The sequence below is a fragment of the Heliomarina sp. genome, assembly GCF_052826185.1.
In genome coordinates, this window is the sequence record NZ_JBRBUI010000055.1 from 57,672 (window position 1) to 115,342 (window position 57,671).

Genomic DNA, 57,671 nt, shown 5'->3' on the forward strand with positions numbered 1-57,671 from the left:
CCACCATTGAGCGCTTCATCCTATCCGGAACTGACACAAGGTATTTCAAAGCAAATTGCCAACCTGCGCAAAGATATCCCCGAAACCATGAAAGGGTTTTCGGAGATGGCAAAGGGCGCATGCACCGCCAACGCACTTGATGAGAAAACCAAGGAACTCATTGCGATGGGCATTGCTATTGCTTTGCGGTGCGATGGCTGCATCGGCTTTCATACCAAGGCCCTGATAAAGCTTGGAACGTCTCGCCAAGAATTCGAGGAAATGCTTGCCGTCACAATCTACATGGGCGGTGGGCCCTCACTGATGTACGCCGCGCAAGCGCTTGACGCGTGGGAGCAATTCGACGGGCCAGCGTCGTAGCGCAAACGTTCAAACCCTGAATATCGGGTACGGCGCGGATGCTTGATACCCGGGCCGACGCCACGTGGAGTTTGCCACAACGCTGCGGCCAGCGATCAGAGGCATATCCTTCCAGAATCCATGCCTCCGACAAGAATCAGCGCCGAAAATCGCACTCCCCAAGCCGTCGAGGTGTCAGTTAATCCATCGCAGAACTGTGAGAGACGGCGAGGTAGGTTAATGATACAGTAACGATCATAAGGCGACCGCTGTGAGTGCAGCAAGGGAGCTGCCTCGATTGTTTCGCCAACCGGTTGGAAACTTGATCGGAGGCTGTTCTATGGAAAATTCACCAACCAGAGACTCGACTATAGGAAACCCGTTATCCTGGACATTGCGTCAGCTGGGATTGACGGGAAGCCACGTTGCTTCCTCGGCAGAGCAGATCGGCGGAGAGCACGACGTTTCCCATCCAAAGGTCCAGACCTTAGAGATGTCCGATCTGAGTGCGGCTTTGCGCGCCGGCTATCAGGATTTTCTGGCGAGCCGCTCCGACGCTGTATTTGCCATATTGATCTACCCGCTAATAGGGCTTGTTCTTGTCGGCTTGGGTTTCCACATGAATTTCCTGCCACTGCTGTTCCCCTTGATCGCGGGGTTTGTCCTGCTCGGTCCAATCGCAGCGGTTGGCCTCTATGAGATCAGTCGCCGCCGCGAAAAGGGTGAGGATGCGGGATGGCGTCACGTGTTTAGTGTCGTCAGCTCGCCTTCCTTCGGCGCTATCCTTGTCCTTGGACTGTATCTTTTCGTGCTTTTCGTGTTCTGGATGTTTTCCGCTCAGGAGATTTACAGGCTTACACTGGGGCCCGAAGCACCTGTTTCGCTCTTTGGGTTCCTTTCTGACGTTCTGACGACGCGGGCAGGTTGGGTCATGATAATCACGGGGTTTGCGGTCGGGTTTGTTTTTGCACTCGCAGCTCTCGCGATCAGCCTTGTGTCATTTCCCTTGCTTCTGGATCGACACGTTGGCGTGCCAGTGGCCGTGGTGACATCGGTAAATGTGTTTCTCAAGAACCCCCGCGTCGTGCTTGCCTGGGGCGCTATCGTCGCGGCAGGGCTTATACTCGGCTCGGTCCCGTTCTTCCTCGGTTTGATGGTGACCATGCCGCTGCTGGGACACGCGACCTGGCACCTCTACCGGCGAGCAGTCCACTAAGGTTTTCGGCGTCCAGTGCCCCTTGCCATGCATCGCCGAAAATCAAAGCAGATGCGTGTTGGCGGTTTAAACTGGCGCGGCGCCAACCAGCTTCTGATTGTCGAAATCCAATCGGCTCCCAACCGGGAGCCTGCTTTTCCTCGCATAAGGGTATCTTTTTCACCAAGGTTTTGAGCACCCTGAAAAACTCTATCGCGTGTCTGCCAATCCGCTGTGTCGAAGAATTATTCCCCTCTACATTTGACCAATGGAATACGCCAATTGATACAACTGACTCTTGGCGTATTCTGTCGTTCGTTCAAAGCAAACTATTCGCGCCGAAAAGACGCGTACATTGCATCCAGAAATTCATGCGCGTGTTCAGGATTCGACAGGAAAGGACGATCCCGAAGTTCCGTCTTTTTCTCACCTTCCTGAGCCTCATAGATGACTTCGCCGTCCTTTATCGTGACCTGTATTTTTAGTTCGGCAAGCGTCTCTGGATCAACTGCAGTCGGATCATCGGAAAGTATCACGAAATCCGCGATCTTGCCGGGTTCTATGGACCCTTTACGATCCTCTTCAAAATGCTGCCACGCGGGCCAGATCGTCAGGGCTTTCAACGCTTCCATCACGCTCACCCGCTGCGCAGGCCCAAGAATATCGCCGGAACGTGTGCGCCGGGTCACGGTCGCCGATAGAATCCTCATACTATCGGGAAAGGCCACCGGAGCGTCGTGGTGGCTGCCAAACATCATACCGCGCTGACGCACCCAGCCGGTGGGTGAGATATTCTCGGCATTCACCGGCCCGACAGTGTGGTCCCGGTGCCAGTCTCCCCAGTAGTACGTGTGCATGGGGAACAACGATGGGAATATCCCCAGTTTCTGGATACTGTCGACCTGGTCTTCGCGCAGGAACTGGCCATGTATCAGCACCGGTCGATTTGTCGGCGGGCCATACTTCTCTTCTGCAGCCCCGATAGCTGCAATCAGCATGTCCGATGCACCTTCGCCATTCGAATGGGTAAGGATCTGAAAGTCATTCTCGAAGCACCAGTCGACCGCGTCGTTGATCTGTTGCTCCGTCACAGCCGCGTAACCCTTGTAACCCGGTGGGTAGTCGCCAACCGGATCATAATAGGGGCGGTCGCGGAGTGCGGTGAACCCCTGCGGAGAGCCGTCGATCGTGAGCTTGCAGCCACCGACCCGTACATGCCCGTCATACTCGAACGAATGGCTTTCCTTGATGAAATCCCTCGCCTCGATCACATCGGGAAAGGCAACAACGTCGATTGGCAGTTCGCCAGCCGCATCTACCGCTTTAAGGGCCGCCACATTGCCAGCGCTCGAACGGCCCTCCTGCGCGGTGGTATATCCAAAACGGGCCCACAGGTCGGCGCCGGCTTTGGCAAATTCCTCGAACCCTTCGGGACCAAGCTGGCTCAGCAGAGGAACAAGGGCGCCGAAAAACGCATATTCCTCAAGCACGCCATTGGGATTGCCGTCGTCATCGCGGCGTATCACGCCGCCCGGCGGGTTTTCACTTTCGGCTGTAAGACCGGTAACTTCCAAAGCCTTGCTGTTGGCCACGCCGAGATGCCCGGACTGGTGAATAATTAGGATCGGAACATCCGTGGACACCGCGTCCAGATCTTCGCGCGTCGGATGACGAAGTTCCGCCAGTTGCGCATTGTCGTAGCCAAAGCCGATAATTAGGTTAACCGCGTCTACGGTGTCTTGATTGTCCGCCATCCAGTCGCGCAACCCTTGCTGCAGGCTGGCAATATCGGTGATCTGGCCGTCGGGAGGGGCCAGCATATTAGCCGAAAGCGCCTGAATGCCGCCCATCACCACATGCCCGTGACTATCCACGAAGCCGGGCAGCATCGTTCGCCCGCCTAGCTCGAATATCTCGGTACCATCGCCCCTATGCGCCGAGACATCGTCCATCGATCCAACGGCAAGGATCGTGCCGTCCTTTACGGCAACGGCTTCTGCCCGAGGTTGCATGTCATTGATTGTCAGGATTGGCCCACCAAGATAGATCGTATCCGCAATTTCTTGCGCCTGAGCGGCTCCGAATGTCACCGAAATTCCCAGAACCAAAGCGGCGCTATTCAATATATTTCGCATCAATGCGTACTCCCCACTCAAACTCTTCAGGTACAACTATAAGGAGAATTTGTGCCGCGTCACCAATTTATGGGTTTACCGCATGGCTGGTGTTAGCGAGTCCAAGACGCGCATAGGTCAGGCACCGCAGAACTTCGTCACCCTCCGAAAGAGCATGTAAGTATCAATTCCGCAGTCTGGGTTTTCCGGTCTATTCTACGTCATGCGATGGAGAATCCTTATTGTTCTGGCAATCGCCCGCGCGTCGATGGCGCTTCAGTTCGCTTCCATCGGCGCCTTGGGCCCGTTGTACGAGGACGCCTTCCAGATCGATACCACCGATCTCGGCTTGTTGGTCGGCATCTATTTTCTGCCCAGCGTCTTCGGCGCGCTGCCAGCCGCAATGTGGTCGAACAAATTCGGGGAAAGACGTGTCCTGTTATGTGGTCTCGCCTTGATGGTCATCGGTGCGATCGTGGTGGCGACGAGCGATACCTGGCTTGCGCAGGCGGTCGGGCGGATCGTGTCGGGGAAGGGCGCTGTCTTGCTGAACGTGGTTTCGGCCAAACTGGTGGCCGACTGGTTTTCAGGTCGTGAACACGCCACGGCAATGGCTGTCTTCGTCCATTCGTGGTTCGCCGGTATCGCCGCAGCCTTGCTGATCATGCCGCCAATCGCGGAAAGCATCGGGCTCGCTGGTGCGGGCTGGGCTGTGGTGGCAATCGCTGTGTTCGCGTTGGTGGGCGTCGCTATTTGCGATCTGAAATCGGATCACAGGCTGCTCTCCAGACTGGAGGAGCAGGTCTTTCCGCGCAAGCCCATGATCTTGCTCATTCTGCTCGCCGGAATGGCATGGGGAATGTACAATGGCGCTCTCGCCATCATCCTAAGCTTCGGCCCGGCAGACCTGGTCGGACGTGGCCGATCCCTGATAGAGGCAAGCGCCGTTACCAGCATTCTGATCTGGTGCGCCATGGGGGCTGGTATTATGGGCGGTCTGATCGCCGATCTTTCCCATCGGCCGCTAGCGGTTCTCTTCGTTTCAACGACGATCATGCTGGTCGCCATGGTATCCTTCCCATTGACGGATCAGGTCGTTCTGCCTCTGCTGTTCCTCGGGCTCGCCGCAGGCCTCCCATCAAGCCTTTTCCTCGCCCTGGCCGTAAGCGCGCTGCAACCGCAGGAAAGGTCTTTCGGACTCGGCCTCTTCTTTACGGCACATTTCCTCGTTTTCTCATCGGCCCCGGCGCTGGCAGGAAAAGTGGTCAGCCTCTCCACCAATTCCGAGGCGTCGTTCCTTTTCGGCGCTGCGTTGCTTTTCGTTGCAATGCTGGTGGCGTTTCTATGTCTCAAAATTCATCGAATAACCGCTGCGCGCAACGTACCGATTTGACCGAAAACGGGCGCGTTAAAAGCCGCCATTTCTACCTTGATTGCTGGCATGGACGAGAAAATTGAGCACATTCAACGCTTTGTTGCACGTATAGTTCGCTCCTGTAAGGCGACCGGGAAACGATACGGATTCCAGAAAGCGGCGTCATATCTGCCTGCAGCAAAGTCGTTTATTAGATGGCAAGTGATCAATCTAGGCCGACACTTGTTAGCACATTCGGCAATTTCTAATGTGGCATGGGTAAGCACCACTCACTGCTACCATACCATTTTCCAGTCCTTTCCGAAGATTGCTTGTTCAGAGTCAAAAGCCGCGCATTGAAAGTGGCGCATCAAAATGGAGAGCAGGTTCTATAATGAATTTCCTGACCAGTCGGGCAGGGGTAATAAATCCCGCCTTCGCGTTTTCTTGGGTGCCAAGTCGGTTGTCACGTGCGCACCAGCAATAACGAAGGCCTGCACGCCGGGCAGCTGTAAACCGTCTCATCAAAGTCAGGTTAGCAGCGGCGAAAGCGCCTACGCAACGTTTGCTCTCACCGTTTCCAGCGATGTCTGCATATTGGTCGACTTTCAGCCGCGCCTACGACCCGGGACTAATGCCGGAACAACGACGGTGTCATGATCCGTCTCCTTGTCTGAACTGGCCTACACTTTTCTCGAAGTAACGAAGAACTTGAACAGCGGTTTGTTGGGGGCTCCCTCAGGGGAGACACTCAATATGACGATCGATTTGGAAGACACGCCGGCCTCACTTGGACTTAGTTTTCAGTCATTTCTCTGGAAAGAAACCGAAGCCAAACTTTGCTATACCGGGAGTTTCGGCAAGTTCATCTTATCCAAACGCAGCCAACGAATAGCGGCAGAGCCGCAGTCTTTGCCACGGCCATCTGGGTGCTAAAGGTGGTTGCTTATTCACGCGACCGTCGCGATAATTTTCTGGAAATCAGCGGAGGCAAACAGGCCTGTTCGCTCGCCAGAAACACCTGCGAAAACTGACGATTTCGGTACTTGCGCGCCACATGTGAACGCGCTAATTGAACGTCGCAAACCTGCCTGCAGACAGGCGCTTACGGTCGAACTGGCCGATATCGGTAAAGTCTGCAACCCGGTCCGGTTTCGATCAAACGCGCACAAAGGCGATGGGGTCGAGCAGGGCAGGGCACGGCAGGAAAGAAAGTCGCCGCTGTAGCTCAGCTGGTAGAGCACGTCATTCGTAATGATGGGGTCGGGGGTTCGAGTCCCTTCAGCGGCACCACTTTCTTTGAAACATTCCCGATCCCGTCCTAAGACTTCTGTCTCGAGGGTTCATGGTCGAAGAGATCTTCCTGCACAAATCGGAACGAAATCTTATCCCACTCGGCTTATGATGCAGAAAAACATCGCCGGAACATTGCGACATAGCGGCCCGATTGCGCTCGGAACGAAGCGGGGGCAACCTGTCCGGTGACGCGCCAAACGGAAATCGGACACATGAGTTTCAAGCAGATCTGCACCGCCCTTTCATTCGGACTTGTATCGGGCCTCGCTGCCTGTAGTCCGACGATGCAGTCTTCCACAGGCGGCACCTATGGGCCCGTTCCCGAAGAGGTCCGCGCGCTCGCCGCAAGCTATCAGGATGTGAATACAGCGCGCATTTTGCCGGAAGATGGCTGTTACTGGTACGAACATTCTGGCCCTGTCGAGACAACGCTCTTGCCGCTGCTCACAGCCGAGGGTCGCCCGATCTGCACATCGGCATCGGCGACCGCGACGACCGGCTGACGGGGCCCAGCCCCGCTTCAGCCGACAAATACTTCAAGATAGTTCAGGATTGTGCCGCCAACACGGTTTCTGCGGGGTGCAGAATGGCGCGGCTCCCGATCGTAACCTGATCATATAACCCGATGATATGCGCCATTACCATCCGGACGCATCCCGAGCTTGCCCGACCGCCAATCGAACGCGGGTGGGGGGTGCCGTGGATCCGCAGATAGGTGTCGCGATTTCCCGTATAAAGATACAGCGCGCGCGCACCCAGCGGATTGCTCGGCCCGCCATCCATACCATCCGCATGTTGCGCATATAGCTGGGGGTCGCGGGCGATCATGTCCCCCGTTGGCGTCCAGCGCGGCCATTTCGCCTTGCGCCTAATCGAGTAGTTGCCCGGTTCGTAAAGGCGACCGCGCGCGATGGCGACGCCATAGCGCATCGCCGTTCCATCGTTCTGGATGTGGTAGAGATAGCGAGCAACCGCGTCGACGTGGATATCACCGGGCGTCAGGTTCGATCTGGCCTCGACGCGCGTCGGCAGAAAACGCGGATGGAACCCCCAAGGGTTCGAGACAGAGGGTTCATATCCCGCCGGCGTGACCTGTGCGTCCCACCTTGCCCATTGCCCCGTTGTCGCGGCGTGGGCGGTTGAAGCAAGTGGAGCCGAGAACAGCGCAGCACTGGTTATCAGGAATTGTCTTTTTGTGAACATTTGCGACCTATCGTTGGCTTGGCGTAAACGGGCTAGCCGATAACAACTATCGATACCTCATGTTTTATCTGGTTGCAGGATGAAACAAGTCAAATGCGAATGGTTCATGAACATACGCGGCATCCCGGACACTATTTCTGCGTGCGGATTTATCCTTCGTCTCGCCCGCTGGGGTAAAATCGCGTAAAACTCCATGTCTGTAGCGGTTCCGACATGACGTCAGAATAATCAATCAAATTCTCACAGTAACCATATTTGCTGCATCACAGAGAAAGCTTGTTTCAGCCCCAGCTTTGACACGGTTTGCGCCAATCTATGCCGCTGAGAAGTCCCGTCCAAAGGCAATACGCAGTATGATTACAGTTCTTTCGTGCGTCACGGTACAGCACGATATCAGTCTGGTTGTCCTGGCTGCAATTCTATGCACCTTCGGAAGCTGGGTCACCTCGCGCCTCTATCGCCATTCTCTTAACCGGTCATTCCGTCAGGCGATATCCTGGTATCTGTTGACGGCGCTGACCGCTGGGGTTTCGATCTGGTGCACGCATTTCGTGGCGATGCTCGGATTTCGCCCGGACGTGCCGGTCAATTTCGATCTCGGGCTCACTTTTGTCTCGCTTCTGATCGCGGTTCTGGGCAGCGCGCTGGGTATTTTCATTTCCTCCGCGCTCAAGATGCGGTTCGCCCCGGTGATCGGCGGCGCGGTTTTCGGTCTTGCGATCGCGGCCATGCACTATGCCGGTATGATCGCTTATCGTGTGCAGGGTATCGTCTATTGGCGCGAAGACTTCCTGATCGCCTCGATCATCCTGTCCGTCCTCTTTTCCTCGGTCGCGCTTTATCTGGGAAGCAAGCCGAGAACGCAGGGCGGATATCACATGGCGATCCTGCTGACGGTCGCCATCGTCAGCCTGCATTTCACCGGTATGACGGCGTTTCGCGTCGAGCCGCTCAGCATCTCGGGCGATTTCGTCAATCCCGAAGCTTTCAAAGTGCTCGCAATTGCCATCACGGGAACCGCGCTCATCATCGTCATGGGGGCGCTCTTCAGCTACGCGGTGGAAAACCGCACGCGCATGGAAAGCATTACCGAACTGACGGCGGCGAGAAATGCCGCTGAAAGTGCAAGCCGCGCAAAATCCGAATTCATGAGCGTGCTGAGCCATGAACTGCGGACACCGCTGACGATCATACTGGGATACTCCGGTATTCTGTCGCAGCTCAAGGTAATCAATGAACAGAAAAAGCCGCCCGCCGAGGGAACAGTCGACCTTGCCGCCGTGCAACTCGGCGAGCAAGTGGATCTTTACGGAAAGAAAATCTCGGTCGCGGCCAATCATCTTTTGACACTCATCAACGAGATCCTCGATTATACCAGCATGGAACTTGGCGATGCGAAACTCATCCGGACGTCTTTCCTGGTGCAAGAGTTGCTGGCCGAGGCCGAAGACCAGTTTCAGGAACTCGCACATCAGAAATCGATCACGCTCCACGTGGAAAGCGACGACATCGTTGCCCATGCAGATCGCGGCCGTTGCCTGCAAATCCTTATCAACCTCATCGGCAACGCGTTGAAATTCTCCAAGTCATCCGACGTGTTCATTCGTGGGAAGATCGAGGAAAACGGGTTCTGCATCGAAGTCGAGGACAACGGTTGCGGCATCAAGGAAGAAAACCTTGGCGTCATCTTCCATGCGTTTCAGCAGATCGAGGACGCGGACAACCGGTCCGAGGGCGGTACCGGTCTTGGCCTCGCCATTTGTCGAAAGCTTGCAATGGCGCATGGGGGTGACATTTCGGTAGAAAGCGTTGTCGGCTCGGGCACGACCTTCAAGGTTGCGATGCCCGCCTCCGCAGTTGAGGGCGTCGGGCCGGAGGCTGTGAAACGGTTGGAAATGCGCAACCTCCGCATGGCTGGCTGACCGCCGTCCCCGACGCATTAATCAATCTGTTGCCGGGCCGCACGCTCGGCCGACCTGTGAGACACAAGGACCGCAAGAAGCGCAGATCCCTCCCATGCACCCTGGCAATTCAACGCAACGAAAGCGTCAGTTTTAGCTTTGCCATACACCCGCCGTTCCGGAAAATGACGTTCAAAGGCTAATACTTTTGGAGTCTTGCCAAGTGAATGCATTTCGTTACGGTCATACACTAGATCGACATCCCGGCGCGCAAGCGCCTCTCGATAATGGATGTGCGGTCGCTTTGGGAGGAGAAAATATGTCAAATAAACCAAGCCTTAACAGGCGTTCATTTCTGACGAAGTCAGCTCTGGCCGGGGGGGCAGCAGCGGGGAGCATGCTGGCAGCACCGGCGGTTCTGGCGCAGGCGCCCATCGTCATCAAGATGCAGACCTCGTGGAATGACGCCAATATCTGGCAGGAATTCGCACGTGATTACGCGACCCGCGTGGAGGAGATGTCGGGTGGTCGTCTGAAGGTGGATGTGCTGCCCGCTGGCGCTGTGGTTGCGGCGTTCCAGGTGCTGGATGCGGTCAACGATGGCCTGATCGACGCGGCACACTCGGTGCCCGTCTATTGGTACGGCAAGAACAAGGCCGCGTCGCTCTTCGGCACCGGGCCGGTCTTCGGCGGTTCCGCAACGACCATGCTGTCGTGGTTCTATGAGGGCGGCGGCAAAGAGCTATACGACGAACTTACGCAGGACATCATGGGCCTCGACATCGTCGGCTACATGGGCTTCCCGATGTTCGCGCAGCCCTTTGGCTGGTTCAAGGGAGAGGTCAATTCCGTCAGCGACCTGCAAGGGTTCAAATACCGGACCGTCGGCCTGGCCGCAGACCTGATGGCCAAGCTCGGGATGTCCGTCGCGCAGTTGCCCGGCGGCGAAATCGTCCCGGCGATGGAACGCGGCGTCATCGATGCGTTTGAATTCAACAACCCGTCCTCGGACAAGGACTTCGGCGCTCAGGACGTGGCCAAGAACTATTACCTGTCGTCCTACCACCAGGCGTCCGAAAGCTTTGAGTTCCTGTTCTCGCGGACCTTCCTCGAAGATCTCGACCCGGATCTTCAGGCGATCCTGAAGTACGCGGTCGAAGCGGCCTCAACCGCCAACACCGCCAAGGCGATGGACCGCTACTCGGCGGATCTTCAGTTCCTTCAGAACGATGCGGGGGTTACCGTGCACCGGACCTCCAAAGAGATCCTCGATGCGCAGCTCAAGGCATGGGACGAACTGATCCCCGAACTCGAAACCGATCCGTTCATGAAAAAGACGCTCGACAGCCAGCGCGACTGGGTCAGCCGCGTGTCCTATTATGAACTGATGAACTCCCCGGATTACGGTCTGGCCTACGACCACTATTTCCCGGGCAAGATCAAACTCTGACACGGCCTGTTGATTGGTGAAACACACGGCCTCGGCACCTCGTGTGCCGGGGTCTCTGCGCGAGGCAAAGGGTCTTCATGGTTTCTTTCATTCGGTTCGCCGACAATCTTTCCGCATGGTTCGGCAAGGCCTTTGCCTGGCTGATCCTGCTCATGTCGCTGGGTACGGGCTACGAGGTTTTCGTGCGATACGTGCTCAACAGCCCCACCGCCTGGGCGCTCGACGTATCCTTCATCATGTATGGCACGCTGTTCATGATGGGCGGCGCATACACCCTATCCCGGGGCGGCCACGTGAGGGGGGATTTCCTCTATCGCCTGCTGCAGCCCAGAACGCAGGCCAAGATCGATATCGTCCTTTATCTGCTGTTCTTCTTTCCGGGCGTCACGGCGCTGATCCTCGCTGGGTGGAAATATGCGGCCCGATCCTGGCAATACGGTGAAGTCTCGGTCAACAGCCCCGCAGGCGTGCCGATCTACCAGTTCAAGACGGTGATCGTCGCTGCGGGAATCCTGCTGTTCATTCAAGGTATCGCGCAGGTCTGCCGATGCATACTCGCCATGCGCGAAAACTACTGGCTCGAAGCGGAAGAGGATGTGTTCGAAACCGAAGACCTCATGATGCGCGAAGCCAACAAGGCCGAGAAGGGCCATCTGACATGACCGACCCTCAAATCGCCCTGATGATGCTTGGGCTTTTTATCGTTTTCGTTTTTCTCGGCTTTCCCATCGCTTTCACCCTGATGGCCATGGGCATCGGCTTTGGCTACTACGCTTATTTCGACGCGCGCCGGATGTGGCGCAGCTTTGACCGGCTGGATGAAACCGCTGGCCAGTGGGAGCAATGGTCGACCTGGGTCGAAGGCTTCTTCAACAATCGAATATTCGACCTCTTCGTGAACCAGACCTTTACGGTGATGTCGAACGAAGTGCTGACAGCCGTACCGCTGTTCCTCTTCATGGGATACATCGTGGAACGGTCGAACATCGTTGATAGGCTGTTCACCACATTGAACATCGCTTCCAAGAATATTCCCGGCTCGATGGGGGTTGCGGCGCTTATCACCTGCGCGCTCTTCGCGACGGCAACCGGCATCGTCGGTGCGGTTGTGACCCTTATGGGCCTGCTGGCGCTGCCCGCCATGCTCAAGGCGCGCTACAACCCCTCCTTCGCGTCAGGCATCATCTGCGCAGGCGGTACGCTTGGCATCCTCATCCCGCCCTCGATCATGCTGATCGTCTACGCGGCGGCGACCAATGTCTCCATCGTCCGCCTCTACGCGGCGGCGCTCTTTCCCGGTCTCACGCTCGTCGGTCTCTACCTGATCTACATCGTAGGTCGGTCGATCTTGCAACCGTCCTCAGCACCGCGTCCCACCGATGACGAAGTGCCCGATATGCCGATGGGCAAGCTGCTCTTGATGATCGTCACGTCTTTCGTGCCGCTCGCCTTCCTGATCTTTGCGGTGCTCGGCTCGATCCTCTTCGGTCTGGCCACCCCGACCGAGGCTGCCTCCATCGGGGCACTTGGCGGCATCTTCCTCGCCTTCATCTACCGGGCGATGACATGGCAGCGGATGCGCGAAAGCGTCTACCTCACCGTACGCACGACTGCGATGGTGTGCTGGCTTTTCGTCGGCTCCTACACCTTCTCGGCAGTGTTCTCCTACCTCGGGGGTGAACATGTTATCTCGGAATTCGTCCAATCGATGAACCTCTCCCCGATCATGTTCCTGATCCTTGCCCAGCTCATCATCTTCCTGCTCGGCTGGCCGCTCGAATGGTCCGAGATCATCATCATTTTCGTGCCGATCTTCCTGCCCTTGCTTGCGGTATTCGAGATCGATCCGCTGTTCTTCGGCATTCTCGTGGCGCTGAACCTGCAGACCAGTTTCCTGACACCACCCATGGCCATGTCGGCTTATTACCTCAAGGGGATCGCACCGCCCGAGGTGCGCTTGACCCAGATCTTTGCCGGGGTCATGCCGTTCCTCTTCTGCGTTATCCTGTCGATGGTGCTGATGTATGTCTTCCCGTCGATCGTCTTCTACCTGCCGGATCTGTTCTATGGGCGCTGAAGCAAGACAAAAGGAAACCCGGATCGAGGCCCATGGTGTGACACTCCTGCGCGACCGTCTCGCCACGGGCGCGCTAGACGCGCTTGCGCTGGTCGAATCCTATATCGCGAGGATCGAGGCGCGCGAGCCCGAGGTCGGGGCGTGGGCGTGGTTCGATCCCGACTTCGTGCGGAGCCAGGCCCGCGCGCTTGATGCACACCGACGGGCAGGGCGTCGGCTTGGCCGTCTCCACGGATTGCCGGTGGGCCTCAAGGACATCATCGACACGGCCCGCATCCCCACGGAGAACGGCTGTTCGATGGACGCGGGCCGGGTGCCGCTCAAGGACGCCTACGTGGTCGAACGGCTCAAGAAAGAGGGCGCGATCATCATGGGCAAGACGGTAACGACCGAGCTTGCCTTCATGCATCCGGGAAAGACCGCCAACCCGCACAACACGGGCCACACGCCCGGCGGTTCCTCGCAGGGATCGGCGGCGGCCGTCGCGGATGGCATGGTGCCGCTGGCCGTCGGCACGCAGACCGGCGGTTCCATCATCAGACCGGCGTCTTTCTGTGGCGTCACGGGCTACAAACCCAGCTTCGGCGCCATCCCGCGTCGCGGTATCTTGACCCAGTCCCCGTCACTGGACACGGTAGGTGTTTTCGCCAGCGATCCCGCCGGGGCGGCCCTGCTGGCAGATGTTCTCTTCGGTTACGACCCGGAAGACCCCGCAACCCATTTCGAACCGGCCCCGGCGCTTGCCACCGCCGCCGCGACCAAACCAAGGCTGAAACCTGTCTTTGGCTTCGTCCGCCCGCCGGGCTGGGAAAACGCCGACGATCAGCTAAAGGAAGCCTTTGGCGAACTGGTCGAGGCACTTGGCGAACAGGTTTTCGAGTTGCCCTTGCCAGGCGTCTTCGACACCGCAAGTGAAAAGCGGTCCGTCATCAACATGGCCGAAATGTCCTATCACTACTATCGGTACGGTCGCGACGGGGCAGACCAGATTGCGGACGTGACACGCGAGGCGATAGAGCAGGGCAACGCGACCCTTGCCCGCGACTACCTTTCGGCCCTCGATTACCCAAAAGTCCTCAATGCCGCTCTGGATGAGATTTTCACGCGGTGCGACGCGATGCTCTGTCCATCCGCACTGGGACCTGCGCCCAAAGGGCTGAACACAACAGGCAATCCAATCTTCAACGGGCTTTGGACACTTTGCGGCGTGCCCTGCATCAACCTGCCGCTGCTGACCTCGCAAGAAGGCCTGCCCATGGGCGTACAGCTTGTCGGCGCGCGTGGGGACGACGCCCGCCTGATGCGCCATGCACAATGGCTATTCGATTGGTGCGGCCAAGACGCACCGGAAGGAGTTTGAAATGAACCGTTTGCAGGCGCTTATCGCCTTTCTCACCCTGACGGCCTTTCTGGCCATCCTCGCCTTCGAGGTGCCAAGCCCAGACCTCATCATCGTGGTCCTCGTGACGCTGGCTTTCGTGGCCTATGATTTCTTCACCTCGAGCAAGAACAAAAAGTCCTGACCATGGCGAAACCTGTCATCTGGATCACCAGAACCTTATCCGACGCGACGCTTGAACGGGCGCGTCGTGACTATGACGTCATCTGGGACGAAGCTGACCGTCCCGGCACGGCAGAAGACATCATCAGGATGAGCGCCAAGGTCGACGGCATAATCCCCTGTCACTCCGAGCATTTCTCGGCGGACGTCGTCGCCGAGCTGGACCCGCGGCTCAAGATCGTCGCCAACCATTCGGTCGGCGTAGACCACTGCGATCTTCCGGCGCTCAGGGACAAGGGTATCGTCGTCACAAATACGCCCGGCGTTCTTTCGGATGCCACCGCCGAGCTTGCCATGATGCTGATGCTGGCCGCAGCGCGCAACGCGGTGGCCGGGGACAGGGTCGTGCGCTCCGGCAACTGGGACTTCTGGTCGCCCGCCTTCATGGTCGGCAAACAGGTGACCGGCGCGCCGCTTGGCATCATTGGCATGGGCGGGGTGGGCCGTGCCTTTGCGCGCAAGGCCCGTGGTTTCGACATGGAAATCCACTACCACAACCGCTCACGGCTATCGCCTGAGGACGAGGCAGGTGCGACTTACCACGAAGATCTCGAAAGCCTGCTCGCGGTTTCGGACTTTCTCTCCCTGCATTGTCCTGCGACCACACAGACGACCGGCATCATCAATGCCGGTACGCTGGCACAGATGCCAAAGGGGAGCGTCCTTGTGAATACCGCGCGCGGCTCGCTCGTCGATGAGGCGGCATTGCTGGACGCAATCGACAGCGGCCAGCTTGCTGCCGCCGGTCTCGACTGTTTTGTCACCGAACCCGGCGGGAACCCTGATTTCTCGTCACGGGACAATATCGTGATGATGCCCCATGTCGGCAGTGCGACGGTCAGCACTCGAGATGCCATGGGGTTCAAGGCACTGGACAATCTCGATGCGTTTTTCCGGGGCGACACCCCGCCGGATCAGCTCTAGAAACCCGGGCTTACAATTGGCATCAACTCCGAGCATGACGTCGCGCCGTCGCTAGTGTTTTTCCAGAACGATCGCCGCGTGATAGGCCGGGTCGCCATAGGCCGCCATCTGCATGAGCGTTCCACGCGCAATGGGGATCGCGTCGACGTCGGCAACCGTTTCGCCATCCTCAGGCTCGGCCCAGGGATCGTTGACCAGAAAGATGCCATCCTGCTCCGCATGGACGAGAATCCAGTGCGGGGCGTGGTGATCATGGGTATGGCACTGGTCGATCAGCAAAAGCACCTGCGCCCCTTTGCCCACCACTTCGGTCAGCGTCTGCTCTGTCATGGCCGTGTCCAGAACCAGCAGGGTCTCCTGCGCTTTTTCGCGAAACTCTGCCTGCACAAAGCGCATCAATTCCTTTTTCTCATCAGTATTGGCCCGGTCGAGCAACACCGCCTCGCTCGCATCGAACCAGAGCGTAACGTCGAACCCACGGCGCGCGGCGGCAAGCGCCAGACCATAGGGATCGCAGCCGCCCGGTCCGGTCAGCCCGATCATTGTCGTGGCCTCGCGCCAGATCTCTACTTCAAGACTGCGGTTCACGTCGGTGGTCATGGCCATCGCAAGCGAGATTGGCCCGCAGGTAAATCCTGTCGTCTGGGTGAACTGACCGGTGTCATGCGCGCTATCAATGGCCGTGCCAAGCCAACGCTGCGCATAGCTGCGCCCTGTGTCCGCCAACGCCAGCGCGTCAATCGCACCAGTCAGCTCCGGGGTCGCGCGGATCAGGATCGCGCCCCGATCCTTTGCCAAGGATTCAACGGCCTGTGCCAGTTCCTCTGCATCCGCCGGGTCGCAATCCCAGCCGATGATCATCACCATCGCGGTGGTGCGCCGTTGACGCATGACCGCGTAGCCGCGCGGGCTCGCGGAATCACCGATGCCCACGGCAAAGATATGCGCCGCATCCGGTCGCGGGTCAGGGAATGCCCCGGCGGGCAAGGTATCAAGAGACAACTCGAAAGCGGAATTGGTAAAATCTTCGGGCATCAGGCAACCTCGGTCGCTAAGTGGGCAAGGCAATCCCCGGGTTGAACCAGCCCGGGATGGCGCAGGCAAAACACGGTGCCTTCGCGGTGAAAACGCTGTTCCTGTGGCGCGTCGGCCAGATCGTCGGTACTCCAAACGGTGCCGCAGAGCGCGCCGCCATCGATCTTGTCGCCAAGGTCAACCGCAGGTTCAAAGACGCCAGCGCGGGTCGCGTAGACATAGTAATCGCGCCCGGCGATGCGGTATTCGACCGCTGCGGGCAGGTCGGATACCGGTTCCTCGATAATGCCCCAATGAGCCAGCAGCCGCCGCAACCCGCGCTCGACAAGTTGTACGCCCTTGCGCGACACGGACCCGCCGCCGCCGAACTCTCCGCCAAGCGACACGACCTTCTGCCGGTTGGCCTCCGACGTGGACAGTCTCGGGTCGGGCGAATAATCCCAGATCACGATCCGTTCCGCCCCAAAGGCCCGCGCCGCACCAAGCGCGGTGTCGTCCAGCTCGCGGATACCGCTGCGCCGGGTGGAAACGAACGGCAGGTATTGCAGCGATGAACCGCCCGCATGGGTGTCGTGGTAATAATCGGCCAACGGAAGCAGTACGCTCGAGACATAATGCGCGATGATCGCGGTCGGCCCGCCCGCCGGATCGCCGGGGTAGGAGCGGTTGAGATTGCCGCCATCTTCGGGCGAGGTCCGCAGGCCGGCGCGAAAGGCGGGGGCGTTCAGCATCGGAATGGCGATGATCCGGCCCTTGATCTGCTCCGGCGACAGCGAACTCAGCAGACGCCGGATCGCAACCGGGCCTTCGTATTCATCCCCATGGGTGCCACCGGTGAGCAGAACCGTCGGTCCCTGACCGTTGGACATGACCGCGACGGGAATGGTCAGAACGCCATAGGCCGAACGATGGACCGAATGTGGCAGGCAGAGATCACCGGTCTGATATCCTTCGGCCTCGAAATCTACGGTTGCCCAGATCGGGTTGGTCAATTGATGGTCTCCTCAAGGGGGTGCGTGCGGCGCGCAGCCGCCGAACGGTAAAGATCGAGCGCGGCCCGCATGCGTGCCGGCGGCGTGGTCTGGCGCGGCACATAGTCGGGCAGGCTGTCTATGTGCCAACAGGCGGCGGCGTGGCCGGTGGCTTCCAGCGGGGGCTGCGCAGCGGCGCAATGCTCGGTTGCATGGGGGCACCGGCTCCGGAACGTGCAGCCCGAGGGCAGGGCAAGCGGGCTTGGGATCTCGCCCTCAAGCTCAAGCCGGTTGCCGCCGGTGCCGGGCAGGGGTTCCGGCGTGGCCGAGATCAGCGCGCGGGTATAGGGGTGCAGCGGATTGGCAAAGACCTGCTCCGCTTCGCCCTGTTCGACGATCCGCCCCAGATACATGACAGCCACACGGTGCGAAATATGGCGGACCAGCGACAGCCCGTGCGAGATGAACAAAAGGCTGATGCCGGTCTCTTTCTGGATGTCCTGCAGCAGGTTGGCGATCTGCGCCTGAACCGAGACATCCAGCGCCGAAACCGCCTCGTCACAGACGATCAATTCCGGTTCCGTCGCCAGCGCCCGTGCCAGTGCCACCCGCTGCCGCTGCCCGCCGGACAGCTCATGGGGAAACCGCTCCGCGAGCGCGCCGCGCAACCCAACCAGCCGCATCAACTCCTGCACCCGTTGCGGCGCATCGCGACGGCTCACCAACCCGTGCAGCGTTGCCGGTTCGGCAATCAGCGCGCCCACCGACATTTTCGGATTCAGCGACCCGAACGGGTCCTGAAACACGATCTGTATCTGGCGCGCCCGGGCCTTGCCCTTCAGCGCCGGTTTACCGTTGATCAGGATCTCGCCCGAACTCGGGCTTTGCAGCCCGGCCACGATCCGGCCCAGCGTGGACTTGCCGCAGCCGGATTCTCCGACCAGCGATAGCGTCTCGCCGCGCGCGATCTCAAGGTCGATCCCGTCAAGCGCCCGCAACACCCGGCGTCCGTTAAACAACCCGCCCAGCAGGTGAAAATCGCGGGTAATCTGCTTCAGCGTCAAAAGCGTCATGTCCGTCCCCCAAGCGTTTCCAGAAGCGGCGCGAAATGGCAGGCCGAGCGGCGCCCCCGGTCAAGCGCCCGCAGCCCCGGCCTTTCCTCGACGCAACGCTCCTGCGCAAAGGGACAGCGCGGGTGGAAATGGCACCCGCTCGGCATGCGCCGCAGGTCGGGCACCGTCCCGCTGATTGGCAGCATCGGCGCGCCCCGCTGGTTCAGCTGCGGCATCGAGCCGAGCAGACCAAGCGTATAGGGGTGCTCGGGGCTGGTGAACAAATCGCTTGCCCGCGCGGTTTCGACCATGCGCCCCGCATAAAGAACCGCCACGCGGTCGGCCATCTCGGCCACCACGCCCATGTCATGGGTGATGAATATCGTCGCCGTGCCGGTTTCGCGGCCAAGGTCCCGGATCAGGTCAAGGATCTGCGCCTGAACCGTCACGTCCAGCGCCGTTGTAGGTTCATCCGCGATCAACAGCCGGGGCCGATGGATCAGGGCCATCGCGATCAGCGCCCGCTGTCGCATGCCGCCCGAAAGCTCGTGGGGATAGGCGCGCGCCCTTATCTCGGGCGAGGGTATCCCGGTCGCGGCGAGCGCTTCGACCGCGCGAGTCTTTGCCTTGGCCTTGGGCATCGGATCATGCAGCAGGATCGCTTCGACAAGCTGATCGACGATGCGTTTCACCGGGTTCAGCGCGGTCGATGGCTCCTGAAAGATCATTGCCATTTCCTTGCCGCGCATGTCGCGCCGGGCGGTCTTGTCCAGCCCGGCCAGATCGCGGCCGTCATAGCGCATATTCCCAACGCTGACCTTTGCCGTTGGGGGCAGCAGCCCCATGATCGCAAGGGACAGAACCGACTTGCCGGATCCGCTTTCCCCGACCACCGCAAGGGTTTCGCCCGGATGGATCGACAGGCTCACATCGTCCAGCGCCAGCAGCGGCCCGCTGTCGGTGGAAAAACTGACCGACAGGTTATCGACCGAGAAAAGCGGTGCGGCAACACCCGCCTGTTTCGAAATCGTCATCTGTTTCATACCGATCTCCGGTCGCCCGCATCGCGCAGCGCATCGCCCAGAAGGTTAAAGGACAACACGATCACGAAGATCATTACCGAGGCCGCCGTCGACACATGCGGCGCAAGGAACAAAAACGAACGCCCCTCTGCCGCGATAGAGCCAAGCTCCGCCGTGGGCGGTTGCAGCCCCAGCCCAAGGAACCCGAGCGTCGCGGCCAGCAATACCGCGTCGCCAAAGGCCAGGGTGGTATAGGTGAGGATTGGCGGATAGGCATTGGCCAAGAGATACCCGCTCAGCAGCCGCCTGTCGGGCAGGCCGATGGCGCGACCGCTGTCCATGTAATCCTGCGCCATGATCGACAGCGCTGCGCCCCGTGAAATCCGCGCGATGCCGGGCATCACCGACAGACCCACGGCAAAGATCAGACTATCAAGCCCGGGGCCAAGCATTGCTGCCAGCGACAGGCCGAACAGGATCGACGGAAACGAAAGAAAAACGTCGATGATCCGCATCAGCACGGAATCCAGCCGCCGGTAAAAGGCCGCGCACAACCCGATCGTACCGCCAAGCAGCGCCCCGAACCCGGTGCCGACAAAACCGATCAAAAGCGTGGTGCGCGCGCCGTACAGCAGCCGCGTCAGCAGATCGCGCCCCTGACTGTCGGTCCCGAGGATATGACCGTCGACCGGCGGTTTCAGCCGCGCGCGGATGTTGGTCTCGTAGGGGTCGAAAGGTGTCAAAACGGGCGCAAGGATGGCAGCCAGCGTGATCAGCACCAGCACGCCAAGCGCAAGCGTCATCATCGGGTTGCGACGCAGTCTGCGCCAGGTACGGCCGCGCGCGGTAAAAGCGGTTGCATCACTCATGTCTTGGCTCCGATCCGCGGGTCCGCCAATTCGTTGAATATGTCCACGGTGATGTTCACGAGGATAAAGGCCGACGCGAGGAACACGATGGCCCCCTGCGCCATAGGATAGTCACCGGCAATGATCGACCCGACGGCCAGCCGACCGACCCCGGGCCATGAAAAGATGGTCTCGGTCACAACCGCACCCCCCAGCAGGGTGCCGATCTGAAGCCCGATCAGCGTGATGATAGGCAACAGCGCGGTGCGCAGCGCATGGTGTATGATGACCCGCGCCTCGGACGCGCCCTTGGCGCGCGCCGTGCGCACATGATCCGCGTAAAGCGATTCCGACAGGGTGGTGCGCGTCATCCGCGCAATCGGTCCGACAAGGATCAGCCCAAGCGCAATCGCAGGCAGGATGATGTGGGACAGCCCGTCAAGTGTCCAGAGCGGGCCGCCGCGTCCCTGAACCGGAAAGGCACGGGTGCGGGCGGCAAACTGGATCATCAGCAAACCGACCCAGAACACCGGAATGGAAACACCCATCACCGACACGGCCATCACCAGCCGGTCCACGATCCCGCCCCGGCGCAGGGCGGCAAGAATACCAAGACCCAGCGCGGTCGGCACGGCCCAGAGCATCGCCACCGCCAGCAGCTCGATGGTCGGTCCCGCCGCCCGAAGAAGCTCTCCCGATACCGAGGCGTTGTTGATCACCGATCGGCCCATGTCGCCGGAAAGAACGCGTTCGATATACCAGAAGAATTGCAGTAGCACCGGCTGATCAAGCCCGAGATGGCGGCGGATCGCGTCGATCTCTTCCTGCGTGCCTTGGGGACCCGCGATGGCCACTGCCGGGTCCGCCGGGATCACCTGCAGCATCAGGAACCCGATCAGCAAAACTCCGGTCAGCACGATCAGCGAGGTGACGCCCCTGTGGATCAGTCGTGAGAACATCAATAACGCTCCGAAAGTTGCCACGGCCCCGTGAGGGGGCCGTGGCCGTTGGCGTGAGTGGTGGTCGTCATCGCAGTTCGAGGTTCAGGCCGGTCCCAAAGGCCGCACCCGAGATGCCCGCAGGCTCGAACGGAACCAGTCTCGGACCGATGGCAACCGTGGGCTTTTCAAGCAAAAGCGGTTTCCAAAGGATCGCCTCGTGCAGATGCTTGCCAAGCGCCATGAATGCCTCGGCGCGCGCGTCCGCGTTGACCGCGCTGTTACCCGCTTCAAGCAGACGGTCGGTCTCTTCGTCTTCCCACATCATCCGGTTGGGCGAGGGCACCGAGGACGAGGCGAAATAGAGGTTCAGCGCGTCACCGGCGTTCAGATAGGGGTAGTCCATCTGGTAAAGATCATAGGTCTGCTCGCGCAGCTTTGCCCAGATCGCGGTCGAGTCATACAGTTCGACGTTCAGATCGATCCCGGCCTTGCGCAAATCGCCCTGCACGGTTTCCGCCTGCTCTCGCGAGGTGTTGAACCCGTAATAGGTCAGCGTGAGCGGCGTGCCGTCCTTTTGCCAGAACCCGTCGTCGCCTTTGGTGAAACCTGCCTCGGTCAGCAGCGTTTCGGTCTTGGCAGGGTCATAGGCGAAGGGCGTCGTGTCGATGCTCGGGTCGTAATCCAGCGCTTCCTCGGCATAATAGCTTTCGGTCGGCTCGACCGTGCCGAAAAAGATTGCCTCGGCAATCGCCGACTGGTCAATGGCATGGCTGACCGCTTCACGCACGCGAATGTCCTTCATGAAGTCGCGGGTGACTTTCATGCCAAGGTAATGGGTGCGGAAGGCCGCTTCGGGTTGCAGCAGGGTCACCGACGGGTCGGCCTCGAACTGGGCAATCGACCATGCCGGCAGGGAATAGGACGCGTCGATCTCTCCGGCCTGAAGGCTTGCAGCCAGCGTGGCCTCTTCGGGCACGATCTTCCAGACGACCTTGTCCACTTTCGCAGGTCCGGTATTGCCAAGCGCCGGGCTGCCCCAGCTATAGCCTTCATGCGCGCTCAGAACCACGCTATCATTCGGGTTCCAGCTTTCAAAGCAGAACGGACCGGTGCCGTTAAACGCCGTCACCCCGAAATCATCGCCAAGGCTCCCTGCCTGTTCCGGGTCGATGATGATAAAGTTGAACTGCGCCATCTGGTACAGCAGCCCGGAACTCGGCGCCTTGAGCTTGTAGACCACGGTCAGGTCATCGGGCGCGGTGACGCTGTCTACGGTGCCCGCTTTCCACGTGCTGACATAGGGACTGTCCGGCGTCAGCCAGCGTTCCATGCTGCCGACGACATCCTGCGCGGTAAAGGCCTTGCCGTCGCAAAAGGTCACGCCTTCCTTAAGGTGGAACGTGTAGGTCAGCCCGTCCTCCGAGATGTCCCAGCTTTCCGCCAGCGCAGGCTCGACCGTTTTCAGATCCGAACTAAGCGTAACCAGCGTGTCGCCGATCATGTAAAGCACTTCGGCCGCGGCAAGCGCCGAAGAGCGTTGCGGATCATAGCGATCCGCATCCGAGGTGCGGCCGATGGTAACGGTTCCGGCATCCTGCGCGGCGGCAGCGCTTGCGCAGGCAATCGCGGCGGCGCTGGCAAGACCAGCAAGCCGGAAAGCGATACCCGGAAACGGGCGTTGGTCAGTCATTTTGGGGGCTCCTGTTGGGGCTATAGGGCGATTATCCTTGCCCTTTTTCCAGTCCCGCAGGTCATGAACGATTCGCGGGGCGTTTCGGATCAGGGCTATATTGTGCGAATTACGCTACGCTCATGCTGCATTGCGGCCAAACGATGATTCTGCGTGGATTCATTCCCCTGGGGAATGATCTTCAGGCATGCCTGTTCCATCCAGCGGCTTCCACAAGGATCCATTCCCGGAACGCGGTCAGCGTGGACAGGTGGCGTTTTTTCTCAGGATGCACGAGGTAATAGGAACCGGCGTTGCGCATGCTGCGTGCAAAGGGTCGGTCGAGTTCACCCGCATTGATATGCTCCTGCGCCATGAAACTCGGGATCAGCCCGACGCCCAGCCCGTAGCGAGCGCCGCGAATGATCATGTCAAAGGTCTCGAACCGGCTCCCGCGAAAGGCATTGGCGCTGTTAAGCTCGCCCTGTTCCAACCAGTGCTGCCAGTCACGCGGACGGGCGCGGTGATGCAGCAGCGGCAGCATCTCGAGTGCGGCCACATCCTCCGGTTCGATCAGCCCCGGTCGGCAGACCGGAATCATGTCCTCGCCGAACAACAGATCCGATGGCCCGCCGGGCCAGGGGGCCTCCGCATAGAAAATCGCCGCATCGATATTTTCCTGCACCATGTCAAACGGCCATTGGCGCGAGGTGACGTTCAGCGAGATTTCAGGGTGCTGCTTGGTAAAGCCGACGATGCGCGGCAACAGCCAGTGGTTCCCGAATGACGGCAGGGTCGCGATGTTCAGCGACAGGCCACCGGGCCGGAAAGCCAGCGTTTCCATCGTCGCTTCTTCCATGATTTCAAGCGCTTCACGAACCCGGCTAAGGTAATGCTGCCCCGCCTCGGTCAGAACGATCCGCTGCCGGACCCGCTCGAAAAGCCGCGTGCCAAGCCAATCCTCCAGCGCGGCGATACGCTTGGACACGGCGGACTGGCTCATGTTCAGCTCTTCCGCCGCGCGGGTGAAACTCCCGTGCCGCGCCGAAGCCTCGAAAACGGTAAGCGAAGGGAGTGAAGGCAGAACACGGCGCATGGCGTTGATCTCAAGTAATTCTATTCAGCAGATCACCAAGCCGCGCAGGCCGCAAGCGGGCTTTCAACGAATTCATACGACACAAACCACATCCGCCCTCAGCGCGAGGCACCGAAGCCAGCAACACTGCCGTTAGCCGGACGAACGATCACCCAACGCCCTGTGGTCCTTCTGCACAAGAGACGGGCTGATCCCGGTTTTCTTCCGATAGGCGGTCGCAAAGGCCGTCGCGGTTTCATATCCGGCCAGTTCGGCGGCTTTGCTGACGGGCATGCCCCGGCGCAGCGCCTCCGAAGCCTGTTCGAACCGTGCCTCGCGCAGTCTTGCCAGAACAGATTGCTTATAGGCTTTCTGAAACAGCCGGCGCATCGAAGACACGCTCATGCCACCAACCGCCGCGATGGCGTCCAGCGCGGGCAGGGGGCCGGAACGGCTTGCAAAGCTCTCCATTCGCAGCAACCGGTCGCGGTCCTGCGGGCGCAAACCGTCGGTCTCAGTCAGCAGCGCCCCCAGAACGTGCCGGATCACCGACATGGCAAGCGTTTCCCGTTCGATCAGGTCCAATGCCTCCTGCGCGGGACCAGACGAGGCTCGCCCGCTGACAAAAGCACTTACTCGCGCCACATCCGCAGGCGCGGCAACCCAGGATTCAAGCCGGTGCAACTGACCGCGCATCACTTCTGACGGGTCTATGCCGCGCTCCTCCAGCCACTCCCATGACAGCACGATTGAAAGTTTCTGCAGACGCTCACCGCGCTCCAACCGCCGGCGGAATTCGGCAGGCCGTGCCAGCGCGCTCATCACGATGCGCACCGGCTCGTCCATCCGGCGTCCGAATTCCAGCACATCCTGTCCGATCATGCCACGAACCCGCCCCTCCAGCACCATGTGCAGAATGACATTCGCCGGGCGCACCATACGGGTTTCGAAATCCGTCTCGACACGGGTGTTCTGGAAATTCACCGTCAGCCCCGAAGGTGTCCGCGTGCCAAACCGGCCGCCCCGCAGAACGATACGATCTTCCGGCAGGGTCGCCCCGAATTCCTGAATCGCGGGCTGCGCATTCTGCCTGATCTGACCAAGGCTGATCGGTGTCATTTAGGCCGTCCCCCAAAGAAACTGGCGGTTTCAAGCATATCTCTGACCGTTTCGAAAAGGTATTCGGCTAGTCTGTCACGGTCCTATCTCTTATTTCTTGATAAAAATAGTAGGAATTCGAGGACACTATGACGCGCCGACTCCCGCATCGCTCAATCCGCCATGTTTTGATGGCAACCACCGTTATCGCCGGGCCCGCACTCGCACAGGACCTGATCGAACTCGATCCGATCACCGTGCTCGGGTCGAGCTATGAGACGGAAGGCACCAACAGCTACACCACTGATCTCATCTCGGTCGGCGAAAAAGCGGCGATGAGCCCGCGTGAAGTACCGCAGTCCACCACGGTCATCACCAGCAAGCAGATCAAGGATGGCGGTTACACCGCGCTCGAAGAGGCGCTGGCCGATACGCCCGGGATCATGATCCTAAACAACAACGTCGGTCGATCCTCGATCTTCTCGCGCGGCTATGAATTCGACTATCTCTATTTCGATGGTCTGCCCGCGCCGGTCAGCTCGATCTACGGCACCCAGCCCGATCTCTCCATCGTCGACCACGTCGAAATCCTCAAGGGGCCTGCCGGTCTCTTCATCGGCACCGGCGAGCCCGCCGGTTCGATCAACATGCGCCTCAAGCAGGCCACCGCGACCGCCTTCCAGGGCTATGCCACGGCGTCGGTCGATTCCAACGGTCAAGCGCGGGTCGAATTCGATGTGTCCGACGCGCTGAACGCCGACGGCACCGTTCGTGGCCGTTTCGTCGCGGCCTATGGCGACGGCGATAGCTTTATCGACGGGGTCGAGAACGGCGTTCAATCGCTCTATGGCGCGCTGGCATGGGACATCACGCCCGATACCACGCTGACCTTCTCGCTCAGCCAGATGCAACGCGACATCGTTCCCTATAACGGTCTGCCCGCCTATGCGGACAATTCGCTGATCTGGACCGATGTGGAAACGACGACGGTTCTCGACTGGAGCAACTTCGAGAACGAAACCGTCGATGCCGTGATCGCGGCCGAGCATCACTTTGACAATGGCTCGCGGATCAAGTTCTCGCTGCGCCATTCTCAGCAGGACGTTGATTTCCTCTACGGCTATTCCGGGTCTGCCGCCGCAGCGGATAACACGATCTCAAGCATCGCATGGCTGGGCCGCGATTTCGATCAGGACAGCCTCGCGCTCGACCTGCATGCGGAAATCCCCTTCATGCTTGGAGGCTGGGACGGTAACGCTATCATCGGTGCCGACTGGCAGCGCGTCGACAGCACCATGTTGCAGGCGCGGGGCAGCATCGCGGGCACATGGGATCTCGACACGTGGAACACCGGCGCCGTGCCGCAGCCGAACGCGGCTTACAGCACCAGCACCGATGCGGATTCCACGTCCAAAGGTCTCTACACGCAGGTCCGCCTGAAACCGATCGAGCCGCTGACCTTGATCGGTGGCGTACGTCTAAGCTGGTACGAAGGCACATCCTCGACCACGACGCTTGCAACCGGGGCGGTTGCCTCCGACACCTTCGACGTCGATGCGCAGGTCACGCCCTTTGCCGGTGTCACCTATGATCTGAACCCGAACACGACGCTCTATGCGAGCTATTCCGAAATCTTTATTCCCCAGTCCAAAGTCGACAGCGCCGGTGGCCTTCTCGATCCGGTCACGGGTGAGCAGTTCGAAATCGGCGTCAAGGCAAGGCTTGGCTATGGTCTCGACGTCTCCGCCGCGCTCTTCGATCTGCGCAAGGTCAACCGTCCGGTTTCCGTCATTGGCACCGGCTATTTCGTGGCCGAGGAGGAAGTGCGCTCGCGTGGTCTGGAGCTGACCGTGGCAGGCGAGGTGATGGACAACCTGCATCTCGCAGGGGGCTACACCTATACCGACACCGAATATCTGAACGGCACCAGCGCCGGTCAGGATTTCTCGACCTACACGCCCGAGCATATGTTCAAATTGGTCGGCAACTACGACGTGACCCAGGGTGCCATGGCAGGCTGGAGCTTTGGGGGTCGCCTGACCGTGCTGTCCGGCTTTTCCTCGCGCGGTGTCGAGGCGCCCGGCTACGGCATCGTCGATCTGATGGCGGCCAGGGATCTGGGCAATGACGTGATGCTCCGCGTCGGTGTCGATAACGTGCTGGATCGCGACTACTACACTCGTGTCGGCAGCTCGACCGTGTTCAACTTCCGGGGTGAGCCGCGCACGTTCAACCTCGCTGTTACCAAAACCTTCTGATGCGCAAACATATCGCAGCCATGGCCACATCTCTCGCAATGATGGGCCTCGCCACCGATATCTGCGCCCAGCAGATCCCGCGCGCCGAGGATTTCGGCGCGCCGTGGCATCCCGCGCAGACAGCCGTCTTCGACATCGGCGCGGGGCTCTCGCAATTCCGCATCCTGCTCTCCATCCCCGATGCGCCGCCACCGCCGAATGGATATGGCATCATCTACGCCATCGACGCGGGCTGGACCTTTGGCACCCTCCGCGACACCGAAAAGATGCAGGCCAGCCATTTCGCCGAATCCGCCGTGCGGCCAACCGTGATCGTCGGCATTGGCTGGCCCACGGAGACGCTGATCGATTTCGACCGGCGCGGCACGGATCTCGTCGGTCCGGAAACATCCGGGCCGGGCAGGGCGGCAACGCTCGCCATGATCCGCGACCAGCTTATCCCGCGGATCGAGGGCAGCCTCAGCATCGACCCGGATCACCGCATGATCCTTGGCCACAGCTTTGGCGGTGTCTTCGCGCTTCAGGCCCGCAACGCGCAGCCCGGATTGTTTTCCCATGTCGCGGCGGGCAGCCCCTCAATATGGACTGAACCCGAGGCGCTGGAAGCATCCGCAAAGCCCGATGGCGCCCCGGTTTTAATCACCGTGGGCGCGCTGGAAACGCCCGAGGCCGCGCTGGCGGCAGGCCAGCCTGCCGACCGGGTCGCCCGCTTGCGCGAACGCGACATGGTCGGGCGGGCGCAGCGCATGGCCGACAAACTCAACGCGCCTTTCATGGAAATCCCCGGCGCGACCCATGGGGCATCCGTCACCGGTTTCCTCGTCCGCGCCGTTAGCTTTCTCTGGCAGACGCCAGTGAACTAGTCGCCGCTGCGCGACACCACGTGATCGCTGCCGATCCCGCCGAGCGAATGGAACAAGCCGCCCGTATTGTTGACGCCGAATTTCTTCAAAAGCTTGGCGCGGTACACCTCGACCGTCCGGTGCGAAATATCCAGCCGTCGGGCGATTTCCTTGCTGGTCAACCCGTCCGACAGGTAAGAGATGATCTCCCGCTCGCGCCGACTTAGCGGCACGTAGGGACGGGTTGTCGACAGGTCGGCAAAGCTCCAGACTGCGCGCATCAGCGGGTCTTCCGGCGTAAAGGAATGGCCCCGCACGCGGCACCAGAACAGGGTGCCGTTCTTCTGGGCCATGATGCGTTCGTCCCAATACGTATTGTTCTCGCGCAACTGCCGCACCCCCCGGTCGCGGATGTTCACGAACTCCTCGTCGCTGGGGTAAAGCCGCGCGAATACCTGATTGCGCAGCTCCTCGCGCTCATACCCGAACATCTCGGCAAAGGCTTGATTACATTCACGAATGACCCGGTTTTCCGTAATCACCAGCCCCACTGGCGCAAAGTCGAAAGCGATGCCTGCAAACTCTCCGGTGGCGAATGCCTCGTCGATACGTAGTTCCACTATATTGCTCCGGCGCGCGCCACGGGTGATCCTGCCACCCAAGGTAGCAGGTGAGAACACGGGTGCAATGCCCGTGCGCTACTGCCGAATGGGAGGATACCATGAATATCATCAAGCGACTCGTCGCAACATTTGCGGTGAGTGTTGCCGCAACCGCCGTCTACGCGCAGGATCCGATCAAGATCGCGCTGATCCACGGCCTGTCCGGTTCCAGCTTTGAGGCTTTCTCGAAACAGGCCCAGACCGGGTTCGAGATGGGCATCGAATACGGCACCGATGGCACCAATGAAATCAACGGGCGTCCGATCGAGCTGATCATCAAGGACACCCAGTTCAAGCCCGACGTCGCCCGCGCCGTTCTGGCCGAAGCTTACGGTGATGACGAAGTTCTGCTCGCCGTCGGGGCGACCTCTTCGGGCGTGACCGTCGGCATGCTGCCGATTGCCGAAGAATACGAAAAGATCCTGATCGTCGAACCTGCCGTTGCCGACAGCCTCACCGGGCCGGACAGCAACCGGTACGTCTTCAAGACCTCGCGCAACTCCTCGATGGATATGCAGGCGCAGGCGCTCGCCCTCCAGCCGGACGAAAACCTCGTCGTCGCCACGCTGGCCGAGGATTATGCCTTTGGCCATGACGGCATCGCCGCGTTCAAATCCGCGCTTGATGGCACTGGCGCGCAGGTCGTGGCCGAGGAATACGTCCCCCAAGGCGCCACCGATTTCACCGCCGTGGCCGAGCGCATGTTCAACGCGCTCAAGGATAAAGAGGGTCGCAAGGTCATCCTGATCTACATCGCGGGTGGCGGCGACGCGCCCGGCAAGATCCAGGCGATGGACCCGTCCCGCTATGACATCGAAATCTCGATGGGCGGTCACATCCTGCCGGTTCTGCCGACCTACAAGCGGTTCCCCGGCATGGAAGGCGCGGTTTATTATTACTACGAGGCCTTTGAGAACCCGGTGAACGAATGGCTGGTGAAAGAGCATGAGGCGCGTTTCGACACGCCCCCCGACTTCTTCACCGCCGGTGGCATGTCGGCCGCGCTCGCCGTGGTCAAGGCGCTGAAAGAGGCGCCCGACTATGAAACCGAGACGCTGATCGAAACCATGGAAGGCATGTCCTGGGACACGCCCAAGGGCTCCATGACCTTCCGCCCCGAAGATCATCAGGCGCTGCAGGACATGCTGCACTTCAAAATCCGCGTCGATGAAGGCGTCGACTGGGCGATCCCGGAAAAGGTCCGGATCATCCCAGCTGACGAAATGGACATCCCCGTCGGCCGCGACAACAACGGCTGATCCAAGCGGCCCGGGCGCGATCCGCCCGGGCCACCCCGTACTCCGATACAAAAGAACACTCACATGAGCGATCCGTCCCTCGTCACGCAGGACCTGACAATCCGGTTCGGCGGCCACGTCGCGGTCAACAGCGTCTCCTGCGCGTTCCGCCCGGGCGAGCTGACCGTCATCGTCGGCCCGAACGGCGCTGGCAAGACCACCTATTTCAACCTGATCTCCGGCCAGCTTGCCGCGACATCGGGCAAGGTCATCAAGGATGGCACCGACATCACCGCGCAGTCGCCCTCGGCCCGCGCACGCCACGGGATCGGCCGCGCCTTTCAACTGACCAACCTGTTTCCGCAACTGACCGTATTCGAAAACATCCGCCTCGCGGTTCAGGCGCATTCCGGCGAGGGCTGGCGCATGCTGCGCCCAGTCAGCCATTTTCGCGCCCTCAGCGAAAAGGCCGAGCACTACCTCGAGGCGACCCGCCTGACCAAGCTTGCCCACCAGACCGCCGCCAACCTGCCGCATGGTGACCAGCGCAAGCTCGAGGTCGCGCTGCTCATGGCGATGGAGCCCGATATCTACATGTTCGACGAACCCACCGCAGGCATGTCGCTCGACCACGCGCCCGACGTGCTCGACCTGATTGCCGGCATCAAGGCCGACAAGACCAAGACGGTCCTGCTGGTCGAACACAAGATGGACGTGGTACGCGCGCTCGCCGACCGCATCATCGTTCTCCATAACGGAGAGCTGCTCGCCGATGGCGCGCCGCAAGAAGTCATGTCAAGCCAGATCGTCCGCGATGTCTATCTCGGCACATCCGAGGGCGTCGCATGAGCCTGTTGACTCTTGACCATATGAAGACCGATATCGGCCAATACGCGGTGCTGCACGACGTGAGCCTTACCGTGCCGGAAGGCGGCGTTTTCGTGCTGCTGGGCCGCAACGGCGCGGGCAAAACGACCACGCTTCGCTCTATCATGGGGCTTTGGAATGCCTCGCCCGGCTCGGTCAAGTTCCGCGGACAGGACATCACCGCGCTTCATACGGCGGAAATCGCCAAGCTCGGCATCGCCTATGTGCCCGAGAACATGGGCATCTTCGGTACGCTCACCGTGGATGAAAACCTCGTCCTCGCCGCCGACAAGGGCCGCATCGACCCGACGCGCCTTAAACGCATCCACACGCTTTTCCCCGCGCTCGAACGCTTCCGCGACAAAAAGGCGTGGTCGCTCTCAGGCGGGCAGAAACAGATGCTCTCGGTCGCCCGCGCCATCATGGAGCCGCGCGAGCTGATCCTGATCGATGAACCGACCAAGGGCCTTGCCCCGGCGATCGTCGATTCAATGGGCGAGGCATTTCGCGAAATCGGGCAGGACAGCACGATCCTGCTGGTCGAACAGAACTTCAACTTTGCCCGCAAGCTGGGCCGCGACATGGCCGTCATCGACGATGGCCGCGTCGTGCACCAAGGCAGCATGGAATCCTTCGCAGCAGATACCGGTCTTCAGGACCGGCTGCTCGGACTGGCCATGTAAGGGAAAGAGGCAAATGGACAGAATATCGGAAATCCTGGGACGCATGGGCGGGGTGAACCTGCTGCCCGTCGCGCTCGCGGCAGTGGCCTTCATCCTGATCGGCGCGCCCTCATCATGGGCCACGCTGACCGTCGCCGGGCTGGCGATGGGCATGATGGTCTTCCTCATGGCTTCGGGTCTCAGCCTTGTCTTCGGCCTGATGGACGTGCTGAACTTTGGCCATTCGGCGTTCGTGAGCTTTGGCGCCTTCATCGCCGCCACCGTCCTCGCGGGCCTCAGCACATGGCTCGCCGCCGACAGCGTCGCGCTCAATACCGCCGCGCTGGTCATGGCGTTTCTGGCCGCGATCCTCTTTGGTCTCGTCGCGGGCTGGTTCTTTGAAACCGTGATCATCCGACCCGTCTACAAGGACCACCTGCGCCAGATCCTGATCACCATGGGTGCGATGATCGTCGCCGAACAGACCATCCTCGCTTTCTGGGGAGGCACGCCCTTTACTGTGCTGCGTCCGCATTTCCTCGAAGGCTCCTGGATCATCGGCGATGTCAGCATCGAGATCTATCGCGGCTTTGCCTTCCTGCTGGGCCTCGCGGTCTTCGTTGGGCTGTACCTCGTGATGAACCGAACCCGCATCGGTCTCCTTGTCCGTGCCGGGGTGGAAAACCGCGAAATGGTCGAGGCGCTCGGCTTTCGGGTCGACCGTCTGTTTATCGCCGTCTTCATGCTCGGCTCCGGCCTCGCTGCGCTCGGTGGCGCGATGTGGGCGGGGTATGAAACCCTGATCACTCCCGCGCTCGGCTCCGAACTGATGATCATCGTCTTTATCGTCGTCATCATCGGCGGCCTCGGCTCCATCGAGGGCACACTGCTTGGCGCGATCCTTGTCGGTCTCATGTCAAATTACCTCGGCTTTCTCGCGCCCAAGATGGCGCTTGCCTCGAACATGATCCTCATGGTGGCGATCCTGCTCTGGCGGCCCAACGGCCTCAAGCCGGCCGTGTGAGGGAGGGAATGATGAACCAGACCCAGACCACCGGCGCCCTGACGATCAAGCTGATCGTCCTTGCCATCGGCGCGCTGCTGCTCTTCGCGCCCTTCCTGTTTCAAGACGTGCGCTCGCTCGAAGTCGCCGCGCGTATCTGTATCTTCATCGTACTTGTCGCAAGCTATGACCTGCTGATCGGCTATACCGGCATCGTCAGCTTTGCCCATACCATGTTCTTTGGTTTCGGGGCTTACGGCGCGGCGATCCTGCTCAAGGGCATGGGACCGGGCTGGACGCCGGTCATCCTCGGCGCGCTTGCGGGCGTAGGCGTGTCGCTTGTCTTTGCCATCGCCATCGGCTTGCTCAGCCTGCGGGTCAAGGCGATCTTCTTCGCGATGATCACCCTTGCGGCAGCCTCGGTCGTGCTGGTGCTGGTCTCGCAGATGTCCAGCCTCACGGGGGGCGAGGACGGCATCACCTACAAGGCACCCGACCTCTTCAAACCGGCAACCAAACTGCTGACCGATGACGAAGGCAAAGTCGTCCGCCTTTGGGATGTCCGCCTGAACGGCAAGCTCGCGGCCTATTACTTTGTGTTCCTCACCTCGCTGATCCTGTTCCTGCTGATGCTGCGCTTTACCACGTCGCCGCTTGGCACCGTGCTGAAAGCGATCCGCGAGAATGAGCAGCGCGCCGAGGCCATCGGCTATCGCGTCGTGGCCTATCGCACCTTCGTCTTCTGCCTCTCGGCCACCATGGCCTCGCTGGCGGGAACGATCTATGCGGTCTGGCTCAAGTATACCGGTCCCGACACCTCGCTCTCCTTTGCGATCATGATCGACATCCTGCTGATGGTGGTGATCGGCGGCATGGGCACCATGTGGGGCGCGGTCATCGGCGCTGTGCTGCTGGTGCTGGCGCAATACTACCTGCGCGACCTGATGGGCGCGGCCTCCGAGGCGATGGCCGGCATTCCCGTTCTGCCGAACCTGCTTGCCGCCGACCGCTGGTTGTTCTGGCTCGGGATCATCTTTATCCTGCTGGTTTATTTCTTTCCCAAGGGCATCGCCGGCACGGCAATGGACAAGGGCGCGGCCAAGTGATCCTGCCCCGATTTACCCTTGTCCCGGTGATGGATCACGAAATCCACGTGACCGAATGGGGCGATCCGTCCCATCCGGCGCTGGTCATGTGGCACGGTCTGGCCCGTACGGGGCGCGATTTCGATGAACTCGCCAGCGCCCTGTCGGATCGCTACTTCGTAATCTGCCCGGATACCATCGGGCGCGGACTCTCAAGCTGGGCCAGCGACCCCGAGGCGGAATATTCCGTCGAATTCTACGCCGGGATCGCCGCCGACCTTCTGGATCACTACGGTATCCAGCGCACCGCCTGGCTTGGCACCTCGCTTGGCGGCATGATCGGGATGCGGCTTGCCTCCGGGCCCCACGCCGACCGTCTCACCTGCCTGATCCTGAACGACATCGGCCCCGAAGTACCCTCCGAGGCCGTCCAGCGCATCACCACCTATGTGGGTGACCCGCCGGTATTCAAATGGCTCTCCGAGGCCGAAACATGGCTGCGTGCAATCTACCGCCCCTTCGGCCCCGCAGGCGATGGATTCTGGAGCCGCATGGCCCGCAACTCCGTGCGCCGTCGCGGTGACGGGCGGCTGACCCTGCATTACGACCCGGAAATCATCGTGCAATTCACCGCCTCACGCGATGAACTCACCAGCTGGGACCGCTACGACAGGATCACCACCCCTTGCCACCTGTTCCGGGGGCGAGAATCCGACATCCTGCCTGCCGAGATCGCGCACCGGATGCTGGATCGCGGCCCGGCACCGGCGCTGACCGAATTCGACTGCGGCCATGCGCCCAACCTCTCGACGCCCGAGGATATCGCTATCGTGCGTCGGGTTCTCGCCGATCTGACCTGACGCGGTCTAAACCGCCACCACGATCTGCGATACCAGCTCGGCGGTGTTATGGACGTTGAATTTCTTCATCAGCTTGGCGCGATGCACCTCGACCGTCCGATGTGAAATGCCCAGCCGCTCGCCGATCTGTTTCGAGGTCATGCCGCTCCCGATCAGCGGCGCGATCTCCTTTTCCCGCGCCGTCAACCGGACCGAACGATAGGGTTTTCCCTCGATCTTCTCGAAGCTCCAGATCATCAGCTCATAGGGATCGTCGGGCGTCAGGGTCGTCCCCTTGGCTCGCGCCCAGAAAACCTCGCCTCCACTTGCCTGCATGAAACGTTCATCCTCGTAATAGCGGCTCTTGCCGCCCCGCATGACCTCTTCGCACTGATCGCCGATCCGCATGAAGTCAGCGGTCGAGGGGTACAGTTTTTGCACCGACCGCCCGATCAGATCGTTCCGTTCGAACCCGAACAGACCGGCCAGCGCGCGATTGATCGTTACAATCCTACGATACCGCGTCATCAGCTGCGCCACCGGCGATTCCTCGAATGCCAGCGCCGCCGCCTTGGCCCGGGTGGAGGTGTCGAACATATGCGCATAAACCTACGTAGTGATACGTAGGTATCTACGTAGTTTCACGGATATTGCAATCTCTCCCACCATGCGATGATCCGCGCAGGAGGATTCACCATGGAAAATATCTCGATCGTTGGCTCCGGCCATACCAAGTTCGGCCGTCTCGACGCGAGCCTCGAACAGATGATCATCGATGTCGTCAAAGAGGCGGTTGAGGAATCCGGCATCGCGCCCGAAGATATCGACGCCGTCTATCTGGGCCATTTCAACTCCGGTCTCGTGCCCGATGGGTTCGCCTCGTCGCTGATCTTTCAGGCCTATCCGGAACTGCGCTTCAAACCGGCGATGCGCGCGGAAAACGCCTGCGCCTCCGGTTCCGCCGCGATCCACGCGGGCATCAACGCCATTCAGGCGGGCAAGGCAAAAACCGTGCTGATCGTGGGCGCCGAAAAGATGACCCACCGCAGCACCGCCGACGTAACCACCTCGCTTGCCGGGGCGGGCTATCAGAACGACCCGCAGGAATCCGGCCTCAGCTTTCCGCAGGTCTTCGGCATCGCTGCCAAGGGATACACCGAACGCTACGGCAGCCCGCTTGACGCGATGGCCAGGATCTCGGTCAAGAACCACGGCAACGCGATGCAGAACCCGCTGGCGCAGATGCAAAAGGAATTCACCTTTGAAGAGGCAAGCCAGGTCACCAACAAGAACCCGGAGATCGCGCCACCCCTGCGACTGACCGATTGCTCGCTTGTCACCGACGGGGCCGCCGCGATCATCCTCACGACCGAAGAAAACGCCGAGAATTTCCCCAAGGCGGTCCGTTTCCGCGCCGCCGAGCATGTCAGCGATTTCCTCCCTATGTCGCGCCGCGATTTCCTGTCCTTCGAGGGGCCGGAACGCGCCTTTAACCGCGCCTATGAAAAGGCGGGCGTCACGGTGAAAGACATCGACTTTGCCGAGGTACACGACTGTTTCACAATCGCCGAACTTCTGACCTATGAGGCCATGGGCCTCGCTGACAAAGGGCAGGGACAACGTGCGCTCGACGAGGGCACCGTCTACCGCGACGGGACGCTGCCGGTGAACCTCTCGGGGGGTCTTAAGGCCAAGGGTCATCCCGTGGGCGCCACCGGCGTTTCCATGCACGCGATCTCTTTCCGTCAGCTGACGGGGCAGGCGGGCGAGATGCAGAAACCGGGCGCGAATATCGGCGCGGTCTTCAACATGGGCGGGGCCGCCGTGGCCAACTATGTCTCGATCCTCGAGACGCAAAAGGCCTGAGCCCCGTGAACATCGCGACCTGGCTATACCAGACCGCGCTTGTCCGGCCGGACGCTCCGGCGATCCGGCTGGGCAACAATCTTTGCGCCACCTATGGCGATTTCGCCCGGTCCGCCGCCCGTATCGGCGTCTTTCTGCGCGACCATCACGGTATCGGGCCGGGCGACCGCATCTCGATCTTCGCCCGGAACGCGCCGGAATATCTCGAACTTCTCTACGGGGTGCTCTGGATCGGCGCGACGGTCGTGCCGGTCAATCACAAGCTGCACTCAAAAGAGGCCGCCTGGATCATCGCCAACGCCGAGGCCCGCATCGTTTTCACGGAAAGCGGCACGGTCTTTTCGTCTGACACGAACTTGCCTACGAACACGCGCGAAGTCTCCATCGGTTCGGTGCCGCCCAATGAACCAAGCGCACCCGTTAACCCGCCCGCAAGCGTCAACGACGATGACACCGCTTGGCTATTCTACACCTCGGGCACCACAGGGCGTCCAAAGGGGGTGATGATCACTCATCGCAACCTGCGCGTCATGGCCATGACCTACCCGCTGGACGTGGACCAGATCTTTCCCAGCGATCACCCGCTCTATGCCGCGCCGATGTCGCACGGGGCGGGGCTCTATAACTTCCACTACGTCCGGATCGGCGCCTGCCACGTCATCCCGCCCTCGCAGGGCTTTGACGCGGCTGAGATAGCTTCGCTTGCCAAGTCACTTGGGAATATCACCTTTTTCGCCGCGCCCACGATGATCAAACGCCTGATCGCCCACGCGCAGCGAACCAACTACAACGGCGACGGCATCCGCACGATCATATACGGCGGCGGGCCCATGTACCTCGCCGATATAGACCACGCGCTTGATGTGTTCGGGCCAAGATTCGCGCAGATCTACGGGCAGGGCGAATGCCCCATGACGATCACCGCGATGAACCGTGACCTCGTTGCCGACACCACTCATCCCGAAGCCATGCAGCGCCGCGCCTCGGTCGGGCTGGCGCAGGCCTGCGTCGAGATCCGCATCGCCGACGAAGACCTCAACGATCTGCCCACCGGTGAGGTTGGCGAAGTCCTCGTGCGTGGCGACACCGTCATGGCGGGCTACTGGCGCAACCCGGAGGCAACCTCTGCCACCCTCGTCGACGGATGGCTGCGCACCGGCGATCTCGGGCGGCTCGATGGCGACGGGTTCCTCACGCTCACCGACCGCAGCAAGGATGTGATCATCTCGGGCGGCACGAACATCTACCCGCGAGAGGTTGAGGAAGCGTTGCTAACCCACAAGGATGTTTACGAAATCGCGGTAATCGGCGCGTCCCACGCTGACTGGGGCGAAGAGGTCGTGGCCTTTGTCGTGCCCCTCGAGGGCACCAAACCAGATGCCGAAGCCCTGACTGACTGGTGCAAGACGCAGATCGCGTCCTTCAAGAAACCATCCCGCTATGTCTTCGTGCCGGACCTGCCCAAGAACGGCTACGGCAAGATCCTGAAAACGCAACTGCGCGCGCAACTAAGCGAACAGTCCTGACCGGCCAATCCGGTTTCAGCCCTGTTGCTCAAGATGCGACATGACATGGTGAAATTTCTCGCCCTGAACCGCCACGTGGTCGCGCAGCAGTTCGGCGGCGCGCTCGGGCGTCCCGGCTGAAATCGCCTCGACGATGGCTTCGTGTTCATCCATCGACTGCTGCAACCGCCCGCGCAGGAACAACTGCATGCGGCGGTAGGGTTTCAGCCGCCGGTGCAGGCGCGACGCTTCCTGTTCAAGGAACCGGTTGCCCGACAGCGCATAGATCAGGTGATGGAACACGCCGTTCTTGAGGTAATACCGGTCGATATCCCCCGTATCGCAGGCCGCATGGCATTCCGCGTTCACCTCGCGCAGCTCTTTGATCGCGGCTTCCGTGGCCCGTTTCGCCGCAAGCCGCCCGCAGACGGCTTCCAGCTCGGCCATGACTTCGAACATCTCGAGGATTTCCACCGGCGAGCTGATTCGCACGAAAACTCCCCGGCGCGGCTGCTGCACCACCAACCCGGATTGAGCCAGCCTGTGAAAGGCTTCGCGGATCGGGGTGCGCGATACATTGTGCTCTTCCGCAAGGCTCGCCTCGTCCAGCCGGGTGCCCGGAGAAAAGCGCCCCGTGAGGATCTGATCCTCAAGTATCTGTGCAATCTGATCCGAGCGGCTGCGCGGTTCGGTGGGCTCGATATCCAATCTCATGCGTCTTGTATACGAAAAGGTTGACAAGGTACGCAATAGCCTGCCTCATTAGTGGATCGGGTGCCAGGAGGAGAACGGCACCCTGGGAGGAGATAACATGACCAGACGTTTTCTTGCGGCGAGCACCCTCGCCGTCATTGCCGCAATGGGCGCTGCCACCGGTGCCTTTGCGGAGAAACTGAAACTTTCGCATCAATGGTCCGAAGGCGATGTCCGCCACAAGGTCGCGCAGATGGTGGCCGATGATGTGGCCGCCGCCGGTGTCGATCTGGAAATCCAGATTTTTCCGAACCAGACCCTGTTCAAGGCGCGCGAGCAATATACCCCGCTTAGCCGGGGCCAGCTCGACATGACGATTTTCCCGCTATCCTATGCGGGCGGCCAGCAACCGGCCTATAACCTCACCCTGATGCCCGGCCTCGTGAAGAACCACGAACATGGCGCGCGTCTCTCGGCCTCTCCTTTCATGGATCAGATCGAAGAAATCATGGCCGGCGATGACGTGAAAACGCTGGTGCATGGCTATCTGGCCGGGGGGTTCGGCTCTAACAAGGGCTGCATCACCAAACCCGCGGATGTGCAGGGCGTGACGATCCGCGCGGCGGGCAAATCCTTTGAGGAAATGCTTGCAGGGGCAGGGGCCTCGATCAGCTCCATGGCCTCGTCCGAGGTCTATTCCGCGCTTCAGACCGGCGTGCTTGACGCGGCCAATACCTCGTCGGAAAGCTTCCTCAGCTATCGTCTTTACGAACAGCTGCAATGCTACACCCCGGCGGGCGATACCGCGCTCTGGTTCATGTACCAGCCGCTGCTGATCAACAAAACCACCTTCGATAACCTCTCTGCCGAACAGCAGACCGCGCTGACCGAAGCCTCGGCCAAGGCGGAAACCTGGTATCTCGAACAGGCCAAGGAAGGCGACGCGATCACCACAAAGGCCTTTGCCGATGCCGGTGTCGAAATCGCCGAGATGACGTCCGAGGATTTCGACGCATGGCGTGAACTGGCCAAGGAAACTTCGTACCCGTCCTTTGCGGGCTCGGTCGAGGGCGGTCAGGACCTGCTCGACATGGCGCTGTCTGTCGAATGAACAAGTCGCCTGCCGCCAATGCGCGCGCGGGCGCGGAAACCGGTGCGCGGGATGGGCGCACCGGTGACCAACCGCCGCTGGCCCTGCGCGCCATCGAAGCTCTTTCCACAATTTTCGGTGTGCTCGCCGCCGTGATGATCCTCGCCTCGGTGCTGATCACCTGCCACATGATCTTCATGCGGGGTGTCATGGGCGTGTCAACGATCTGGCAGACCGAAGCTGTGATCTACCTGATGATCGGTGCCACGCTGCTGGGTCTGCCCTATGTCCAGAAGCTGCGCGGCCACGTAGGGGTCGATCTGCTGCCGCAGATGCTGCCGCCGCTGGGCCGCCGCATCCTCGCGGTGCTCGTGATGCTGGCCACCATCGCCATGACGGGCGCAATGCTCTGGTATGGCTGGGAAATGTTCCATCTCGCATGGGCGCGCGGCTGGAAATCTGAATCGGTCTGGGCCTTCCCGCTCTGGATCACCTACCTGTCGGTTCCGCTCGGTTTTGGGCTCTATCTGCTGCAATTGCTGGCCGATCTCTGGTTCGCTGCCTTCGGCGCGCCTCAGGCCCTCCCGGAACCTCATCCTGAACGGAGCCCCGACTGATGGAGCCTCTGACTCTCGGTCTTCTGGTGGCACTGGCCACCGTCATCGTCCTGTTTTCCGGCGTTTCAGTCGCAGTTGGCCTGCTTATCGTCGCCACGCTGTTCCTGTGGATCTTCGACGGGTCGCGTTCGCTCACCGCGCTGCCAGAGCTGTTCTACGCCGAACTCAACAGCTTTGCGCTGCTCTCGATCCCGATGTTCATCATCATGGGGGCGGCCATCGCGTCGACCCGCGCGGGCCCGGACCTCTACGAGGCGCTGGAGCGCTGGCTCACCAAGGTGCCCGGCGGTCTTGTCGTGTCGAACCTCGGCGCCTGCGCGCTGTTCGCCGCCATGTCCGGATCAAGCCCGGCCACCTGCGCCGCCATCGGCAAGATGGGCATCCCCGAGATGCGCCGCCGCGGCTATCCGCCCGAGGTCGCTGCCGGGTCCATCGCGGCGGGCGGCACGCTCGGCATCCTGATCCCGCCCTCGGTCACCATGATCGTCTACGGCATCGCCACCGAAACCTCGATCGGGCGGCTGTTCCTTGCGGGCGTCCTCCCGGGGCTGCTGCTGACGCTGCTCTTTATCCTATGGGCGATCTTCGACACCTGGCGTCGCGGCGCGGCAAGCGCGGCGCTTGCCTCGGCCAGCTACACATGGCGTCAGCGGATCGAGATCTTGCCTCGCGTTCTGCCCTTTCTCGCGATCATTGCTGGCGTGCTCTATGCGCTTTACGGCGGCATTGCCACGCCCTCCGAAACCGCCGCCGTAGGCGCGCTGCTCTGCATCTTCGCGGCCATCGTGATCTACCGGATGTTCAACGGGCGCGATCTCTGGGTCGTCCTGCGCGACAGCACTCGTGAAAGCGTCATGATCCTGTTTATCATCGGCGCGGCCGGCGTGTTCAGCTTCATGCTGTCCTCGCTGTTCGTCACCCAGTCGGTGGCCCAATGGATCGCCGCGCTCGAGGTCAATCGTTGGGTGCTGATGGCGGTCATCAACCTCTTCCTGCTGGTCGCCGGGTTCTTCCTGCCGCCGGTGGCTGTGATCCTGATGTCGGCCCCGATTCTGCTGCCGATCATCACCTCGGCCGGGTTCGACCCCTATTGGTTTGCGGTGATCGTGACGATCAACATGGAAATCGGGCTGATCACGCCACCGGTCGGGCTCAATCTTTACGTCATCAACGGCATCGCCCCCGATATTTCGCTCAAACAGGTGCTCTGGGGCTCCATGCCCTTCGTCGGCTGCATGATCCTTGCTATCGTATTGATGTGTCTTTTCCCGGGTCTGGCCACCTGGCTGCCCGAAGCCGTCATGGGGGTAGCGCTGTGAGCCTTTTTTCCGATGTCCTGACCAGCGTGTTTTCCCGCAATACGAGGCGGCAGCTTCTGTCCAAGAACGACAGCCGCAGCACCGAGGCGCTGATCGCCGACCTGCTCTCGGGACACGGCGAGATTTCGGGCATGACTACGGCGGCGCAGATCCTCGACCGCTACGGCGCGCTGGACGATGACGGCAAGCTGGCCTTCTTCGACCATATCTCGGGCGCGCTCGGGGTCGACATTCCCCGCTTGCGCGCCGCGCTCGATGCCTTCGAATCCGAACCGGATGCCAAAACTTACGGCGAATTCCTCAGATCGGCGGAACCGACCCGTCAGGAACTGGCGCGCCGTCTCAACCGCGTGCCCGGGGCGACCACGCAGCTTGTCGAAATGCGCAGCGATCTTTTGCGGCTGATCCCGCGCAACGACCCCCGGGCCCGTATCGATCTGGATTTCCAGCATCTTTTCGCCTCTTGGTTCAATCGTGGTTTCCTGGTCCTGCGTCGGATCAACTGGGAAAGCCCGGCCCATATCCTAGAAAAAATCATCGAATACGAAGCCGTCCACGCGATCCATTCTTGGCAGGACCTGCGCCGCCGTGTCGAACCCTCGGACCGGCGCTGTTTCGCGTTCTTCCACCCTGCCATGCCGGATGAGCCGCTGATCTTTGTCGAGGTCGCACTGACCAAGGGGATCCCCGGTTCGGTCCAGCGCCTGCTGGCCGAAGACCGCGACGCGCTCGCCGCGGAAGAGGCCGACACTGCCGTTTTCTACTCGATCTCCAATTGCCAGTCGGGCCTTGCCGGGATCTCCTTTGGCAACTCGCTGATCAAACAGGTGGCCGAGGATCTGGCGGCGGAACTGCCCAATATCACCACCTTTGTCACGCTCTCGCCGATCCCGACACTCAGCCGCTGGATGAAGGAGGAAGGCATCGACGCCGGCAAGCTTGACGAGGGCGAATTGCAGGCGCTGGCCGCGCGTTTCCTGTTGACCGCCAAGCGACCCGATGGCATGCCCTATGACCCGGTGGCCCGGTTCCACCTTGGCAACGGGGCCTATGTCCATGCCGTCCATGCCGGGGCGGATACATCGGAAAAGGGCATGTCGGAAAGCCGGGGCGCCATGGTGAATTACCGCTACGAGGCCGAAAGCTTCGCCGAGAACCACGAACGTTTCGCCGCGCATAAGGAAGTTGTGGCAAGCAAGTCGGTCCGCGCGCTGGTCAAGACGGCCGCAGCGGCCTGAAGGGAGATAAGAGAATTGCCAAACCCATTATTCGACCGGCTCTTCGCCCCTCTGCAAGGGCGCGGGACGGCCTTCCTGACACTGGCCGACGGCCAGCAGATTTCGGGGGATGCCTTTCTAAAAATGGCCGCGCAACAAGCCAACGCGCTGGTTGGTGCCGGTCTGAAACCGGGTGACCGTCTCGCGGTTCAGGTTGAAAAATCGCCCGAGGCGCTTGCGCTCTACGGGGCCTGCGTCATGGCCGGGGTGGTTTTTCTGCCGCTCAACACCGGCTACAAGGCAGACGAACTCGCCTATTTCATCTCTGACAGCGAGGCCGGCGCGGTGATCTGCGACCCCGCCGATCAGGCCGAGGTTCAGGGCATCGCCGGGGGCGTGCCGGTGCTGACGCTCGACGCCAAGGGGCAGGGCAGCCTGACCGATGCGGCCGCCAACCAGCCCGACAGTTTCGATCCTGTGGATCGTGCCGAAAATGACCTCGCCGCGCTGCTTTACACCTCGGGCACAACGGGTCGGTCCAAGGGCGCGATGCTCAGCCAGGACAACCTTCTTTCCAACGCGCTGATCCTGACGCAGGAATGGCGATTTACGGCGGATGACGTGCTGCTGCACGCGCTGCCCATCTTTCATACCCACGGGCTTTTCGTGGCCTCGAACGTGATGCTGGCCGCGCAGGGGTCCATGATCTTCCTGCCGAAGTTCGATTTGGATGCCGTGCTGAAATTCCTGCCGCAGTCGACCTCGCTGATGGGCGTGCCGACTTTCTACACCCGGCTGCTTGGCGACGACCGGTTCGACCGCGATCTCTGCAAGGGCATGCGTCTTTTCACCTCCGGCTCGGCGCCGCTTCTCGCGGAAACCCACTGCGCTTTCGAGGCCCGCACCGGTCACCGCATCCTTGAACGCTACGGCATGACGGAAACCAACATGAACACCTCGAACCCTTACGACGGCGACCGCCGCGCCGGGACGGTGGGCTTTCCGCTGCCGGGGGTCGAACTCAAGATCACCGATCCCGAAACCGGTGAAACACTGCCCGACGGCGAGGCCGGTATCATCGAGGTGCGCGGTCCGAACGTTTTTCAGGGTTACTGGCAGATGCCGGAAAAAACCGCCGCCGAACTGCGCGAGGATGGTTTCTTTATTACCGGTGACATCGGACAGCTTGACGATGACGGCTATGTGCAGATCGTTGGCCGCGCCAAGGATCTGATCATCTCCGGCGGCTACAACATCTACCCGAAAGAGGTCGAACTGATCCTCGACGAACAGCCCGGCGTTCTGGAATCCGCCGTCATCGGCGTGCCGCATCCGGATTTCGGCGAAGGCGTCGTCGCCGTCCTCGTCGCGCAGCCGGGCAAGACCCCGGACGCCGACGCGATCCGCGCCGATCTGGGCGACCGTCTTGCCAAATTCAAGCAGCCCAAGGTGATCGAACTGGTCGACGAACTGCCGCGCAACACGATGGGCAAGGTGCAAAAGAACCTGCTCCGCGACCGTTTCGCCGGGGCATTCAAAGCCGGTTAACCGGTCGGCAGGTTCGTCGAAATGGCACCCCTCTGATGTACGGGGGGTGTACAGGGGGTGTACAGGTTGTGCCCCCCGTTTTTCCGCCTTTACGCGGCCCCGATCAGCGGCTGCACCACGGCGCGGGTCTGGCGCAGCACCCGGTCTTTCAGTTCATCCAGGGTAAAGGTTTCGTCGATTGAATACTCGGTGAACATGGCGTTCAGATTGTTGAAAATCACTTCGCCCATCGCGCGGGTATCCATATCGGCGCTCAGACGGCCGTTCTCCTGCAAGACCTCCAGCAATCCGCAGACCTGCGCACACAACCCCTTGTCCAGCTCGCGGTACCGGATCGAAAACGGCGACTGGCCTTCCTGAATGGCCGCCGCCATCGCGGTGCGCCACATTTCCTTGCTAAGGTAGACAAGCGAGTGGTCATAATAAAGGCGGGTGAGCGCCATCAGCGCCTCGACCGGGTCTTCGGGCGGATCCTTCAGGATGGAATCACCTTGCTGAAGCACTTCCTCCACCTCCATGCTGACCGTTGACAGCAACAGGTCTGCTTTTGTTTTGAAGTAGTTATAGAAGGTGCCAACTGAAACTTCCGCGCATTCGGCAATCTGGTTGATATGAACTTCCTGATACCCGCTCTGCTTAAAAAGTAGGCTCGAGGCGGTGAGAATGCGTCTGCGACGATCAGCTTTCTGTTTTTCTCTCAACCCGGCCATAGGCTTGTCCTTGTGTTTGAAAAATTAGTGTTGACTACAAAACTGAACCAGTTCAACTTTTTTCTTCAGTAAGCGCGTGTAAAGCGTTTCAAACAACCGGGAGCTGCCTAAATGTACCTCAAATCTACCACCGCCCTGACCGTCGCCGCGCTGACGCTGGCCGCCACACCGTCGCTGGCCGCCGAGGATCTGAACGCGCTGATCTGGTGCGACCACGCCGATCCGAAACTCCTCGAACCCTTTGAAGAGGCACATGGAATCCGGGTCAACGTCAAGGAATACGAAGGCACCGCCGCCGGTCTTGCGCTGCTGGAACAAAGCCGTCCGGGCGACTGGGACGTGATGGTGATCGACGGTGTCGACGTGGGCCGTCTGGTCGAACGCGACCTTGCCGAACCGCTCCCGGTCGAAGAAATGCACACCGGTGATTACTTCCCGCAAATCGTGCTTGAGGACAACAACACCGTCGATGGTGTCACCTATGGGGTGACTGAGAAATTCGGTTACAACACAATCGCTTACAATAAGGCCAATGTCGATCCCGCCGATATGGAATCGATGAAGGCGCTGTGGTCGGGCAAGTATGACGGTCGCATCGCGATCTATGACTACTACCTGCCGGTCATCGGACTCGTCGGCATGGCACAGGGCGTCGATACGGCCGATCTCAACGCCGACAACCTCGAAACACTGCGTGAGCCGCTCATGAGCCTCAAGGCCGCGTCGCGCCAGGTCTCGGACGTTGTCGCCAGCCAGACTTCTCTCGCCACTGATGAAGTCGACATCCTCGTCGGCGGTGGCGAATGGCTGACCGCCGTGCTGAATGCCGACAATCCGGATCTCGACTGGACCATCCCCGAAGAGGGCGGCCTGCTCTGGAGCCAGTCTCTCGTCGTGCTGAAAGACAGCGAAAACAAGGATATGGCCGTCGAGTTCGTGAAATACGTGACCTCGCCCGAAGGTCAGGCGCGTTTGGCGACCTCGGAATGCTACTGGGGGATGCCCGCCAACTCCAAGACCGCCGATGTTCTCAGCGACGATGAAAAGGCAGTTCTGCGCTGGGACGATCAGGCAACCTATCTCGAGCGCGCCCAGCTCTACCCGGTACCGGATGCCGATCTCGACTCGGCGATGCAGGACCTCTGGACCGATATGATCCAGAACTGATCCATGCGCATCGAAGCACATGAAAAGAAGGTGGGGGCCACGCTTGTGGCTCCCGCACTGCTTTGGACGCTGGCGTTCTTTCTCATCCCCTTTGCGGCGATGGTCTGGCTCAGCTTTTCCCACATGGAAGGGCGCGATATCGTGCCCGGTCCCGATTTCGGTAACTATATCAAGATATTCACCGACGACTCGCTGTTTCGCGGCATTGTCGTTTCGCTTGAGATCACGCTGACCGTCACGGTGATTTCCGTTCTGCTCGCATGGCCGCTGGCGTGGATCATCGCCATGCGCGTGCCGAAAAGGTGGCAGAGGCTTGCGCTGATGCTCGCGGTGCTGCCGTTCTGGACCTCCTACGTCGTGCGCTCCTACGCATGGGCGCTGGTGCTGGGGCAAAAGGGCGTGGTGATGGATTTCCTCACTGGCATCGGGCTGCTTGCCGAACCGATCCAGATCATGGCGACCCGGTCCGCGACAGTCATTGGTTTCGTGCATTTCTTCGTGATGCTGCTGACCCTCACGATCTACGCGAACCTCGTCCAGCTCTCGCCCAACTACATGCGCGCGGCGCAGGACCTCGGCGCCTCTGCATGGCAGACCATCCGTCTGGTGGTGATCCCGTTGACCCTGCCGGGCGTCATCACCGGTGCCTTCCTGACCTTTGTGCTCTGCATCGGTGATTACATCACCCCGCAAATCCTTGGCGGCAATAACGAACTGACCATGCCGCAGCTCATCATGCTGCAACTAGGGCGACGCGGCGATTTCCCGATGGCCTCGGCCCTGTCGGTGGTGCTTATGGCCATCGTGACGCTGGCCTATGCGGGCTGCGCGCGCTGGCTCAGAATGGATCGTGTCTGATGCGCTATCTGTCGTGGATCTACCTTGTCGCCTGTTTCGTCTTCATCCTGCTGCCCGTCGGTGTTCTGGTGGTTTTCTCCTTTCAGGACGGTCGCTTGCCCGTGCCGCCGTTCAATGGACCAACGCTGAAATGGTACGCTGACATCACCAGCGACCGCGATCTGATGGCGGCGCTGTTCAACTCGCTTCTGGTCGCGGCGATTTCCTCGCTGGTGGCGCTGTTGCTCGGCTTTCTCGCGGCATCGGGCCTGGCCCGGGTGGTCCTCCCGGGATCGACGCTGATGCGGGCGCTGCTGATCGCGCCGATGACGGTCAGCTACCTGATCATCGCGCTGGGGCTGTTGAACTACTTTAACAACATCGGCATCCGGCCCTCGCTGCTGGCAACAGGCATCGGACATGTGGTCATCAACCTGCCGCTCTGTTTCGCGATCCTTTATGCCGCGATGGGCGAGCATCAGCGCAACGCCCTGCGGGCCGCGCGCGACCTTGGCGCAAAGGAGTGGCAGGTGCTGGCGCTGGTCTCGGCCCCGATGCTGGCCCCGGCGCTGGGTGCGGCGTTCTTCCTCGCCTTCACCTTCAGCTGGGATGAATTCATCATCGCATTCCTGCTGACCCGGTTCGACGTCACCCTGCCGGTCGAAATCTGGTCGATGCTGCGCTCGGGCCTGTCGCCCGCGACAAACGCGGTCGGCTCGCTGGTCTTCCTTGTCTCGGTGGCCGTGGTTGTGCTGCTCGAACTTACCCTGTTCAGAAAGGTCGGAAAATGACGGCTGACGTATCCATCACCGGCGTGCGCCAGGAATTCGGCGATTTCACCGCCCTGCATGAAATCGACCTGAATATCGAGGCGGGCGAATTCGTCGTCCTGCTTGGCCCCTCGGGCTGCGGCAAGACCACGCTTTTGTCGATCCTCGGCGGGTTCCTCAGCCCGACCGCAGGCACCGTCAAAATAGGTGGCAAGGACATGGCCGGGGTCGTGCCGCGCGCCCGCCCGACGACCACGATGTTTCAGGACTATGCGCTGTTTCCCCATATGTCGCTGCTCGACAATGTGGCCTTTGGCCTGCGTATGCGCGGCATGTCCCGCCGCGAGCGCAATGCAAAGGCGCGGGAAATGCTCGATATGGTCGGGCTGGCCGATCAGGCCAAACGCCGCCCGCATGAACTCTCTGGTGGTCAGCGCCAGCGGGTCGCCCTTGCCCGGGCGCTGGCGGTTTCGCCCGATCTTCTGCTGCTTGATGAACCGCTCGGCGCGCTCGACCTCAAACTGCGCCGCCAGATGCAGGACGAACTCAAGGCGATCCAGCGCAAGGTCGGCACCACCTTTGTCCACGTCACCCACGATCAGGAAGAGGCTATGGCCATCGCCGACCGGATCGTCGTGATGAACCAGGGCCGGATCGAACATTGCGGTACGCCGGAGGAGGTCTACCTGACGCCGCGCACCTTGTTCACCGCGAATTTCATGGGTGAAATCAACACGCTTCAGGTGCGCAAGACCGGGCAGGGGGTCGACAGCCCGCTTGGGGCGCTGAAGCTTGAACCGACAAACGGTACGCTCTGCCTGCGCCCGGAAAACGTCGGCCTCTCCGGTCAGCTCGACCTCGGGCAGGCCGTGCTGCAGGACATGGCGTTCTTTGGGTCGCACCTGCGCTGCCATTTCCGCCCTGTCACCGCCCCCGAGATGATCCTGACCGCCAACCTGCCGCAGGGCACCCGGCTCCAAACCGGAGATCAGGTGCATCTTTATGGCAATTCCCCCGTTCTGATCGCCGAGGAGGCCGCATGAACCGCGCTCAGCCACAAGACTGGTATCGACTGCAGACCAAGGGCGATGGCATAACCCTGATCGACGAGCCGCATATCGAGGAATTCTACCGCTGCAACATCTGGCACGTCCGGGGTCGCGATGGCGATATGCTGGTCGATAGCGGCATGGGTGTGGTCAGCCTGCGCACATGGGTGCCGCTGGTCACCGAACGCCCGCTCGAGGCGGTCGCAAGCCACACCCATTTCGACCACATCGGCTGTCATCATGAATTCGACTGCCGCAGCTGTCACGAGGCCGAAGCTGCAATTCTTGCCGACCCGACACGCGCGGCCACGCTCGCCGACCCTTATGTGACGGATGAGATTTTCACGACCCTCCCGCCGGAACCTTATGAAAGCGCGCGTTACGCGGTTAAATCCGCCCCGGCGACGCGCATCCTGCAGGATCGCGACCGGATCGATCTTGGCGATCGCAGCTTCGAGGTGATCCACACACCCGGCCACAGCCCCGGCGGCATCGCGCTGTGGGAGGAGGCCACGGGCATCCTGTTTTCAGGCGATATCGTCTATGACGGCCCTCTGATCGAAGACACCTACCACGCGAATGCCGAGGATTATGTCGCTTCGATGAAACGGCTGCTGGACCTGCCGGTTCGTGTTGTGCATGGCGGGCATTTCGCCTCATATGACGGCGAACGCCACCGCGAGATCATCCGCAACTGGCTGGAAAGCAAGGGACTATGATGGATCACCTGAAATTCTATATCGACGGGGAATGGGTTGCGCCGGTCACCCCGCGCCCGCATCCGGTTGAAAACCCCGCCACTGGCGAAGAGATCGCGACCATAAGCCTTGGCAGCGCCGCCGATGTGGACAAGGCCGTCGCCGCTGCATCCCGGGCCTTTGAAAGCTGGTCGATGACCCCGGTTGCCGAACGCCGCGCGCTGGTCGAGAAATTTCTCGATATCTACGACCGCCGGTTCGAGGAAATGGCCCAGACCATCACCGCCGAACTTGGCGCGCCCATCACCATGAGCCGCGAACAGCAGGCCGATACCGGCTCGGGCCACACGCGTGGTTTCCTCGATGCGCTGGTCGAGGTCATCTGGGAAGAAAAGCTCGCCAACGGCGATACGCTCAGCCGCGAACCCATCGGTGTTGTCGGGCTGATCACGCCGTGGAACTGGCCGATGAACCAGATCGCGCTCAAGGTCATCCCGGCACTGCTGACGGGCTGTACCTGCGTGCTGAAACCGTCAGAAAACACGCCGCTGAACGCGCTGCTCTGGGCCGAGATGATGGATGAGGCAGGCTTCCCCCCCGGTGTCTTCAACCTTGTGAACGGCGATGGCCCCGAGGTCGGCTCGGCCATGTCGAAACATCCCGATATAGCGATGATGTCCTTTACCGGCTCCACCCGCGCAGGCACGGCGGTGACCATAGACGCCGCGCCGACAGTCAAGCGGGTGACGCTAGAACTGGGCGGCAAAAGCCCGAACATCATCTTTGCCGATTGCGACCTGGAAGAGCGCGTCGCGGGCGGTGTTCTCGAAGTGATGAACAACACCGGCCAAAGCTGCGACGCACCGACCCGGATGCTGGTCGAGCGCTCGGTCTATGACAAGGCGGTCAAGATCGCGGGCAAAACGGCGGCGGCAACCGAGGTCGGCGACCCGACGCAAGAGGGCGACCATATCGGCCCGCTGGTCTCGGCCCTGCAATGGGACCGGGTTCAGGCGCTGATCGAGGCGGGCATCGCCGAAGGCGCACGTCTGGTCACCGGCGGCGCGGGCAAGCCCGATGGCATGAATGCCGGGCACTGGGCGCGTCCGACGATCTTTGCCGATTGTACCCCGGAAATGCGCGTCTGGCGCGAGGAGATCTTTGGCCCCGTCATTTCGATGATGCCCTTCGATACCGAGGAAGAGGCAATTCAATTGGCCAATGACACCGATTACGGGCTGGCCGCCTATCTCCAGACCAATGACATGGTACGCGCGCGCCGTGTGATGCGCCAGCTCCGCGCCGGGAACGTCCACCTGAACGGGGCGGGCGTGAACTACGGCAGCCCCTTTGGCGGCTACAAGAGCTCGGGCAACGGGCGCGAGGGCGGTCTGCCGGGGCTCGAAGATTACCTTGAAGTCAAGATGTTGCACGGCATCTGACAGGAACCCGCTGCGTCTCTGAAAGCCGGGGGCGCAGCTTTACTGCGGGGCTGTCACCCCGCCGTGGATACGCTCGCGCAACCCTTGCATGAGCCGATAGAACACCGGCCCAAAGATGGTGCCTGCCACCGCCGCCGCGATGGACCCGCCAAAGACCGCGATCCCCAGCGACACGCGGCTAGCCGCCCCGGCACCGCTTGCGATCACCAGCGGGTAGACCCCGACCGCAAAGGCCAGAACGGTCATCATCACCGGACGGAACCGCAGCCGCGCCGCCTGCATGGCGGACTCATGCAGGCTCAGCCCGGCGCTTTCACGCTGCTGTTTCGCGAATTCGACGATCAGGATCGCCGTCTTGGCGGCCAACGCGATCAGCATCAGCAACCCGATCTGCCCGTAAAGACTCACCGGCTGGCCCGCGATCCGCAGTGCGATCAGCGCCCCGAGGATGGCGAAAGGCACGGTCAGCAGCACCGCGATAGGCGTCAGAAAGCTTTCGTAAAGCGCGGCGAGGAAGAGGAAGGTAAAGATCAGCGACAGCCCCAGCGCGATGGGAATGGCATTACCCGATTTGCGCTCTTCGAAAGATGAATCCGTCCATTCGAACCGGAACCCGGGCGGCATCGCGCCTACGGCGACTTCCTCCATCCGGTCCATCGCCGCGCCACTGCTGAAGCCGCCGCCGGTATTGGCGACACCTGTGATCGTGGCCGAGTTGTAGGTGTTATAGCGATAAAGCACATCCGGCCCGAATGACGGTTCCGCCGTCACGATGGTGCTGATCGGCACAAGGTCACCACTGCGGTTGCGCAGGTACAAGAGATCAAGCGCGCGCTCGTTCTGCCTGAATGGCGCGTCCGCCTGAAGCATTACGCGATAAGACTTCCCGAACATATTGAAATCGTTCACGTAAAGCGCGCCAAGCTGGGTCTGTAATGTCAGGAAAATATCCGAGATATTGACGCCCAGCGTCTTGGCCCTTTCCCGGTCCATCTGCAGGTTCATCTGCGGTGAATCCACCTTGAAGGTCGAAAAGGCCCGCAGGATCTCATCGGTCGCATTCGCCGGGGCGAGCAGACCGCCAAGCGCCGCGTTCAGCTCTTCGGGTCCGCGTCCCTGCGTGTCTTCCAGCACAAAGGAAAAGCCCTGCACGGTCCCCAGACCCGGAATGGCGGGCGCGCCGAACACGATCACCTGCGCCTCGGGCATGGCCGCGAACATCTGCTGGTATTTCTGTTGCAGGAACAGCTGGTTCTGTTCCGGTTCCTCGCGTTCCTCCCACGGCTTCAGCTTGGCGATGATCATGCCGGTGTTCGATTGCAGGGCGGTGTTCAGGATCGAATAACCGTTCACCGACAGGACGTTTTCGATGTTTTCATCCTCGCCAAGAATTTCGGTCAGCCGGTCCATCACCACTTCGGTCCGATTAAGCGACGCCCCTCCCGGTAATTGCACATCCACGATGAAAAACCCCTTGTCCTCCGTGGGGATGAAACTCGATGGCGCGGTGGTGAAAAGATAATAAAGCGCCGCGAACAGCCCGATCACGCAGAGCATCGCGACCACGAGGTATCGGGTCAGGAAATCGACCAGCGCCACGTACTGCCGGGTGATCCAGTCAAAGCCGCGGTTGAACTGCCGGATGACGATATTCGGCTTCATTCCCGGTTTCATCAGCACCGAGGCCAGCGCGGGGCTGAGCGTCAGCGCGTTGACCATTGAAATTAGCACCGACACCGTCAGCGTGGCCCCGAATTGCGCAAACATGCGCCCGGTGATCCCCGGCAAAAGCAACGTGGGCCCGAAGACCGCCACCAGCACCATGGAGGTCGCGACAATCGGCCCGGCCACTTCATCCATCGCCATTTTCGTGGCTTCGGCCGGGGTCAGGTCGTGGTTTTCATGCAGGATACGCTCGACGTTTTCCACCACGATGATCGCGTCATCGACCACGATGGCAATCGCAAGGATCAACGCAAAGAGCGTTACCGTGTTGATCGTCATCCCGAACGCGTAAAGCACGGCCAGCGTGCCGATAATCGACACCGGCACCGCAATGGTCGGGATAAGCGTCGCGCGGATCGTGCCGAGAAAGATATAGGTCACGAGGATCACCAGACCGATGGTAAAGATCATCGTGATCACCGTCTCCTCGAGCGAGGCTTCGATGAACAGCGTGGTGTCATGCCCGACGACATAATCCACGCCTTCGGGAAAATTGACCTTCAGCTCCTCCATCCGCGATTTCACCGCTTCGGCCACCGCAAGCGAATTGGCCTCGCCCAGCTTGTAGATCGCGAGCAGCACACCGGGGCCGTTGTTGAATTCGCCATAGCCCTTGTAGGCAAAGGCCCCAAGTTCAATCCGGGCCACGTCACGTAGTCTCACGATGGACCCTGACTCATCCGCGCGCAGCACGATATCGCCAAATTCTTCGGGGTTCTGCACCCGCCCTCGCGCGGTCAGCACATATTGAAACTGGGTTTCCTCGGGCGCGGGGGCGGCGCCCAGCTGCCCCACCGCCGCTTGCACGTTCTGTTCCTTGATCGCGGCAACGATGTCATTGACTGTCAGGTTGCGGTTGGCCATCGCCACCGGATCAAGCCAGGCCCGCAACCCGTAATCCAGCGCGCCGATGATCTCGGCCGCGCTGACGCCGGGCAGGCGGCCAAGGTCACCGGCCACGTTGATCGAGGCGTAGTTGGACAGGAAAACACCGTCATACCTGTCATCCGGCGACACGATATTCACCACCATCAGGATGTCGGGGTTTCGTTTTCGCACCTTTACGCCGCGCTGGCGCACCTCGGCAGGCAGGCCTGGTTCAGCCAGCGCCACGCGGTTCTGCACATCGACCTGCGCCAGATCCGCGTCCACGCCCACCTCAAAGGTGATGGTCAGCGTATAGCTGCCGTCGCTTGCTGATTTCGAGGACATATAGACCATGCCCTCGGCCCCGTTGACCTGATCCTCGATCGGCGCGCCAACCGTGTCGATCACCGTCTGGGCATCGGCACCGGGGTAGTTGGCCCGCACTACGACCTTGGGCGCGGTAATGTCCGGGTATTGGTCAATCGGCATCACCTGAAGGGCGAGTAACCCAAACAGTGTGATCAGCATCGAAATGACAAAGGCAAACTTGGGGCGGCGGATGAAAAAGGATGGTCCCATCTCGTGTCTTCCCTTTTCGCGCTGGTCAGCCTTCGAACGGTTTCGGCGTGACGACAAGACCCGGGCGCATCTTTTGTAGCCCCTCGACGACAACCACATCGCCCTCTGACAGCCCGTCCGGCACCGTCCATGACGCTTCGTGCCGGATGCCAAGGGTCACATTGCGCCTGGCGACTCCGCCATCCCCACCGACGACCCAAACGAAATGCCCGATCTGGTCGAAACTGACCGCCCGCTGAGGCACCAAGGGCGCGTTGATCGGATCGATCACCGACCCCCGGATCGTCACGTTTTCCCCGGGGAGCAGAGCCCCATCGGGATTGGGAAAGACGATACGCGCTGAAATTGTACCGGTGCTGGCGGTGGCCGTGTTGTCCCAGTTCTCAAAGGTGCCGGCATGCGGGTAAACCGAGCCGCCGGGCAGGATGATGTGCAGCTCGAGCGGCGGTATGCTTGCACCGCGTTCGCTCAATTCCAGCCGTTTGGCAAGGAACTCAAAATAGTTGGCCTGATCGACCGCACCCACCGCATAGATCGGGTCGAGTGAAACGATATCGGCAAGCGGCGCAGGCAGGGTCGGGTCGGACGGGCCGATGATATCGCCCACCGAATAGTTCGGGGCCGATATCCGCCCGGCAAAAGGCGCGTTTATCCGGGTTTCGGCCAGATCATTCCTCGCCCGTTCCAGCTTGGACTCGGCGATTGCGACCTCGGCGTCGCTCACATCCGCCTGAGCTTCGGCATACTCAAGCTCGCGCTGGGACACGGTATTGCTTGTCACCAGTCTCTGCGCCCGGTCCAGATCAAGCGAAACCTTGAGCGCATTGGCCTTGGTTTCCTTCAGATTGGCCTCGGCCTCGGCCACCGCGATGTCGAAATCCGTCGTATCCAGTTCCGCCAGAAGGTCGCCTTTCTCGACGACTTCACCGGCAGTGAAATGGATCGCGGTGATGCGGGACCGGATGAAGGGGCGGACCGAATGGGTCTGGATCGCCTCTATGCGGGCAGGGTGCTGAAAGGTGGGGCGGATTTCCTGCACGCTGACGGTTGTGGTCAGCACCACCGGCCCGTCGGCCTCCTGCGCGGCAGTTGCGACCGGCAGGCTGGCGAGGCAACAGAGGATAATCAGTCTTTGAAAACAGGTCTTCATCGGGACACCCCGTAGAAAGTGCTGTTGAAATAACTCTACCTTAAGTTGATATTCCCACGCTATCAAATCCGACGAATAAGCCAATCCATTTTATTAACCTTTTTGCGCGCATTAAAATTCGAGGGACGTCACGCCGTGATGGTCAACTTTGTAGTGTACAACGGACCTTTGACTGAAGCGCGGCGATGGTTGGCTTGGAGGCCAGTCTGACGACACGGTGCCACATAACTTTCGAGCGTCCAGCGAAACAGGCCTGGTAATGAATGGCCGATAACAGCCATCCGAAAGCATCATTTCAGGCTCGTAGTCCAATTGCTTTGCGCCTGTCAGCGTCTCATGGCATCGACGGTCTGATTGATCTCCCTCTCCGTGTTGAAGGAATGCACGGACAGGCGGACCAAGGCCTCCAGACCATTCGCCTCGAAATCCGTCCGGGCCATCTCGACACGCGACACGGAGGCCATGATCCGTCGCTCGGCCAGGCGCGCCACGGTGGCATCCGCCGGTTCGAAGGTGCAGTGGAAGCTCACGATCCCGCACCTTCGATCCCCCGGATCGTGCAGCCTTACGCCCGACATTTCCGACAGACGGGTGCGGAGGGTGTCCGCCAAACCCCCGATGCGCTGCGCGATGCGGTCAATGCCGACAGCCCGGGCGTAGCGAATTGCTCTTCCAAGGCCGATCTGCCCCGCGACATGGCGTTCGAAGGTTTCGAAACGGCGGGCGCCAGGTGCGAGATCGTAGTGACCCGCACCCGACCACCGCGCCGCGACGAGATCGATCATCGGCGGATCGAGCGTTTCAGCAAAGTCGCGGCGAACATAGAGAAACCCGGTGCCGCGCGGACCGCGCAGGAATTTCCGGCCGGTCGCCGAGAGCATGTCGCACCCGATCCGCTGTACGTCTATCGGGATCTGCCCAACGGACTGGCAGGCGTCCAGCAGGTAGGGAATGCCGTGACGCCGGGCCAACGCGCCCACGGCCTCGGCCGGATTCACGAGGCCGCAATGGGTGGGCACATGGGTCAGCGCGATCAGCCGGGTGCGCGGGCCGATCATCGCCTCGAGCGCGGCAACATCCACCTGTCCAGTCTCGTCCGACGGGGCCTGATCCACGACGATCCCGCGCCGCTGCGCCACCTGCAGGAAAGCCAGCATGTTCGAGGCGTATTCGGCAGCCCCGTGGGTAAGCACGCGGTCACCCTCCGCCCACGGCAGCGCGTGGAAGGCCATGTCCCATGCGCGAGTCGCGTTCTCGACAAAGGCGATCTCGTCCGGAGCGGCGTTCAGAAGACCCGCGGTCTCGTCATAAAAAGCCGCCAGCGCCTCGGCTGCGGCTTCGGCTGCAGCATAGCCACCGATGCGGCGTTCGAGGTCCAGATGGGCGGTCACCGCCTGGTGCACGGGGTCCGGGCTGGGCGAGGCCCCGGCGTTGTTGAGATGGATCACGCCGGCGCAAGAGGGCGTGTCGGCGCGCAGGGCGCCGACATCGATCTCGTCGGTCAAATCGGGGGTCATGCCGCTTCCTCCACTCGGACTTCTTTCAGACGCGCTGCGATCTGGTCGAGATGGGTGTCGCAGGTCCCGCAGCACCCGCCCCATATGTCCATCTTCGGAAAGCGCCGCGCTACATCCGCCATCTGCCGGCCCAATTCCTCCGGGTCGCCCTCCTCAAGATGGCCAAGCTTGCAGAGCGCGATCTTGTCCATCTTGGCGGCATTGGGCCGGATGCAGCGCAGCCGATCCTGCCAGCCGCCGGGCGTGAGGGCGGGTTCGAACTCCATCGGATGCGAACAGTTCAGTGCGTAGAACGCCGGGTACCCGTCGCTGTCCCGTTCGATAGCCTCGATGGTCTCCTGCAGGCTCGCGCCAGTGGCCAGCCGTGAATTCGAACCCAGGGAAAAGGACAACGCCAGCGGCATGTCGAGGGCACGCGCCGCCCGCGTCACGCCGCGGGCTTCGGCCGGGTTATTGAAAGTCACGGCCCAGGCAATGTCGGCGCCGGCCCGCTTCAGCGTTTCGAGTTGCACCGCATGGTAATCCTCGGCCTCCGCCTCTGTCATCGTCCGGTTCAGGCTGTAGGCATCGCCGCGCGGTCCAAGATAACCGACCAGCCGGGCATCCGCGATCTGGCCATCGTATTCCCGCGCCATCTGCCGCAGGAAGTCGATGGCACCGACATTGGCGTCGGCCAGTCCTTCGGCCGAGTAGCCGAGCAGCGCGCCCCAATCGGCGCTGGCGC

51 protein-coding genes and 1 tRNA gene (1 of these 52 only partly in view) are annotated in these 57,671 nt (G+C 60.9%); 33 read left to right on the top strand and 19 right to left on the bottom strand.

What is annotated here, in order from left to right; genetic code table 11:
- Positions 1-6: 6 nt before the first annotated feature.
- Positions 7-360 (top strand): carboxymuconolactone decarboxylase family protein, encoded by a 354-nt coding sequence (locus tag ACU0FH_RS23175; protein WP_446197064.1) that lies wholly within the window; start codon positions 7-9, stop codon positions 358-360.
- A 472-nt stretch (positions 361-832) separates the two neighbouring features.
- Positions 833-1,555 (top strand): DUF2189 domain-containing protein, encoded by a 723-nt coding sequence (locus ACU0FH_RS23180; protein ID WP_446197065.1) that lies wholly within the window; start codon positions 833-835, stop codon positions 1,553-1,555.
- A gap of 308 nt (positions 1,556-1,863) precedes the next feature.
- Here the strand turns inward: ACU0FH_RS23180 and ACU0FH_RS23185 are convergent, their stop codons facing one another.
- Entirely contained in the window at positions 1,864-3,669 is a 1,806-nt protein-coding gene (locus ACU0FH_RS23185) for an amidohydrolase (protein WP_446197066.1), read from the bottom strand.
- A 202-nt stretch (positions 3,670-3,871) separates the two neighbouring features.
- Here ACU0FH_RS23185 and ACU0FH_RS23190 point away from each other — a divergent pair, with 202 nt between their 5' ends.
- From ACU0FH_RS23190 to ACU0FH_RS23200, 3 genes are all read left to right on the top strand, one after another.
- Entirely contained in the window at positions 3,872-5,041 is a 1,170-nt protein-coding gene (locus tag ACU0FH_RS23190) for an MFS transporter (RefSeq protein WP_446197067.1), read from the top strand.
- A gap of 1,178 nt (positions 5,042-6,219) precedes the next feature.
- Positions 6,220-6,295: transfer RNA gene (locus ACU0FH_RS23195), tRNA-Thr, on the top strand.
- A gap of 215 nt (positions 6,296-6,510) precedes the next feature.
- Entirely contained in the window at positions 6,511-6,801 is a 291-nt protein-coding gene (locus ACU0FH_RS23200) for a hypothetical protein (RefSeq protein WP_446197068.1), read from the top strand.
- Between the two features lie 43 nt (positions 6,802-6,844).
- On the opposite strand, the gene ACU0FH_RS23205 is transcribed toward ACU0FH_RS23200, so the two are convergent.
- Entirely contained in the window at positions 6,845-7,501 is a 657-nt protein-coding gene (locus tag ACU0FH_RS23205) for a L,D-transpeptidase (protein ID WP_446197069.1), read from the bottom strand.
- A gap of 353 nt (positions 7,502-7,854) precedes the next feature.
- On the opposite strand from ACU0FH_RS23205, the gene ACU0FH_RS23210 reads away from it, so the two are divergent.
- The 7 genes from ACU0FH_RS23210 to ACU0FH_RS23240 all read left to right on the top strand — a co-directional run bounded on the left by ACU0FH_RS23210 (position 7,855) and on the right by ACU0FH_RS23240 (position 15,414).
- Positions 7,855-9,423: an MHYT domain-containing protein gene (locus ACU0FH_RS23210; RefSeq protein ID WP_446197070.1), complete on the top strand. Its 1,569-nt coding sequence runs from the start codon at positions 7,855-7,857 to the stop codon at positions 9,421-9,423.
- 298 nt (positions 9,424-9,721) lie between these two features.
- Positions 9,722-10,852 (top strand): TRAP transporter substrate-binding protein, encoded by a 1,131-nt coding sequence (locus ACU0FH_RS23215; protein ID WP_238371516.1) that lies wholly within the window; start codon positions 9,722-9,724, stop codon positions 10,850-10,852.
- A gap of 77 nt (positions 10,853-10,929) precedes the next feature.
- The gene (locus ACU0FH_RS23220) at positions 10,930-11,514 is read left to right on the top strand and encodes a TRAP transporter small permease subunit (protein ID WP_088634661.1); all 585 of its coding nucleotides are present in this window, start codon (positions 10,930-10,932) and stop codon (positions 11,512-11,514) included.
- Positions 11,511-12,929 carry a TRAP transporter large permease gene (locus ACU0FH_RS23225; RefSeq protein ID WP_446197071.1) on the top strand — a complete coding sequence of 473 codons (1,419 nt, stop codon included), beginning with the start codon at positions 11,511-11,513 and terminating at the stop codon, positions 12,927-12,929. The genes ACU0FH_RS23220 and ACU0FH_RS23225 overlap by 4 nt, the downstream gene beginning before the upstream one ends.
- On the top strand, positions 12,919-14,289 hold the full coding sequence (locus ACU0FH_RS23230) for an amidase (protein WP_446197072.1): 1,371 nt from the start codon (positions 12,919-12,921) through the stop codon (positions 14,287-14,289). The genes ACU0FH_RS23225 and ACU0FH_RS23230 overlap by 11 nt, the downstream gene beginning before the upstream one ends.
- 1 nt (position 14,290) lies before the next feature.
- Positions 14,291-14,452: a hypothetical protein gene (locus ACU0FH_RS23235; protein WP_446197073.1), complete on the top strand. Its 162-nt coding sequence runs from the start codon at positions 14,291-14,293 to the stop codon at positions 14,450-14,452.
- A gap of 2 nt (positions 14,453-14,454) precedes the next feature.
- A complete protein-coding gene (locus ACU0FH_RS23240; protein ID WP_446197074.1) occupies positions 14,455-15,414 on the top strand; it encodes a 2-hydroxyacid dehydrogenase in 960 nt (319 codons plus the stop codon).
- A 51-nt stretch (positions 15,415-15,465) separates the two neighbouring features.
- On the opposite strand, the gene ACU0FH_RS23245 is transcribed toward ACU0FH_RS23240, so the two are convergent.
- From ACU0FH_RS23245 to ACU0FH_RS23285, 9 genes are all read right to left on the bottom strand, one after another.
- Positions 15,466-16,449, bottom strand: coding sequence for a peptidase C39 family protein (locus tag ACU0FH_RS23245; protein ID WP_446197075.1), 984 nt, complete (start codon positions 16,447-16,449; stop codon positions 15,466-15,468).
- Entirely contained in the window at positions 16,449-17,441 is a 993-nt protein-coding gene (locus tag ACU0FH_RS23250) for a succinylglutamate desuccinylase/aspartoacylase family protein (RefSeq protein WP_446197076.1), read from the bottom strand. Before ACU0FH_RS23250 ends, ACU0FH_RS23245 begins: the two co-directional genes overlap by 1 nt.
- Entirely contained in the window at positions 17,438-18,493 is a 1,056-nt protein-coding gene (locus ACU0FH_RS23255) for an ABC transporter ATP-binding protein (RefSeq protein WP_446197077.1), read from the bottom strand. Before ACU0FH_RS23255 ends, ACU0FH_RS23250 begins: the two co-directional genes overlap by 4 nt.
- Positions 18,490-19,515 carry an ABC transporter ATP-binding protein gene (locus ACU0FH_RS23260; protein ID WP_446197078.1) on the bottom strand — a complete coding sequence of 342 codons (1,026 nt, stop codon included), beginning with the start codon at positions 19,513-19,515 and terminating at the stop codon, positions 18,490-18,492. The genes ACU0FH_RS23255 and ACU0FH_RS23260 overlap by 4 nt, the downstream gene beginning before the upstream one ends.
- Positions 19,512-20,363, bottom strand: a complete 852-nt coding sequence (locus tag ACU0FH_RS23265) for an ABC transporter permease (RefSeq protein WP_446197079.1) — start codon at positions 20,361-20,363, stop codon at positions 19,512-19,514. The genes ACU0FH_RS23260 and ACU0FH_RS23265 overlap by 4 nt, the downstream gene beginning before the upstream one ends.
- Positions 20,360-21,301 (bottom strand): ABC transporter permease, encoded by a 942-nt coding sequence (locus ACU0FH_RS23270; RefSeq protein ID WP_446197080.1) that lies wholly within the window; start codon positions 21,299-21,301, stop codon positions 20,360-20,362. Before ACU0FH_RS23270 ends, ACU0FH_RS23265 begins: the two co-directional genes overlap by 4 nt.
- Positions 21,302-21,368: 67 nt before the next feature.
- Positions 21,369-22,973, bottom strand: a complete 1,605-nt coding sequence (locus tag ACU0FH_RS23275) for an ABC transporter substrate-binding protein (protein ID WP_446197081.1) — start codon at positions 22,971-22,973, stop codon at positions 21,369-21,371.
- 181 nt (positions 22,974-23,154) lie between these two features.
- On the bottom strand, positions 23,155-24,048 hold the full coding sequence (locus tag ACU0FH_RS23280) for a LysR substrate-binding domain-containing protein (RefSeq protein WP_446197082.1): 894 nt from the start codon (positions 24,046-24,048) through the stop codon (positions 23,155-23,157).
- A gap of 132 nt (positions 24,049-24,180) precedes the next feature.
- Positions 24,181-25,146, bottom strand: coding sequence for a helix-turn-helix transcriptional regulator (locus ACU0FH_RS23285; protein ID WP_446197083.1), 966 nt, complete (start codon positions 25,144-25,146; stop codon positions 24,181-24,183).
- 128 nt (positions 25,147-25,274) lie between these two features.
- Here ACU0FH_RS23285 and ACU0FH_RS23290 point away from each other — a divergent pair, with 128 nt between their 5' ends.
- Complete coding sequence (locus ACU0FH_RS23290) at positions 25,275-27,383, top strand: TonB-dependent siderophore receptor (protein WP_446197084.1); 2,109 nt, start codon at positions 25,275-25,277, stop codon at positions 27,381-27,383.
- A 20-nt stretch (positions 27,384-27,403) separates the two neighbouring features.
- Positions 27,404-28,246, top strand: a complete 843-nt coding sequence (locus ACU0FH_RS23295) for an alpha/beta hydrolase (protein WP_446197085.1) — start codon at positions 27,404-27,406, stop codon at positions 28,244-28,246.
- On the opposite strand, the gene ACU0FH_RS23300 is transcribed toward ACU0FH_RS23295, so the two are convergent.
- The gene (locus ACU0FH_RS23300) at positions 28,243-28,845 is read right to left on the bottom strand and encodes a LuxR C-terminal-related transcriptional regulator (protein ID WP_446197086.1); all 603 of its coding nucleotides are present in this window, start codon (positions 28,843-28,845) and stop codon (positions 28,243-28,245) included. The genes ACU0FH_RS23295 and ACU0FH_RS23300 overlap by 4 nt on opposite strands.
- A 101-nt stretch (positions 28,846-28,946) precedes the next feature.
- Between ACU0FH_RS23300 and ACU0FH_RS23305 the strand changes: the two genes are divergently transcribed.
- The 6 genes from ACU0FH_RS23305 to ACU0FH_RS23330 all read left to right on the top strand — a co-directional run bounded on the left by ACU0FH_RS23305 (position 28,947) and on the right by ACU0FH_RS23330 (position 34,602).
- The gene (locus ACU0FH_RS23305; RefSeq protein WP_446197087.1) at positions 28,947-30,146 is read left to right on the top strand and encodes a substrate-binding domain-containing protein; all 1,200 of its coding nucleotides are present in this window, start codon (positions 28,947-28,949) and stop codon (positions 30,144-30,146) included.
- 63 nt (positions 30,147-30,209) lie between these two features.
- Positions 30,210-30,974 carry an ABC transporter ATP-binding protein gene (locus ACU0FH_RS23310; protein WP_446197088.1) on the top strand — a complete coding sequence of 255 codons (765 nt, stop codon included), beginning with the start codon at positions 30,210-30,212 and terminating at the stop codon, positions 30,972-30,974.
- On the top strand, positions 30,971-31,675 hold the full coding sequence (locus ACU0FH_RS23315) for an ABC transporter ATP-binding protein (RefSeq protein ID WP_446197089.1): 705 nt from the start codon (positions 30,971-30,973) through the stop codon (positions 31,673-31,675). The genes ACU0FH_RS23310 and ACU0FH_RS23315 overlap by 4 nt, the downstream gene beginning before the upstream one ends.
- A gap of 13 nt (positions 31,676-31,688) precedes the next feature.
- Entirely contained in the window at positions 31,689-32,678 is a 990-nt protein-coding gene (locus tag ACU0FH_RS23320) for a branched-chain amino acid ABC transporter permease (RefSeq protein ID WP_088634644.1), read from the top strand.
- 11 nt (positions 32,679-32,689) lie between these two features.
- Complete coding sequence (locus ACU0FH_RS23325) at positions 32,690-33,763, top strand: branched-chain amino acid ABC transporter permease (protein WP_446197090.1); 1,074 nt, start codon at positions 32,690-32,692, stop codon at positions 33,761-33,763.
- Positions 33,760-34,602 (top strand): alpha/beta fold hydrolase, encoded by an 843-nt coding sequence (locus tag ACU0FH_RS23330; RefSeq protein WP_446197091.1) that lies wholly within the window; start codon positions 33,760-33,762, stop codon positions 34,600-34,602. Before ACU0FH_RS23325 ends, ACU0FH_RS23330 begins: the two co-directional genes overlap by 4 nt.
- 6 nt (positions 34,603-34,608) lie before the next feature.
- Here ACU0FH_RS23330 and ACU0FH_RS23335 read toward each other — a convergent pair whose 3' ends face one another.
- Positions 34,609-35,178, bottom strand: a complete 570-nt coding sequence (locus ACU0FH_RS23335; protein ID WP_446197092.1) for a LuxR C-terminal-related transcriptional regulator — start codon at positions 35,176-35,178, stop codon at positions 34,609-34,611.
- Between the two features lie 99 nt (positions 35,179-35,277).
- On the opposite strand from ACU0FH_RS23335, the gene ACU0FH_RS23340 reads away from it, so the two are divergent.
- Both ACU0FH_RS23340 and ACU0FH_RS23345 read left to right on the top strand, forming a co-directional pair.
- Positions 35,278-36,447 (top strand): acetyl-CoA acetyltransferase, encoded by a 1,170-nt coding sequence (locus tag ACU0FH_RS23340; protein ID WP_446197093.1) that lies wholly within the window; start codon positions 35,278-35,280, stop codon positions 36,445-36,447.
- A gap of 5 nt (positions 36,448-36,452) precedes the next feature.
- The gene (locus ACU0FH_RS23345; protein WP_446197094.1) at positions 36,453-37,973 is read left to right on the top strand and encodes a class I adenylate-forming enzyme family protein; all 1,521 of its coding nucleotides are present in this window, start codon (positions 36,453-36,455) and stop codon (positions 37,971-37,973) included.
- A 15-nt stretch (positions 37,974-37,988) separates the two neighbouring features.
- On the opposite strand, the gene ACU0FH_RS23350 is transcribed toward ACU0FH_RS23345, so the two are convergent.
- Complete coding sequence (locus tag ACU0FH_RS23350) at positions 37,989-38,666, bottom strand: GntR family transcriptional regulator (RefSeq protein ID WP_446197095.1); 678 nt, start codon at positions 38,664-38,666, stop codon at positions 37,989-37,991.
- Between the two features lie 97 nt (positions 38,667-38,763).
- On the opposite strand from ACU0FH_RS23350, the gene dctP reads away from it, so the two are divergent.
- From dctP to ACU0FH_RS23375, 5 genes are read left to right on the top strand one after another with little or no spacing between them, the layout of a single operon-like run.
- Positions 38,764-39,756 (top strand): TRAP transporter substrate-binding protein DctP, encoded by a 993-nt coding sequence (gene dctP, locus ACU0FH_RS23355; protein ID WP_446197096.1) that lies wholly within the window; start codon positions 38,764-38,766, stop codon positions 39,754-39,756.
- Positions 39,753-40,352, top strand: a complete 600-nt coding sequence (locus tag ACU0FH_RS23360) for a TRAP transporter small permease (protein WP_446197097.1) — start codon at positions 39,753-39,755, stop codon at positions 40,350-40,352. Before dctP ends, ACU0FH_RS23360 begins: the two co-directional genes overlap by 4 nt.
- Complete coding sequence (locus tag ACU0FH_RS23365) at positions 40,352-41,671, top strand: TRAP transporter large permease (RefSeq protein ID WP_446197098.1); 1,320 nt, start codon at positions 40,352-40,354, stop codon at positions 41,669-41,671. The genes ACU0FH_RS23360 and ACU0FH_RS23365 overlap by 1 nt, the downstream gene beginning before the upstream one ends.
- A complete protein-coding gene (locus ACU0FH_RS23370; RefSeq protein WP_446197099.1) occupies positions 41,668-42,909 on the top strand; it encodes a malonyl-CoA decarboxylase in 1,242 nt (413 codons plus the stop codon). The genes ACU0FH_RS23365 and ACU0FH_RS23370 overlap by 4 nt, the downstream gene beginning before the upstream one ends.
- 15 nt (positions 42,910-42,924) lie before the next feature.
- A complete protein-coding gene (locus tag ACU0FH_RS23375) occupies positions 42,925-44,436 on the top strand; it encodes a malonate--CoA ligase (RefSeq protein WP_446197100.1) in 1,512 nt (503 codons plus the stop codon).
- A gap of 89 nt (positions 44,437-44,525) precedes the next feature.
- Here ACU0FH_RS23375 and ACU0FH_RS23380 read toward each other — a convergent pair whose 3' ends face one another.
- Positions 44,526-45,146, bottom strand: a complete 621-nt coding sequence (locus ACU0FH_RS23380) for a TetR/AcrR family transcriptional regulator (protein ID WP_446197101.1) — start codon at positions 45,144-45,146, stop codon at positions 44,526-44,528.
- Between the two features lie 111 nt (positions 45,147-45,257).
- Here ACU0FH_RS23380 and ACU0FH_RS23385 point away from each other — a divergent pair, with 111 nt between their 5' ends.
- The 6 genes from ACU0FH_RS23385 to ACU0FH_RS23410 are packed head-to-tail and all read left to right on the top strand — an operon-like array spanning position 45,258 to position 51,109.
- A complete protein-coding gene (locus tag ACU0FH_RS23385; RefSeq protein WP_446197102.1) occupies positions 45,258-46,313 on the top strand; it encodes a polyamine ABC transporter substrate-binding protein in 1,056 nt (351 codons plus the stop codon).
- A 3-nt stretch (positions 46,314-46,316) separates the two neighbouring features.
- Positions 46,317-47,171 carry an ABC transporter permease gene (locus ACU0FH_RS23390; protein WP_088634631.1) on the top strand — a complete coding sequence of 285 codons (855 nt, stop codon included), beginning with the start codon at positions 46,317-46,319 and terminating at the stop codon, positions 47,169-47,171.
- Positions 47,171-47,941 carry an ABC transporter permease gene (locus ACU0FH_RS23395; RefSeq protein WP_446197103.1) on the top strand — a complete coding sequence of 257 codons (771 nt, stop codon included), beginning with the start codon at positions 47,171-47,173 and terminating at the stop codon, positions 47,939-47,941. Before ACU0FH_RS23390 ends, ACU0FH_RS23395 begins: the two co-directional genes overlap by 1 nt.
- On the top strand, positions 47,938-48,963 hold the full coding sequence (locus tag ACU0FH_RS23400; protein ID WP_446197104.1) for an ABC transporter ATP-binding protein: 1,026 nt from the start codon (positions 47,938-47,940) through the stop codon (positions 48,961-48,963). The genes ACU0FH_RS23395 and ACU0FH_RS23400 overlap by 4 nt, the downstream gene beginning before the upstream one ends.
- Positions 48,960-49,688, top strand: coding sequence for an MBL fold metallo-hydrolase (locus ACU0FH_RS23405; protein WP_446197105.1), 729 nt, complete (start codon positions 48,960-48,962; stop codon positions 49,686-49,688). The genes ACU0FH_RS23400 and ACU0FH_RS23405 overlap by 4 nt, the downstream gene beginning before the upstream one ends.
- Positions 49,688-51,109, top strand: coding sequence for an aldehyde dehydrogenase family protein (locus ACU0FH_RS23410; RefSeq protein ID WP_446197275.1), 1,422 nt, complete (start codon positions 49,688-49,690; stop codon positions 51,107-51,109). Before ACU0FH_RS23405 ends, ACU0FH_RS23410 begins: the two co-directional genes overlap by 1 nt.
- A gap of 39 nt (positions 51,110-51,148) precedes the next feature.
- Here ACU0FH_RS23410 and ACU0FH_RS23415 read toward each other — a convergent pair whose 3' ends face one another.
- The 4 genes from ACU0FH_RS23415 to ACU0FH_RS23430 form a co-directional block, all read right to left on the bottom strand.
- A complete protein-coding gene (locus ACU0FH_RS23415) occupies positions 51,149-54,280 on the bottom strand; it encodes an efflux RND transporter permease subunit (protein ID WP_446197106.1) in 3,132 nt (1,043 codons plus the stop codon).
- Between the two features lie 25 nt (positions 54,281-54,305).
- On the bottom strand, positions 54,306-55,430 hold the full coding sequence (locus ACU0FH_RS23420; RefSeq protein ID WP_446197107.1) for an efflux RND transporter periplasmic adaptor subunit: 1,125 nt from the start codon (positions 55,428-55,430) through the stop codon (positions 54,306-54,308).
- Between the two features lie 326 nt (positions 55,431-55,756).
- Positions 55,757-56,947, bottom strand: a complete 1,191-nt coding sequence (locus ACU0FH_RS23425; protein ID WP_446197108.1) for an aminotransferase class V-fold PLP-dependent enzyme — start codon at positions 56,945-56,947, stop codon at positions 55,757-55,759.
- Positions 56,944-57,671 carry the 3' portion of a homocysteine S-methyltransferase family protein gene (locus ACU0FH_RS23430; protein WP_446197109.1) on the bottom strand. Its footprint extends 229 nt past the window's final position, so the window shows 728 of its 957 coding nt (coding positions 230-957); its start codon lies off the right edge, out of view — the gene reads right to left on this strand; its stop codon occupies positions 56,944-56,946. The genes ACU0FH_RS23425 and ACU0FH_RS23430 overlap by 4 nt, the downstream gene beginning before the upstream one ends.

Bases quoted from the DNA above. Each gene is read 5' to 3' on its own strand.
- ACU0FH_RS23335 (WP_446197092.1), bottom strand. From the start codon at position 35,178: ATGTTCGACACCTCCACCCGGGCCAAGGCGGCGGCGCTGGCATTCGAG.
- dctP (WP_446197096.1), top strand. From the start codon at position 38,764: ATGACCAGACGTTTTCTTGCGGCGAGCACCCTCGCCGTCATTGCCGCA.
- ACU0FH_RS23265 (WP_446197079.1), bottom strand. From the start codon at position 20,363: ATGAGTGATGCAACCGCTTTTACCGCGCGCGGCCGTACCTGGCGCAGA.
- ACU0FH_RS23285 (WP_446197083.1), bottom strand. From the start codon at position 25,146: ATGACACCGATCAGCCTTGGTCAGATCAGGCAGAATGCGCAGCCCGCG.
- ACU0FH_RS23415 (WP_446197106.1), bottom strand. From the start codon at position 54,280: ATGGGACCATCCTTTTTCATCCGCCGCCCCAAGTTTGCCTTTGTCATT.
- ACU0FH_RS23180 (WP_446197065.1), top strand. From the start codon at position 833: ATGTCCGATCTGAGTGCGGCTTTGCGCGCCGGCTATCAGGATTTTCTG.
- ACU0FH_RS23350 (WP_446197095.1), bottom strand. From the start codon at position 38,666: ATGAGATTGGATATCGAGCCCACCGAACCGCGCAGCCGCTCGGATCAG.
- ACU0FH_RS23395 (WP_446197103.1), top strand. From the start codon at position 47,171: ATGCGCTATCTGTCGTGGATCTACCTTGTCGCCTGTTTCGTCTTCATC.
- ACU0FH_RS23290 (WP_446197084.1), top strand. From the start codon at position 25,275: ATGACGCGCCGACTCCCGCATCGCTCAATCCGCCATGTTTTGATGGCA.
- ACU0FH_RS23325 (WP_446197090.1), top strand. From the start codon at position 32,690: ATGAACCAGACCCAGACCACCGGCGCCCTGACGATCAAGCTGATCGTC.
- ACU0FH_RS23340 (WP_446197093.1), top strand. From the start codon at position 35,278: ATGGAAAATATCTCGATCGTTGGCTCCGGCCATACCAAGTTCGGCCGT.
- ACU0FH_RS23245 (WP_446197075.1), bottom strand. From the start codon at position 16,449: ATGCCCGAAGATTTTACCAATTCCGCTTTCGAGTTGTCTCTTGATACC.
- ACU0FH_RS23405 (WP_446197105.1), top strand. From the start codon at position 48,960: ATGAACCGCGCTCAGCCACAAGACTGGTATCGACTGCAGACCAAGGGC.
- ACU0FH_RS23315 (WP_446197089.1), top strand. From the start codon at position 30,971: ATGAGCCTGTTGACTCTTGACCATATGAAGACCGATATCGGCCAATAC.
- ACU0FH_RS23260 (WP_446197078.1), bottom strand. From the start codon at position 19,515: ATGAAACAGATGACGATTTCGAAACAGGCGGGTGTTGCCGCACCGCTT.
- ACU0FH_RS23295 (WP_446197085.1), top strand. From the start codon at position 27,404: ATGGCCACATCTCTCGCAATGATGGGCCTCGCCACCGATATCTGCGCC.
- ACU0FH_RS23205 (WP_446197069.1), bottom strand. From the start codon at position 7,501: ATGTTCACAAAAAGACAATTCCTGATAACCAGTGCTGCGCTGTTCTCG.
- ACU0FH_RS23210 (WP_446197070.1), top strand. From the start codon at position 7,855: ATGATTACAGTTCTTTCGTGCGTCACGGTACAGCACGATATCAGTCTG.
- ACU0FH_RS23400 (WP_446197104.1), top strand. From the start codon at position 47,938: ATGACGGCTGACGTATCCATCACCGGCGTGCGCCAGGAATTCGGCGAT.
- ACU0FH_RS23310 (WP_446197088.1), top strand. From the start codon at position 30,210: ATGAGCGATCCGTCCCTCGTCACGCAGGACCTGACAATCCGGTTCGGC.
- ACU0FH_RS23225 (WP_446197071.1), top strand. From the start codon at position 11,511: ATGACCGACCCTCAAATCGCCCTGATGATGCTTGGGCTTTTTATCGTT.
- ACU0FH_RS23240 (WP_446197074.1), top strand. From the start codon at position 14,455: ATGGCGAAACCTGTCATCTGGATCACCAGAACCTTATCCGACGCGACG.
- ACU0FH_RS23220 (WP_088634661.1), top strand. From the start codon at position 10,930: ATGGTTTCTTTCATTCGGTTCGCCGACAATCTTTCCGCATGGTTCGGC.
- ACU0FH_RS23200 (WP_446197068.1), top strand. From the start codon at position 6,511: ATGAGTTTCAAGCAGATCTGCACCGCCCTTTCATTCGGACTTGTATCG.
- ACU0FH_RS23425 (WP_446197108.1), bottom strand. From the start codon at position 56,947: ATGACCCCCGATTTGACCGACGAGATCGATGTCGGCGCCCTGCGCGCC.
- ACU0FH_RS23365 (WP_446197098.1), top strand. From the start codon at position 40,352: ATGGAGCCTCTGACTCTCGGTCTTCTGGTGGCACTGGCCACCGTCATC.
- ACU0FH_RS23360 (WP_446197097.1), top strand. From the start codon at position 39,753: ATGAACAAGTCGCCTGCCGCCAATGCGCGCGCGGGCGCGGAAACCGGT.
- ACU0FH_RS23270 (WP_446197080.1), bottom strand. From the start codon at position 21,301: ATGTTCTCACGACTGATCCACAGGGGCGTCACCTCGCTGATCGTGCTG.
- ACU0FH_RS23320 (WP_088634644.1), top strand. From the start codon at position 31,689: ATGGACAGAATATCGGAAATCCTGGGACGCATGGGCGGGGTGAACCTG.
- ACU0FH_RS23280 (WP_446197082.1), bottom strand. From the start codon at position 24,048: ATGCGCCGTGTTCTGCCTTCACTCCCTTCGCTTACCGTTTTCGAGGCT.
- ACU0FH_RS23420 (WP_446197107.1), bottom strand. From the start codon at position 55,430: ATGAAGACCTGTTTTCAAAGACTGATTATCCTCTGTTGCCTCGCCAGC.
- ACU0FH_RS23410 (WP_446197275.1), top strand. From the start codon at position 49,688: ATGGATCACCTGAAATTCTATATCGACGGGGAATGGGTTGCGCCGGTC.
- ACU0FH_RS23385 (WP_446197102.1), top strand. From the start codon at position 45,258: ATGTACCTCAAATCTACCACCGCCCTGACCGTCGCCGCGCTGACGCTG.
- ACU0FH_RS23305 (WP_446197087.1), top strand. From the start codon at position 28,947: ATGAATATCATCAAGCGACTCGTCGCAACATTTGCGGTGAGTGTTGCC.
- ACU0FH_RS23185 (WP_446197066.1), bottom strand. From the start codon at position 3,669: ATGCGAAATATATTGAATAGCGCCGCTTTGGTTCTGGGAATTTCGGTG.
- ACU0FH_RS23255 (WP_446197077.1), bottom strand. From the start codon at position 18,493: ATGACGCTTTTGACGCTGAAGCAGATTACCCGCGATTTTCACCTGCTG.
- ACU0FH_RS23235 (WP_446197073.1), top strand. From the start codon at position 14,291: ATGAACCGTTTGCAGGCGCTTATCGCCTTTCTCACCCTGACGGCCTTT.
- ACU0FH_RS23380 (WP_446197101.1), bottom strand. From the start codon at position 45,146: ATGGCCGGGTTGAGAGAAAAACAGAAAGCTGATCGTCGCAGACGCATT.
- ACU0FH_RS23215 (WP_238371516.1), top strand. From the start codon at position 9,722: ATGTCAAATAAACCAAGCCTTAACAGGCGTTCATTTCTGACGAAGTCA.
- ACU0FH_RS23190 (WP_446197067.1), top strand. From the start codon at position 3,872: ATGCGATGGAGAATCCTTATTGTTCTGGCAATCGCCCGCGCGTCGATG.
- ACU0FH_RS23390 (WP_088634631.1), top strand. From the start codon at position 46,317: ATGCGCATCGAAGCACATGAAAAGAAGGTGGGGGCCACGCTTGTGGCT.
- ACU0FH_RS23275 (WP_446197081.1), bottom strand. From the start codon at position 22,973: ATGACTGACCAACGCCCGTTTCCGGGTATCGCTTTCCGGCTTGCTGGT.
- ACU0FH_RS23230 (WP_446197072.1), top strand. From the start codon at position 12,919: ATGGGCGCTGAAGCAAGACAAAAGGAAACCCGGATCGAGGCCCATGGT.